The 45838-nt window shown below is 63.1% G+C and carries 42 protein-coding genes; 25 read left to right on the top strand and 17 right to left on the bottom strand.

Annotated features, from left to right (window positions below):
- Positions 1 to 1165, top strand: a 1165-nt coding sequence (locus WAO69_RS12790) for an ABC transporter permease (protein WP_422179705.1), incomplete at its 5' end; no start/stop codon positions are given.
- Here the strand turns inward: WAO69_RS12790 and WAO69_RS12785 are convergent.
- Entirely contained in the window at positions 1166 to 1612 is a 447-nt protein-coding gene (locus tag WAO69_RS12785) for an RrF2 family transcriptional regulator (protein WP_422179702.1), read from the bottom strand. It lies immediately after the preceding gene.
- Between the two features lie 94 nt (positions 1613 to 1706).
- Here WAO69_RS12785 and WAO69_RS12780 point away from each other — a divergent pair, with 94 nt between their 5' ends.
- Positions 1707 to 2279: a gamma-glutamylcyclotransferase family protein gene (locus WAO69_RS12780; RefSeq protein WP_422179700.1), complete on the top strand. Its 573-nt coding sequence runs from the start codon at positions 1707 to 1709 to the stop codon at positions 2277 to 2279.
- An 18-nt stretch (positions 2280 to 2297) separates the two neighbouring features.
- On the opposite strand, the gene WAO69_RS12775 is transcribed toward WAO69_RS12780, so the two are convergent.
- Both WAO69_RS12775 and gltX read right to left on the bottom strand, forming a co-directional pair.
- Positions 2298 to 3404 carry an NAD(P)H-dependent flavin oxidoreductase gene (locus WAO69_RS12775; RefSeq protein WP_422179698.1) on the bottom strand — a complete coding sequence of 369 codons (1107 nt, stop codon included), beginning with the start codon at positions 3402 to 3404 and terminating at the stop codon, positions 2298 to 2300.
- 59 nt (positions 3405 to 3463) lie between these two features.
- A complete protein-coding gene (gltX, locus tag WAO69_RS12770) occupies positions 3464 to 4789 on the bottom strand; it encodes a glutamate--tRNA ligase (protein ID WP_422179696.1) in 1326 nt (441 codons plus the stop codon).
- A gap of 217 nt (positions 4790 to 5006) precedes the next feature.
- Between gltX and WAO69_RS12765 the strand changes: the two genes are divergently transcribed.
- Both WAO69_RS12765 and WAO69_RS12760 read left to right on the top strand, forming a co-directional pair.
- Positions 5007 to 5930 (top strand): MBL fold metallo-hydrolase, encoded by a 924-nt coding sequence (locus WAO69_RS12765; protein WP_422179694.1) that lies wholly within the window; start codon positions 5007 to 5009, stop codon positions 5928 to 5930.
- Between the two features lie 80 nt (positions 5931 to 6010).
- The gene (locus WAO69_RS12760) at positions 6011 to 6406 is read left to right on the top strand and encodes a metallopeptidase family protein (protein WP_422179692.1); all 396 of its coding nucleotides are present in this window, start codon (positions 6011 to 6013) and stop codon (positions 6404 to 6406) included.
- Here the strand turns inward: WAO69_RS12760 and WAO69_RS12755 are convergent, their stop codons facing one another.
- Positions 6407 to 7738, bottom strand: a complete 1332-nt coding sequence (locus WAO69_RS12755; RefSeq protein ID WP_422179689.1) for an NAD(P)/FAD-dependent oxidoreductase — start codon at positions 7736 to 7738, stop codon at positions 6407 to 6409. It abuts the gene before it with no gap.
- Positions 7739 to 7823: 85 nt separating this feature from the next.
- Positions 7824 to 9482 carry an NAD+ synthase gene (locus WAO69_RS12750; RefSeq protein WP_422179709.1) on the bottom strand — a complete coding sequence of 553 codons (1659 nt, stop codon included), beginning with the start codon at positions 9480 to 9482 and terminating at the stop codon, positions 7824 to 7826.
- 174 nt (positions 9483 to 9656) lie between these two features.
- Between WAO69_RS12750 and WAO69_RS12745 the strand changes: the two genes are divergently transcribed.
- The 7 genes from WAO69_RS12745 (at position 9657) to WAO69_RS12715 (ending at position 17755) form a co-directional block, all read left to right on the top strand.
- Positions 9657 to 11027: an MORN repeat-containing protein gene (locus WAO69_RS12745; protein ID WP_422179707.1), complete on the top strand. Its 1371-nt coding sequence runs from the start codon at positions 9657 to 9659 to the stop codon at positions 11025 to 11027.
- A gap of 186 nt (positions 11028 to 11213) precedes the next feature.
- Positions 11214 to 12260, top strand: a complete 1047-nt coding sequence (locus WAO69_RS12740) for a rod shape-determining protein (protein WP_422179687.1) — start codon at positions 11214 to 11216, stop codon at positions 12258 to 12260.
- Positions 12261 to 12304: 44 nt separating this feature from the next.
- The gene (gene mreC / locus WAO69_RS12735) at positions 12305 to 13204 is read left to right on the top strand and encodes a rod shape-determining protein MreC (RefSeq protein WP_422179685.1); all 900 of its coding nucleotides are present in this window, start codon (positions 12305 to 12307) and stop codon (positions 13202 to 13204) included.
- The gene (locus tag WAO69_RS12730) at positions 13197 to 13736 is read left to right on the top strand and encodes a rod shape-determining protein MreD (RefSeq protein ID WP_422179683.1); all 540 of its coding nucleotides are present in this window, start codon (positions 13197 to 13199) and stop codon (positions 13734 to 13736) included. The genes mreC and WAO69_RS12730 overlap by 8 nt, the downstream gene beginning before the upstream one ends.
- Positions 13733 to 15676 (top strand): penicillin-binding protein 2, encoded by a 1944-nt coding sequence (gene mrdA, locus WAO69_RS12725; protein ID WP_422179681.1) that lies wholly within the window; start codon positions 13733 to 13735, stop codon positions 15674 to 15676. The genes WAO69_RS12730 and mrdA overlap by 4 nt, the downstream gene beginning before the upstream one ends.
- Positions 15673 to 16812 (top strand): rod shape-determining protein RodA, encoded by a 1140-nt coding sequence (gene rodA, locus WAO69_RS12720; RefSeq protein WP_422179679.1) that lies wholly within the window; start codon positions 15673 to 15675, stop codon positions 16810 to 16812. Before mrdA ends, rodA begins: the two co-directional genes overlap by 4 nt.
- 13 nt (positions 16813 to 16825) lie before the next feature.
- The gene (locus WAO69_RS12715) at positions 16826 to 17755 is read left to right on the top strand and encodes a 2-hydroxyacid dehydrogenase (protein WP_422179677.1); all 930 of its coding nucleotides are present in this window, start codon (positions 16826 to 16828) and stop codon (positions 17753 to 17755) included.
- A gap of 127 nt (positions 17756 to 17882) precedes the next feature.
- Here the strand turns inward: WAO69_RS12715 and WAO69_RS12710 are convergent, their stop codons facing one another.
- Positions 17883 to 19895, bottom strand: coding sequence for a M3 family metallopeptidase (locus WAO69_RS12710; protein ID WP_422179675.1), 2013 nt, complete (start codon positions 19893 to 19895; stop codon positions 17883 to 17885).
- A gap of 131 nt (positions 19896 to 20026) precedes the next feature.
- Here WAO69_RS12710 and WAO69_RS12705 point away from each other — a divergent pair, with 131 nt between their 5' ends.
- Positions 20027 to 21235: a trans-sulfuration enzyme family protein gene (locus WAO69_RS12705; RefSeq protein ID WP_422179673.1), complete on the top strand. Its 1209-nt coding sequence runs from the start codon at positions 20027 to 20029 to the stop codon at positions 21233 to 21235.
- 68 nt (positions 21236 to 21303) lie between these two features.
- On the opposite strand, the gene WAO69_RS12700 is transcribed toward WAO69_RS12705, so the two are convergent.
- The 5 genes from WAO69_RS12700 to WAO69_RS12680 all read right to left on the bottom strand — a co-directional run bounded on the left by WAO69_RS12700 (position 21304) and on the right by WAO69_RS12680 (position 25788).
- Complete coding sequence (locus tag WAO69_RS12700) at positions 21304 to 22365, bottom strand: HesA/MoeB/ThiF family protein (protein ID WP_422179671.1); 1062 nt, start codon at positions 22363 to 22365, stop codon at positions 21304 to 21306.
- A complete protein-coding gene (gene dut, locus WAO69_RS12695; RefSeq protein ID WP_422179668.1) occupies positions 22365 to 22826 on the bottom strand; it encodes a dUTP diphosphatase in 462 nt (153 codons plus the stop codon). Before dut ends, WAO69_RS12700 begins: the two co-directional genes overlap by 1 nt.
- Positions 22819 to 24015 (bottom strand): bifunctional phosphopantothenoylcysteine decarboxylase/phosphopantothenate--cysteine ligase CoaBC, encoded by a 1197-nt coding sequence (gene coaBC, locus WAO69_RS12690; protein WP_422179666.1) that lies wholly within the window; start codon positions 24013 to 24015, stop codon positions 22819 to 22821. The genes dut and coaBC overlap by 8 nt, the downstream gene beginning before the upstream one ends.
- Positions 24016 to 24097: 82 nt before the next feature.
- Positions 24098 to 24913 (bottom strand): ChaN family lipoprotein, encoded by an 816-nt coding sequence (locus WAO69_RS12685; protein ID WP_422179664.1) that lies wholly within the window; start codon positions 24911 to 24913, stop codon positions 24098 to 24100.
- Positions 24910 to 25788 (bottom strand): RNA polymerase factor sigma-32, encoded by an 879-nt coding sequence (locus tag WAO69_RS12680; protein ID WP_422179662.1) that lies wholly within the window; start codon positions 25786 to 25788, stop codon positions 24910 to 24912. The genes WAO69_RS12685 and WAO69_RS12680 overlap by 4 nt, the downstream gene beginning before the upstream one ends.
- Here WAO69_RS12680 and cobU point away from each other — a divergent pair.
- The 4 genes from cobU (at position 25782) to WAO69_RS12660 (ending at position 29328) form a co-directional block, all read left to right on the top strand.
- Positions 25782 to 26420 carry a bifunctional adenosylcobinamide kinase/adenosylcobinamide-phosphate guanylyltransferase gene (gene cobU, locus WAO69_RS12675; protein ID WP_422179660.1) on the top strand — a complete coding sequence of 213 codons (639 nt, stop codon included), beginning with the start codon at positions 25782 to 25784 and terminating at the stop codon, positions 26418 to 26420. The two genes, WAO69_RS12680 and cobU, sit on opposite strands and share 7 nt — an antisense overlap.
- Positions 26417 to 26995, top strand: a complete 579-nt coding sequence (locus WAO69_RS12670; protein ID WP_422179658.1) for a histidine phosphatase family protein — start codon at positions 26417 to 26419, stop codon at positions 26993 to 26995. Before cobU ends, WAO69_RS12670 begins: the two co-directional genes overlap by 4 nt.
- A 60-nt stretch (positions 26996 to 27055) precedes the next feature.
- Positions 27056 to 27736, top strand: coding sequence for a glutathione S-transferase (locus tag WAO69_RS12665; protein WP_422179656.1), 681 nt, complete (start codon positions 27056 to 27058; stop codon positions 27734 to 27736).
- A gap of 80 nt (positions 27737 to 27816) precedes the next feature.
- Positions 27817 to 29328, top strand: a complete 1512-nt coding sequence (locus WAO69_RS12660; protein ID WP_422179654.1) for a YifB family Mg chelatase-like AAA ATPase — start codon at positions 27817 to 27819, stop codon at positions 29326 to 29328.
- Here WAO69_RS12660 and WAO69_RS12655 read toward each other — a convergent pair.
- The 4 genes from WAO69_RS12655 to rsmI all read right to left on the bottom strand — a co-directional run bounded on the left by WAO69_RS12655 (position 29298) and on the right by rsmI (position 32466).
- Positions 29298 to 30194 (bottom strand): alpha/beta hydrolase, encoded by an 897-nt coding sequence (locus tag WAO69_RS12655; protein ID WP_422179652.1) that lies wholly within the window; start codon positions 30192 to 30194, stop codon positions 29298 to 29300. The two genes, WAO69_RS12660 and WAO69_RS12655, sit on opposite strands and share 31 nt — an antisense overlap.
- Before the next feature lie 2 nt (positions 30195 to 30196).
- A complete protein-coding gene (gshB, locus tag WAO69_RS12650; RefSeq protein WP_422179650.1) occupies positions 30197 to 31132 on the bottom strand; it encodes a glutathione synthase in 936 nt (311 codons plus the stop codon).
- A 63-nt stretch (positions 31133 to 31195) separates the two neighbouring features.
- Positions 31196 to 31606, bottom strand: a complete 411-nt coding sequence (locus WAO69_RS12645; RefSeq protein ID WP_422179648.1) for a YraN family protein — start codon at positions 31604 to 31606, stop codon at positions 31196 to 31198.
- Positions 31603 to 32466 carry a 16S rRNA (cytidine(1402)-2'-O)-methyltransferase gene (gene rsmI, locus WAO69_RS12640; protein ID WP_422179646.1) on the bottom strand — a complete coding sequence of 288 codons (864 nt, stop codon included), beginning with the start codon at positions 32464 to 32466 and terminating at the stop codon, positions 31603 to 31605. The genes WAO69_RS12645 and rsmI overlap by 4 nt, the downstream gene beginning before the upstream one ends.
- A gap of 88 nt (positions 32467 to 32554) precedes the next feature.
- Between rsmI and WAO69_RS12635 the strand changes: the two genes are divergently transcribed.
- The 5 genes from WAO69_RS12635 (at position 32555) to WAO69_RS12615 (ending at position 39575) form a co-directional block, all read left to right on the top strand.
- Complete coding sequence (locus WAO69_RS12635) at positions 32555 to 33733, top strand: penicillin-binding protein activator (RefSeq protein ID WP_422179644.1); 1179 nt, start codon at positions 32555 to 32557, stop codon at positions 33731 to 33733.
- Between the two features lie 16 nt (positions 33734 to 33749).
- On the top strand, positions 33750 to 36506 hold the full coding sequence (locus WAO69_RS12630; protein WP_422179642.1) for a [protein-PII] uridylyltransferase: 2757 nt from the start codon (positions 33750 to 33752) through the stop codon (positions 36504 to 36506).
- A gap of 30 nt (positions 36507 to 36536) precedes the next feature.
- Positions 36537 to 37619 (top strand): ribosome small subunit-dependent GTPase A, encoded by a 1083-nt coding sequence (gene rsgA, locus WAO69_RS12625; protein ID WP_422179640.1) that lies wholly within the window; start codon positions 36537 to 36539, stop codon positions 37617 to 37619.
- 101 nt (positions 37620 to 37720) lie between these two features.
- Entirely contained in the window at positions 37721 to 39304 is a 1584-nt protein-coding gene (murJ, locus tag WAO69_RS12620) for a murein biosynthesis integral membrane protein MurJ (protein WP_422179638.1), read from the top strand.
- Between the two features lie 79 nt (positions 39305 to 39383).
- Positions 39384 to 39575, top strand: a complete 192-nt coding sequence (locus WAO69_RS12615) for a YgaP family membrane protein (RefSeq protein ID WP_422179636.1) — start codon at positions 39384 to 39386, stop codon at positions 39573 to 39575.
- Here WAO69_RS12615 and WAO69_RS12610 read toward each other — a convergent pair whose 3' ends face one another.
- On the bottom strand, positions 39576 to 40262 hold the full coding sequence (locus WAO69_RS12610; protein WP_422179634.1) for a rhomboid family intramembrane serine protease: 687 nt from the start codon (positions 40260 to 40262) through the stop codon (positions 39576 to 39578).
- A 92-nt stretch (positions 40263 to 40354) separates the two neighbouring features.
- On the opposite strand from WAO69_RS12610, the gene trpS reads away from it, so the two are divergent.
- Entirely contained in the window at positions 40355 to 41383 is a 1029-nt protein-coding gene (trpS, locus tag WAO69_RS12605; RefSeq protein WP_422179632.1) for a tryptophan--tRNA ligase, read from the top strand.
- A gap of 109 nt (positions 41384 to 41492) precedes the next feature.
- On the opposite strand, the gene WAO69_RS12600 is transcribed toward trpS, so the two are convergent.
- Positions 41493 to 41987, bottom strand: a complete 495-nt coding sequence (locus tag WAO69_RS12600) for a hypothetical protein (RefSeq protein ID WP_422179630.1) — start codon at positions 41985 to 41987, stop codon at positions 41493 to 41495.
- Positions 41988 to 42425: 438 nt separating this feature from the next.
- Between WAO69_RS12600 and WAO69_RS12595 the strand changes: the two genes are divergently transcribed.
- The 3 genes from WAO69_RS12595 to WAO69_RS12585 all read left to right on the top strand — a co-directional run.
- Positions 42426 to 43139, top strand: coding sequence for a DUF5765 domain-containing protein (locus tag WAO69_RS12595; RefSeq protein ID WP_422179628.1), 714 nt, complete (start codon positions 42426 to 42428; stop codon positions 43137 to 43139).
- 440 nt (positions 43140 to 43579) lie between these two features.
- A complete protein-coding gene (locus WAO69_RS12590) occupies positions 43580 to 44191 on the top strand; it encodes an inner membrane-spanning protein YciB (protein ID WP_422179626.1) in 612 nt (203 codons plus the stop codon).
- 215 nt (positions 44192 to 44406) lie between these two features.
- A partial coding sequence (locus tag WAO69_RS12585) for a hypothetical protein (RefSeq protein WP_422179624.1) occupies positions 44407 to 45838 on the top strand: 1432 nt, incomplete at its 3' end.

Genomic DNA, 45838 nt, shown 5'->3' with positions numbered 1-45838 from the left:
CCGCTCGGGGCGCGCTGCACGCGGCCGCCCCGCGCTGAGATGGGCCTTGGGGGCCATCAGCGGCCCGCGCGAGGGCGCGGCCTCGGTGGTGATCTCGCTGGGTCTGGGCCTGTCGGTGCTTGCAGCGGTGGGCCAGATCGACGGGAATCTGCGCAACGCCATCACCGGCGATCTGCCCGAAGTCGCCCCGTCCTATTTCTTTGTCGACATTCAGCGCGACCAGATGCCGGGCTTTACCGAGCGGCTGGAAAACGATCCTGCCGTGAGCCGGGTGGACAGCGCACCGATGCTGCGCGGGATCATCACGCGGATCAATGATCGCCCCGCCCGCGAGGTGGCGGGCGGGCACTGGGTTCTCGAAGGCGACCGGGGTGTCACCTATTCCACCGATCTGCCCGACAACACCACCCTGACAGCAGGCACATGGTGGGCCCCCGATTACGACGGCCCGCCCCAGATCAGCTTTGCCGCCGAGGAAGCGGTGGAAATGGGCCTCACGCTGGGCGACAAGCTGACCATCAACATCCTCGGCCGCGATATCACCGCCGAGATCACCTCCCTGCGCGAAGTCGACTTTTCCACCGCCGGGATCGGCTTCATCATGTCGATGAACCCCGCAGCCCTTGCCGGGGCACCGCACAGCTTCATCTCGACCGTCTATGCCGAGGAAGAGGCCGAAGCGCAGATCCTGCGCGATCTGGCCGGGCAGTTCCCCAATATCACCGCCATCCGCGTGCGTGACGCGATCGATCAGGTGACCGACCTTCTGGCAGGTCTGGCGGCCGCCACCTCCTATGGTGCCGCCGCCACGCTTCTGACCGGCTTCCTGGTCCTGATCGGTGCCGCCGCCGCCGGCGAAGGCGCGCGCACCTACGAGGCTGCCGTCCTCAAGACGCTCGGGGCGGGACGCGGCCGCATCCTGAAATCCTTTGCCCTGCGCGCCGCCATTCTGGGTGCCGGTGCCGGGATCGTGGCCCTCGCGGCGGGGATCGGCGGCGGCTGGGCGGTCAGCTATTTCGTGATGGATACCGATTTCAACGTGATCTGGCCCTCGGCCTTCGGGATCGTGGGCGGCGGGGTGCTGGCCACGCTTCTGGCCGGGCTCGCCTTTGCCTGGCGACCCCTTGCGGCCCGTCCCGCGCAGGTGCTGCGTGCACGCGAATGATCAGCGCCCGCAGGCGACCGGGTTCAGGATCTTCAGCAGATCGACATTGTCGCAGATCAGCGAATTCAGCGTGATGTCATCCAGATAGGCGTAAAATGCCTGCGCCGCATCCGCCAAGGCCAGCCTGAGTCGGCAGGCCGAAACCAGCGGACAGGTGTTGTCGGCATCGGCAAAACACTCTGCAATCGGCAGGTCGCCCTCCACATCGCGAAAGACATCCCCGATACAGATTGAACCGGCGTCCCGCGCCAGTGTCATGCCACCGTTTCGCCCTCGTTGCGTGTGCAGATAACCCAGTTGACTCAATTGGTTAATCACCTGGGCCAGGTGGTTTTCCGAGACATTGCAGCGCTGGGCAATCTCAGCCTTGGTGACCAGCCGATCCGCATTGGCACCGCAGAACATCAACAGTCTGACGGCGATATTGGTTCGTTTCGTAATGCGCACGAACACAGTCCTTTCTTCGACCAGATGCTGACCATCTTGCACATCCGCGGAAATGACGGTTTGACATACATCAATTCAGCTCAAGGAAAGATGCATGTCCCCTGCCCCTTACTTTTTTGGCTATGGCAGCCTTGTGAACACGGCCACCCATGACTTTCCCGATCCCCAGACAGCCCGCCTGAGCGGATGGCGGCGCGCCTGGCGTCATACAGATCTGCGCCCGGTAGCCTTTCTGACGGCTGTCGCGGACCCCACCTGCGAGATCGACGGCATGATCGCCCATGTGCCCGGCAATGACTGGGCCGCGCTGGATGCGCGCGAATGGGCCTATGAACGCGTGCCGGTCAGCCAAAGCGTCATCCATACCCGCAGCGAGGCGACCGAGATTGCCGTATATGCCGTGCCCGAGGGCCGGCACAGACACCCCAGCAACGACTATCCCATCCTTCTGAGCTATCTCGACGTGGTCATTCAGGGCTATCTGCGCCACTTCGGGCGGGAGGGCGTCACCCGGTTCTTCGACACGACCGATGGCTGGGGTGCACCGATTCTCGATGACCGGGACGAGCCGCGCTATCCCCGGCATCAAAGGCTTTCGCCGGAAGAACACGCGCTCGTCTTCGAGGAACTGGCGCGCGTGGGGGCGCGGGTGCTGCGCCCCGACTAGGACCAGCGCCCCGCAGGGTCAGGTCGCGTGACCCAGCCAACCAAGCCGCTCCCGCGTTTCCCGGGCCAGCCGCGCGACAAGATCGGCGGCAGGCTCTTCGCCGCCGAGGGCCGCGGCCTGCCCAAACAGATCGAAGCTGGCATAGGCGTCCATCTCTCCTGCGCCGGCCTCCAGAAGCGGCTGCAACAGCGCGTACATTGCCGGGAACGGGGCAAGCGTTCCGGCCAGCGGTGCCATATCGGCGGCGTAGGCGCTGCGCGCGCCCCGTGCCGACCGACCCGAGACGGCGTCGGTGACGGTGGTGCCGGAGTCATCGGCACCCGCGAGGCGCGCACGGCGGCGGGGATCGGTGGCCGCCTCGGGACAGCGCAGGAACGCGGTGCCCATCTGCACGCCGGATGCCCCCAGCGCCAGTGCCGCGGCAATGCCGCGCGCGTCTGCGATGCCGCCAGCGGCGATCACCGGGACCGAGACCGCGTCCGCGATCTGCGGCACCAGCGCCATCGTGGCCACGCCGTCGGCTGGAAGGCCCGGAGTGAATGAACCGCGATGCCCGCCGGCTTCCCAGCCCTGCGCGATCACCGCGTCCACCCCGGCGCGTTCGAGCCTGAGCGCCTCGGCCACGCAGGTTGCCGACGCGAAGATGCGGATACCCGCCGCGCGCAGCCGGTCCATCGCGACGGCGTCCGGCAGGCCGAAATGAAAGGACACGACAGGTGGTGCCGTCTCGACCAGCGCGTCGATCACCTCAGGGTCAGGTGCGGCCGGGATCGGAGGCAGATCCCCGTCCGCCAGCTCAAGCCCCGCGCGCGCATAGGCGGCTTCGAGAACCGCGCGCGCCTGCGGTCCCGGCTGCGCGGGGGCCGCGTTTGCCGGCAGCACGAAGAGATTGAGGTTGTAGGCACCGTTGGTCAGCGCCCGCACCGCGCGGGCACGCGCGCGCACCTCGTCGGCAGGCAATGTTCCGCAGGCATGGGCCCCAAGCCCGCCCGCGCCGGTGACGGCGGCGGCCAGTTCAGGGGTGCAACTGCCCAGCATGGGGGCTTGCAGGATCGGATGCTCGATCCCCAGCAGATCGGTCAGACGGCGGTCCGGCCACATGGCGCGCGCTCCCTTCGGTTCCACGCAATTGCGGGGCAGTCTGCCGCGCACGGAGCCGAAAAGCGAGGCTGAACCGTCAACCGTCAGTCGCGCGCGCGCACCCGTTGGAGCAGCGGCATCACCGCGCTCATGTCCGGGCCGTGGCTTTGCCCCGTCAACGCCTTGCGCAGCGGCATGAACAGCCCCCGGCCCTTGCGTCCGGTCGCGTCTTTCACGGCGGCTGTCCAGGTGCTCCAGGTGTCGGCGTCAAACGGGCCTTCGGGCAGAAGCGTCAGGGCCTCGGCCACGAAGGCGCGGTCTTCCTCGTCGATGACCGGCTCGGCACCATCGCGCAACAGCGTCCACCAGCCCTCAAGATCATGCAGCGTCGTGATGTTGTCGCGCGTCACGGTCCAGAACTGCCCGGCCAGATCCGCCGGCACGCCGATGGCCGCAATCTCAGCCGCGACGGCCTCCAAAGGCAGCGTATGCAGATAGCGCGCGGTCAGGGGAAACAGATCCTCGACATCGAATTTGGTCGGAGCCGAGCCAAAGCGCGCAATGTCGAAACCCTCGATCAGCTCGGCCATATCGGTGCGCAGCTCGACCGGATCAGCCGATCCAAGCCGCGCCATCAGGCTGAGCAGAGCCATGGGCTGAACCCCCTGTTCGCGCAGATCGCGCAGGGCCAGCGTGCCCAGACGTTTGGACAGCGCTTCGCCCTGCGGGCCGGTCAGCAGGGAGTGATGGGCGAAACTTGGCACCGTACCGCCCAGCGCCTGAATGATCTGGATCTGGGTGGCGGTGTTGGTGACGTGATCCGAGCCGCGCACCACATTGGTCACGCCCATATCCGTATCATCCACGACCGAGGCCAGCGTATACAGCACCTGACCATCCTGACGGATCAGAACCGGATCGCTGACGCTGGCGGCATCAATCGAGATATCGCCCAGAATGCCATCGTTCCATTCGATCCGTTCCTGATCGAGCTTGAAGCGCCAGACACCCTCACCGCGCTCGGCGCGCAGCGCGTCGCGTTCCGCATCAGTCAGTGCAAGTGCGGCGCGGTCATAAACCGGCGGTTTGCCCATGTTCAGCTGCTTCTTGCGCTTGAGATCCAATTCGGTCGGCGTCTCGAACGCCTCATAGAACCGGCCCATGGCGCGCAGTTGATCGGCGGCTTCGGCATACCGGTCCAGACGCAGCGACTGTCTCTCGATCCGGTCCCAGGTCAGGCCAAGCCACTCCAGATCTTCCTTGATCGCATCGACATATTCTTCTTTCGATCGCTCGGGATCGGTGTCGTCAATGCGCAGGATGAAGGTGCCGCCGGACTTGCGGGCGATGAGATAATTCATCAGCGCGGTGCGCAGGTTTCCAACGTGAATATATCCGGTGGGGGACGGCGCAAAACGAGTGGTGGTCATCGGGTGTCTCCTGTTGGCGCGCTCTTCTCACAAGGGCTGTGGATTGTCCAGCAATGGCCGGACTCTCGCGGGCAATCGGGACGGCTGCACCGGTCATCAAGGCATTGTTACCGAAAACCGGGTCCTGTCAGGCGCGGAATGCGCGACACACTCTGGCCACGCTGATTTCTCGCACTATCCTTGGATACTGTTCATCACTCAAGAGAGGCCATTGCCTATGTCCGACGCTCCCCAGTTCACACGCCGCGCCGCATTGGCCGGTGCCGCTGCCCTTCCTCTGGCCGCAGCCGCAACCCAGGTCAGTGCCAGTGCACCCATGATGGGTATGGGCATGTCGCCCTTCAACCGCTTCAAGATGGGCGATTTCGAAGTGACAACGATTCTGGCCGGTACACGCACCGTGCCCGATCCACAGACGATCTTCGGCATGAATGTCACGCCCGAGGAATTCGCCGCAGTTTCCGCAGCGGCCAAGCTGCCCACGGATGCCGCACAGTTCTTCTTTACCCCCACGGTTGTGAACACCGGGGCGGAACTGATCCTGTTTGACACCGGCCTGAACGGACCCGCCACCACCGCGGCGCTGGCCTCTGCCGGTTACACGCCCGATCAGGTGGATGTGGTCGTCCTTACCCACATGCATGGCGATCACATCGGCGGTCTGATGACAGATGGCGCGCCTACCTTCCCCAATGCACGTTATGTCACCGGTCGGGTCGAATTTGACTCCTGGAAGGGCAAAGGCAACGAAGGCTATGACAACATGGTTGCTCCGCTTGCCGATCAGATGACCTTCCTGGAAGGCGGCAATGACGTGGCCAGCGGCATCAGCGCCGTCGAAGCCTTCGGCCATACCCCCGGCCACATGACCTATATGATCGATGCAGGCGGCAAACTGCTGATGCTGGGTGCGGATTTCGCCAATCACTATGTCTGGTCTCTGGCAAATCCCGATTGGGAAGTCCGCTTTGACATGGACAAGGAAGCCGCAGCCGCCACCCGCCGCAGCCTGTTGACCATGATGGCCAATGAAGGTGCCGCCCTGATCGGCTATCACATGCCCTGGCCGGGTGTCGGCTTTGTCGAAATGGACGGCGACTCGTTCAAATACGTGCCGCACAGCTATCAGCTGATGCTCTGAGAAATCACCGACCCTGCCCCGATGCGGGCAGGGTCACTCATGTCTTTCCTGATCGCGGCCCGCGCCTTATGATAGGGGCCATGACCGCGTCCGATCCCCACCTGATCCAGATCGAAACCATCGCCCGGGCGACGGTCGAGGCCTTACCGGCTGCCTTTCGCAGGGCGGCCTTCGAGGTTGTGCTCCAGGTCACAGATTGGCCGCCTGCAGAAATCCTGCAGGAGATGGAGATAGACGATCCGCTAGATCTGACGGAGCTTTATGACGGCATCCCGATGACCGAGAAATCCGTGATGGACAGCCCGGCCGGCCCGGATATCGTATGGCTGTTTGCCCAGCCCATCCTGGCCGAGTTGAACGAGCGGGCAGATGTCTCGCTTGAGGACCTGGTGACCCATGTCACCATCCATGAATTCGCCCATCACTTCGGCTGGTCCGATGCCCAGATCGCCGCCATCGACCCCTGGTGGGAATGATCAGAACTCGTCCATGGGGCGGATCTTGCTGCCATCGCTGAACCGGCTGAGGCGGAAATCATGGGGATCGACCACGGGCGCGCGCCCGGTGACAAGATCCGCCAGCAATACGCCGGCACCGGGCCCGATGCCAAAGCCATGGCCGGAAAAACCGGTGCCGATGAACAGCCCCGGCAGCGTCTCGACCGGGGAAATCACCGGGATCGCATCGGGTGTGACATCAATCATGCCTGCCCAGGATTGCGCGATCTGAGCCTGGTTGAGCACCGGAAAGGCCCGCCGCGCCGCCGCCCAGCTGCTCCGCATGATTCGCTCCACAGGTTGCGGATCCAGCACGCGGGTCTGCTCGAACGGTGTGATCTGCGAGGGCAGCCAGCTGCGCGCCTCGCCCGCTTCCTGACGCCAGCGATCCGACAGGCGAAAGCGCAAGGATGCCCATTCCGCGCGCAACGCCGGCAGAAACTGGCGCATCAGGCGAAAGTTGTCCGGCACCAGATCAACCACGCTGTAGGTGCCACAGGCGATGGTAAAGCCGCCATCCGCCCGTTTGCGGATCGCGAAATCCGCCGCCCAGGCCGAGGCCTCCGGCCCACCCTCGACAGCGGTCGTGCGCATGACGGTATTGATCACCCTGAGCTGCGGCAGCTCGATCCCGGCATTGCCGGCAAACAGGCGCGACCACGCGCCCCCCGCCAGCACCACCGCGTCACAGCGGATACGTCCCTTTTCGGTGATCACCCCGCTGACCCGCCCCGCCTGGATATCAAGCGAGCGCACCGCACAGCCCGTGTGGATCGTGGCACCGGCCGCGCGCGCGCCCTTGGCGATGCCCGGCGCGGCCCATTGCGGCTCGGCCCGACCATCCTTGGGCGTGTAAAGCGCGCCCTTCAGGCGCAGGCTGTGCCCGGGCAGGAGCGCGTCAAGCTCGTGCCCTTCGATCATCCGGGATTCGATCTGATACGGGCCAAGATGTTCGGCCCAGCGCTGATATTTTGCATAGTCCCGCGCCGAGGGGGCGGTGAACAGGATTCCGGTCTGGGCATATCCCATGCGCTGACCCGTGCGCGTCTCCATCCCTTCCCACTGCCGGATCGCTGCCGCCATCAGCGGAATTTCGCGCGGATCACGGCAGGACATGCGCACCCATCCCCAGTTGCGCGAGGATTGCTCGGCTCCGATCTGGCCCTTTTCGCACAGCGCCACGCTGAGGCCGCGTTCGGCCAGTTCCAGAGCGGTTGACGTACCGATGATCCCGCCGCCGATCACGACGCAATCCACCCTCTCGGGCAGCGTCATGTCAGTGGGAACGGGATCGAGCATGGGGCCGGGCATGGGGCAAAGTCTGCTCTATTCCTTGCCCGCGTCCAGCCATATTCGACCGCCGCACCGGGGTATTTTTACCAGAAAGAAGCAGGGGTCAGCCCGGATCGCGCCACCGGTTCACGATCGGGTAGCGACGATCCAGCCAGAAGGCATGTTTGGTCAGCCGCGCGCCGGGGGCGGACTGAAAGCGTTTGTACTCGCTGATGTAGATCAGATGCTCGATCTTGCGGGCGGTTTCGGCGGCAAAGCCGGCGGCAACGCAATCGGCAATCGAGCCGTCGCCGTCGATCAGGATCTCGAGGATCGCGTCCAGTTCCGGGTAGTCGGGCAGCGAGTCGCTGTCTTTCTGGTCCGGGCGCAGTTCCGCGCTGGGGGGTTTGGTGATCACGCGCTCCGGCATCACCGCGCCCGCCGGGCCCATCATCCAGTCGCGATGGGTTTCGTTGCGCCAGCGGCAGGTCTCGAAGACGCGGGTCTTGTAGAGATCCTTGATCGGATTGTAGCCCCCCGCCATGTCGCCATAGATCGTGGCATATCCCACGGCCACCTCGGATTTGTTGCCCGTGGTCAACAGCATCTCGCCGAACTTGTTGCTGAGCGCCATGAGCAACAGACCCCGCAGGCGGGACTGGATGTTTTCTTCGGTCAGATCCGGTTCGGTGCCCGCAAACAGCGGGGCGAGCGTCTCGCTTACTGCATCGCGCGCCGTGCTGATCGGGACGGTGTCATAGCGGCACCCAAGGCGGGTTGCGACGGCGGTCGCATCCTCGAGGCTTTCAGCCGAGGTATATTCGGATGGCAGCATCACGCACCGCACGTTTTCAGCCCCCAGCGCATCAACCGCGATCGCCGCCACAAGCGCCGAATCGATGCCCCCCGACAGGCCCAGCAGAACCTTTTTGAACCCGGTCTTGGCCATGTAATCCTTCAGGGCCGTGACCATGGTGCGGTAATCCTGCTCCCATTCGTCGGGGTGGTGCGCCTTGTCGGCTTCGACGATGTCCCAGCCCTGCGCACCACGGATCAGGTCGAGCTGGGCAATCGTGGCGTCAAAGACCGGCAAAAGCTGTGCCAGCTTGCCGCCCCGGTTCAGCGCGAAAGAGCCCCCGTCAAAGACCTGATCATCCTGCCCGCCCACCATGTTGAGATAAATCAGCGGCAGATCGGTCTCGATCACCCGGGCCACCATATGGTTGAGCCGGGTTTCGAACTTGCCCCGGTAATAGGGCGAACCATTGGGCACCAGCAGGAACTCGGCTCCGGTTTCGACCAGGGTTTCGGCCACATCCTCGTGCCAGGCATCTTCACAGATCGGGCTGCCGATGCGGGTGTCGCCTATGGTGTAGGGACCGCCCAGGGGGCCGGACTCAAAGATCCGCACCTCGTCAAAGACGGTTTCATTGGGCAAATGATGTTTCAGCTGGGTCGAGGCGATGCGCCCCTCGCGCAGAATGAAATAGGCGTTGAACAGCCGGGTCCCTTCGACATAGGGCCCGCCGATGGCCAGTGCCGGGCCATCCGCGCACTCTCTGGCCAGGTGCTGAACAGCCTCGAACGCGGCCATGTAGAAGGCCGGTTTCATCACCAGATCCTGTGCATTGTAGCCGGTGATGAACATCTCGGGCAGCGCCACCAGGTCGGCCCCTGCCTCACGCCCGGCCTGCCAGGCGGCGCGGGCCTGCGCTGCATTGCCGGCAATGTCGCCGACAACCGGGTTCAGCTGCGCCAATGTGATGCGGAAACGGTCAGCCATCATGCCCTCGTTCTCAAGCTTGCTGTGCCCATGTAGCAGATCACCGCCCGAGGAAAAGGCAAAGCGCACCAAAAGTCGTTGAAGCGCGCGGCCCCTGCGCATACCTTTCAGGACGCCCCCAGGAACAGGTCGGAGACACAAACCATGTCGGGATTGAGCAGGATCGCAGCGCTGATGCTGGCCATGTCACTGGCCATTTCATCGGCCGGGCCACTGGCCGCGCAGATGCAAACCAAGCAATATGAAGACGGCGGCATCTATGAGGGCGAGTTCAAGGGCGGGCTCCAGCACGGCACCGGAACCTATACGCTGCCCAATGGCTATTCCTATACCGGCGACTGGGTGGATGGCGAAATCCTCGGGCAGGGCGTGGCGCAGTTTCCCAACGGCTCGGTCTATGAAGGTGCCTTCGCCAAGGGCAAGCCCAACGGGATCGGCAAGATCACCTTTTCGGATGGTTCGACCTATGAAGGCGGCTGGCTGGACGGCGTCATAAATGGGCAGGGCGTGGCGGTCTATGCAAATGGCGTGCGCTATGAGGGCAGTTTCCGCAATGCCCAGCACGATGGCAAAGGCGTGATGACCAGCCCGGGCGGCTATGAGTATCGCGGCGACTGGGTGAATGGTGTCAAACAGGGGATGGGCAAGATCACCTATCCCGATGGCGCGGTCTATGAAGGCCAGATCGTGGATGGCAAACGCGAGGGCGAAGGCACGCTGACGCTGCCGGATGGTCTGACCTATGTCGGGCTTTGGGCCAATGGGCAGATCAACGGCACCGGGACGCTGACGCAGGCCAATGGGGATGTCTACCAGGGCACGCTGGCTGACGGGCAGCGACAGGGCCAGGGGACGGTCACCTATGGCAATGGAGATGTCTATGAGGGCGCATTCCTGGATGACCGCCGCCACGGGCAGGGCACTTTCCGGGGCGTGGACGGGTTTCTCTATACCGGCAACTGGGTTGCCGGGCGCATCGAGGGCGAAGGCCGCGTGACCTATCCGGACGGGTCGGTCTATGTCGGCACCTTTCGCGATGATCTGGCGGATGGCACCGGCAAGATCACCTATCCCGATGGCTCGACCTATGAGGGCGACTGGAGCGCGGGCGTCATCGACGGCATGGGGCGTGCGGTCTATGCCAATGGTGTTGTCTACGAGGGCCAGTTCAAGGATGCGCGCAATCACGGTCAGGGTGTCATGACCTATGCCGATGGCTATCGCTATGAGGGCGAATGGCTGAACGGGCAGCGCCATGGTCAGGGCACCGCAAGCTATCCGGATGGCTCGGTCTATACGGGTGAGTTCTTCAATGGCCAGCGCGCCGGGCAGGGCCGGATCGAGATGGCCTCGGGCTTTGTCTATGAAGGCCAATGGCAAAGCGGCGAGATCAATGGGCAAGGGGTGGCGACCTATGCCAATGGTGATGTCTATGAAGGCACGTTCCTGAACGGCAAACGCCAGGGGGCGGGAACCATGCGCTATGCCACCGGTCAGGAAGAGTCCGGCACATGGGAAAACGGCGCGTTGCAAAATGACGGCTGAGCCAGCGCGCGCCGGGCAGGCAGACAGCGCGAGGCACCGGGGTTGAAACCGGGCCCAATGCGGCGGAAACGCGCCGGGTGCAGCGGATTCTCCCCTTTTGCTTGCAGCCTCCTCGCCCTATAACCCTGCTGGTCTGTGAGCCGACTCGCGGGCCAACATAAACCCCAGGCAGGAACACCCTTTTACATGTCCATTTTAGGCAAACTGAGCGGTCTGTTTTCCGCAGACATGGCAATCGACCTCGGGACGGCGAACACCCTGGTCTATGTCAAAGGCCGAGGGATCATTCTGTCCGAACCATCGGTGGTGGCCTATCACGTCAAGGATGGCGTGAAGAAGGTGCTTGCCGTGGGTGAAGATGCCAAGCTGATGCTTGGCCGCACACCCGGCAGCATCGAGGCCATCCGCCCGATGCGCGAAGGTGTGATCGCGGATTTCGACACTGCCGAGGAAATGATCAAGCATTTCATCCGCAAGGTGCACAAACGCTCGACCTTTTCCAAACCCAAGGTCATCGTCTGCGTGCCCCACGGTGCCACGCCGGTTGAAAAACGCGCCATTCGTCAGTCGGTTCTGTCTGCCGGCGCGCGCAAGGCCGGGCTGATTGCCGAACCGATCGCAGCCGCCATTGGCGCGGGCATGCCCATCACCGATCCGACCGGGAACATGGTTGTCGATATCGGCGGCGGGACGACCGAAGTTGCGGTTCTGTCGCTGGGTGACATCGTCTATGCCCGCTCGATCCGGGTGGGCGGGGACCGCATGGACGAAGCGATCATCAACTATCTGCGCCGCCAGCAGAACCTGCTTGTCGGCGAAAGCACCGCCGAGCGCATCAAGACCTCGATCGGCACCGCCCGCATGCCGGATGACGGGCGCGGTCAGTCGATGCAGATTCGCGGCCGTGACCTGCTGAACGGTGTCCCCAAGGAGATCGAGATCAGCCAGGCGCAGGTCGCCGAAGCTCTGGCAGAACCCGTGCAGCAGATCTGCGAAGCGGTGATGACCGCGCTGGAAACCACGCCACCCGATCTGGGTGCGGATATCGTGGACCGCGGCGTGATGCTGACGGGGGGCGGAGCGCTCCTAGGCGATCTGGATCTGGCCCTGCGTGAGCAGACGGGTCTGGCCGTTTCCATCGCCGACGAAAGCCTGAACTGCGTGGCTCTGGGCACCGGCAAGGCGCTGGAATTCGAAAAACAGCTGCGCCACGCGATTGACTACGACAGCTGACGCGCGCAGGCTTTTGCGCAAGACACCCCTGACACGGAGTGCCCTTGGCCAAGAACCGGTCACAGCAGGACGAATACACAGGCCCCCTCAGACGCTTGCTTCTGGGGGTTCTCCTGCTTTGCCTTTTGGGAATTTTCCTTGTCTGGCGCATAGATAGCCCCCGCGTCGAGAGGTTTCGCGCCCAGGTAACCGATCAGATCATGCCCAGTATGGATTGGCTGATGGCCCCTGTGACAGGGGCCGTATCGCTGGTGCGCAATGTGCAATCCTATCAGCGCCTGGTGGATCAGAACCGCGAATTGCGCAGCGAATTGCGCCAGATGCAGGCCTGGAAAGAGGCGGCCCTGCAGCTTGAACAGGAAAACGCCCGGCTACTGGATCTGAACAATGTACGTCTTGATCCGCGTCTGACCTATATCACCGGCGTGGTGATCGCTGACAGCGGATCGCCCTTTCGTCAGTCTGTCCTGCTGAATGTGGGCGCACGCGACGGGATCTTGGATGGCTGGGCGGCGATGGACGGGATCGGGCTTGTGGGCCGTGTCTCGGGGGTGGGTGACAACACCTCGCGGGTGATCCTGCTGACCGACGCGACCAGCGGCGTGCCCGCCACGATCCAGCCCTCGGGCCAGACGGCGATTGTCGCGGGTGACAACTCGGCCGCGCCCCTGCTGGATTTCATCGAAAACGCCGAACTGGTTCGCCCCGGGGACCGGGTGGTGACCTCGGGCGATGGTGGGCTGTTCCCGGCCGGTTTGCTGATCGGTCAGGTGGCCGCAGATCGCGGCGGACGGCTGCGCGTGCGCCTGTCGGCGGATTTCCAGCGCCTGGAATTCTTGCGCTTGCTGCGCCATCACGGCACCGAACGGGTCGATGACCCCGGCCGCCTGATCCTGCCCCAGGACAACCTCAGCCAGACCGAACCCGCAGCCACCGATGGGTAGCGCCTTTTCCTCTCAGCTTTTGGGCATGCGCGCGGTCTTCGTGCTGCTGGCCCTCGGGATCTTGTTCTGGCAACTGCTGCCGCTCAGCACCCTGCCGCCCTCATGGGCCGGGCCGGACCTGCTGATTGCCCTGACCTTTGCCTGGGCTCTGCGACGGCCCGACTATGTGCCGGCCCTGCTGATCGCCATGGTCATCCTTCTGGCGGATTTGCTGCTGCAACGCCCGCCGGGCCTCATGGCCTTTCTGGTGGTGCTGGGGACCGAACAGCTCAAGACCCGCGCCATCGGCCTGCGCGATGCCAGCTTTGCGGGCGAATGGGCTGCCGCTGGCCTTGTTGTGATCGCGGTTTTCGTTCTCAACCGTGTAATTCTCTCGCTTCTTATGGTAGATCAGGCCCCGCTGGGGCTGACGCTCATCCAGATGCTGATGACGATTCTGATCTACCCGCTTGTCGTGTTCGTCTCGCATCTGTTTCTGGGTGTGCGCAAACTGGCTCCCGGCGATGATGATGCAATCGGATCGCGACCATGAGACACAACCCGCGGGACCTCGAGAAAAGCCATACCATCCTCACCCGGCGCGCCATGCTGTTGGGCGGCGTTCAACTGGCCTTCGTCGGGGCGCTGGGGCTGCGCATGCGGTATCTGCAACTGGAACAAGCCGACCAGTTCCGCCTTCTGGCCGAGGAAAACCGCATCAACATCCGCCTCATCCCGCCCGCACGCGGTGAGATTTTCGACCGCGAAGGCCGGGTGATCGCCCAGAACACACCCAGCTATCGCATCGTGATCGTTCCCGAGGATGCCGGAGATGTCGAACAGGTCATCACCCGCCTGGGCCAGTTGATCGAACTGGACGGAGAGCAGCTGAACCGCGCCATGGCCGAGATCAAACGCTCGCCGCCCTTCCTGCCGGTCACCGTGGCCGAGCAGGTCAGCTGGGAAGACGTCTCGACCGTCGCCGTCAATGCCCCTGCCCTGCCCGGCGTCGCGCCCGAAGTCGGCCTGACCCGCAAATACCCGCGGGGCTCGGATTTCGCCCATGTGGTCGGCTATGTCGGCCCGGTCTCGGATTTCGACCTCTCCAAGCTGGAGAACCCGGACCAGCTGCTGCGCATTCCGCGGTTCCAGATCGGCAAGGTCGGCCTTGAGGCCAAACAGGAAGACCAGCTGCGCGGCAAGGCCGGCACCAAACGTGTCGAGGTCAACGCCGCAGGCCGCGTCATGCGCGAGCTGGACCGCCGCGAAGGCGAAGCCGGCGCGGATATCCAGCTGACCGTCGATGCCGAATTGCAGGGCTATGTCCAGGCCCGTCTGGGCGAAGAAAGCGCAAGCGCGGTAATCATGGACACCGACACCGGCGATCTGCTCGCCATCGCCTCGGCACCGACATTTGATCCCAACACCTTTGTGCGCGGGATTTCCTCAAGCGATTACAAGGCGTTGCTGGACAACACCTACCGCCCGCTCGCCTCGAAATCCGTGCAAGGCGTCTATCCTCCCGGCTCGACCTTCAAGATGATCACGGCCATGGCCGCATTGGAGGAAGGGCTGATCGGCCCGGATGACACGGTCTATTGCCCGGGGCATGTCGACGTCTCCGGGCGCCGGTTTCACTGCTGGAAACGCGCCGGTCACGGCTGGGTCGATCTGCAAAGCTCGCTCAAGGAAAGCTGTGATGTCTATTACTATGACCTCGCGCTGAAAGTCGGTCAGGACAAGATCGCCGCCATGTGCGAACGCTTTGGGCTTGGCGTGCGCCACGATGTGCCCATGTCCGCCGTGGCGCGGGGACTGGCCCCCGATCGCGCCTGGAAACGGCGCGTGCATGGCCAGGAATGGCTGGTGGGCGATACGGTCAACGCTTCGATAGGCCAGGGCTTCATGCTCGCCTCTCCGCTGCAACTAGCGGTGATGACCGCCCGCCTTGCCACCGGACGCAGTGTCTCGCCGCGCCTGGTGAAATCGATCAACGGCGTCGAACAGCCCAGCGGTGCGGGCCAGGACATGGGCCTGAACGAAAACAACCTGCGCAAGATGCGCCGCGCGATGTACGCCGTCACCAACGACCGGCGCGGCACCGGCTATGGCAGCCGCTCCATCGAAGAGGGCTATCGCATCGCAGGCAAGACCGGCACCAGCCAGGTGCGCAACATCACGGCCGCGGAACGTGCCTCGGGTGTGATCCGCAACGAGGATCTGCCCTGGGAGCGGCGCGACCACGCGCTGTTCGTGAACTTTGCCCCCGCTGACAATCCCAGAATCGCCGTCTCGGTGATCGTCGAACATGGCGGAGGCGGTTCAACGGCCGCCGCCCCCATCGCGCGCGATATCACGCTGCAGGCGCTTTACGGCGGCCCGCCGCCGCTCACCGCTTATCCGCCCAAGGATCGCAACCGGATCGAAGCGCAGCAGGAGCGCCTGCGCAATGTCATGCCCCTGGCCGATACCGAAGGGAGCGGGCGCGCGTGAGCTATCTTGAGTATACGGTCAAATCGGTCCCCACCGGTCCGCGCAAGCTGCTCTATCTGAACTGGCCGCTGGTGCTGTTGGTGATCGCGGTGGCCTGCATCGGGTTCCTGATGCTCTATTCCGTTGCCGGCGGCTCCTTCACCCCCTGGGCGGAACCGCAAATGAAGCGCTTTGCCATGGGCCTGGTGGTGATGCTGGTGGTGGCCATGGTGCCGATCTGGTTCTGGCGCAACATGGCGGTGGTGGCCTATTGCGTCTCGATCGCGCTGTTGATTGCGGTTGAATTCTTTGGTCTGGTCGGCATGGGCGCGCAGCGCTGGATCGACCTGGGGTTCATGCGCCTGCAACCCTCGGAATTGACGAAAATCACCCTCGTGATGCTGCTGGCGGCCTATTACGACTGGCTTCCGGCCAAACGCGTCTCGCATCCTTTCTGGGTGCTGATCCCGGTGCTGATCATCCTGTTCCCGACCTATCTGGTGCTGCGCCAGCCCGATCTGGGAACCTCGATCCTGCTGCTGACAGCCGGGGGCGGGCTGATGTTCCTGGCCGGAGTGCACTGGGCCTATTTCGTCGCCGTGATCTCGGCGGGCGTCGCGCTGGTCACAGCCGTGTTCCAGAGCCGCGGCACTGACTGGCAGCTCTTGCAGAATTACCAGTTCCGCCGCATCGACACCTTCCTTGATCCGGCCAGTGACCCGCTGGGGGCAGGCTATCACATCACGCAATCCAAGATCGCGCTTGGTTCGGGCGGCTGGACCGGACGGGGCTTCATGCAGGGCACGCAATCGCGGCTGAACTTCCTGCCGGAAAAACATACCGATTTCATCTTTACCACGCTGGCTGAAGAGTTCGGCTTTGTCGGTGCGTTTTCCCTTCTGGGGCTTTACACACTGATCATCGTGTTCTGCGTGGTGACCGCGCTGGCCGCGCGCGACCGGTTTTCATCGCTGCTGACACTGGGCATCGCGCTGAACTTCTTCCTGTTCTTTGCGGTGAACATGTCGATGGTCATGGGCCTTGCGCCCGTGGTCGGAGTGCCCCTTCCCATGGTCAGCTTTGGCGGCTCGGCGATGCTGGTCTTGATGGTGGCCTTCGGACTGGTACAAAGCGCCCATATCCACAGACCCCGATAAGGCGCGCCCTCGCATGACCAACATCCTCTTCGCCGCCCGCCACGAGAGGTGGCCCGACTATGAACAGCCCCTGCGCGACAGCCTGGCCGAACTTGGCCTCAAGGCGGATCTGCGCACCGATTTCCCACCAGAGGAGGTCGATTACATCATCTATGCCCCCAACAGCGCGGTGACGGACTTCACCCCCTTCACCCGGCTCAAGGCGGTGATGAACCTCTGGGCAGGCGTCGAAGCGGTGGTCAACAACCCCACCCTCACCGTGCCGCTGACCCGCATGGTCGACCCCGCGCTGACACAGGGCATGGTCGAATGGGTCACCGGACATACACTGCGCCACCATCTGGGGATGGATACCCACATCCACGCCAAACCCGGCGAGTGGATATCCCAGGCCCCTCCCGTCGCCTGGGAGCGCAAGGTCACGGTTCTGGGCCTGGGCGAACTGGGACGCGCCTGCGCAGAAAGCCTCGCGCGGATCGGATTTCAGGTCACCGGCTGGTCACAAGGCCCCAAGGCGATCGACGGCCTGCGCTGCCTGCATGGAGCCGAGGGCCTGACCGAAGCCCTCAGCGGGGCACAGATCGTGGTTCTGCTGCTGCCTGACACGCCGCAAACGGAAAACACCCTGAACGGCAAGACGCTGGCGCTGCTGGCAAAGCACGCGGTGATCCTCAACCCCGGACGCGGCCCGCTCATCGACGATGACGTATTGCTTGCGGCTCTGGACAGCGACCAGATCGGCCATGCCACGCTGGACACATTCCGCGTGGAACCCCTGCCCGCCGAGCATCCCTACTGGCACCACCCAAAGGTGACGGTCACGCCGCACATCGCCTCGGAAACCCGCGCCGCCTGGTCCTCGAAAACCATTGCGGAAAACATCCGGCGCGGTCAGGCTGGTGAGCCATTCCTCTATCTTGTCGACCGCACCCGCGGGTACTGAGCACAGGCTTGAGGGGCCAGCCCCTCAAACTCCCCGCCGTATTTTTCACAAGAAGAAGCAAGAAAGTGCCTCCTGCTTCTTCTTGCAGTCAAATACCGGCTGCCGGAGGCACGGCGCGCAGCGCCGTTCAGGCCGCCAGTCCCCGCCCTTTGAGAAGCGCCTCGACACCCGGCAACCGGCCGCGGAAAGCGACATAGAGCTGATCGGCCTCGCGTGAGCCACCTGTCGAGAGAATGTTCTCCTCCAGCGCTCGGGCGCGTTCGGGATCAAAGGCATCCCCCGCCTCTTCAAAGGCGGCAAAGGCATCCGCGTCCATCACCTCGGACCACATATAGCTGTAATAGCCCGCGCTATAGCCATCGCCCGAAAACACATGGGCAAAATGCGGTGTCGCGTGGCGCATTCCGATAGCCTGCGGCATGTCCAGCCGCTCAAGCGTGGCCGCCTGCGCCGCCATCGGATCGGTCGGCGGTGCGCCGTCATGGAAATCCAGATCCACAAGCGCCGAGGCCACGTATTCGACTGTCTGGAACCCCATGTCGAAAGTCGCCGCATTCAGAACTTTCGCCAGCATGTCCTGTGGCATCGGCGCGCCGGTTTCGGCATGGGTGGCAAATTCCGACAGAACTTCGGGCACCTCCAGCCAATGCTCGTAAAGTTGGCTGGGCAGTTCCACGAAATCGCGCGCCACAGAGGTGCCCGAGATGCTTTCATAGGTCACATTGGACAGCATCTGATGCAGCGCATGGCCAAACTCGTGAAACAGCGTGCGCGCGTCATCATAGCTCAGAAGTGCCGGATCGCCCTTGGCGAAGTTGCATACATTGATCACAACCGGGGACTGCACATCGGGAAACCGGGCCTGCGCGCGCATCGCCGAACACCACGCGCCCGAGCGTTTGGAGCCGCGCGCAAAGTAATCGCCAATGAACACGGCCACATGTGCGCCCTTGCGCGTCACTTCCCAGGCGCGGCAATCCGGATGATAGAGCGGGATATCCAGCGCGCGAAACTCAAGCCCGAACAACCGGTTGGCGCAGGCAAAAGCCGCCTCGATCATGCGGTCAAGCTGCAGATAGGGCTTCAGCGTCGCCTCATCCAGGTCATGCTCGGCCTTGCGCCGTTTTTCCGCATAATACCGCCAGTCCCACGCCTCCAGAGGGCCATTCACACCGTCTTGCTGCATCATTGCTTCCAGCACCTGACCATCGGCCTGCGCCCGGGCGCGGGCCGGTTCCCAGACCGCCATCAGAAGATCGCGCACCGCATCCGGCGTTCTGGCCATCTCTGTTTCCAGCTTGTAGTCGGCGAAACTCTCGTATCCCAGAAGCTGCGCGCGCTCATGGCGCAGCGCCAGGATCTCGGCCGCAATCGCGCGGTTGTCGCTTTCACCGCCGTTGGCCCCGCGCGCGCACCAGGCCTTATAGGCCTGGGCGCGCAGATCGCGGCGCGTCGAGAACTGCAAGAACGGCACGATAAGCGAGCGTGACAGCGTCACCACCGGGCCATCCCGGCCTTTTTCGGCCCCCGCCGCCCGCGCCGTATCCACCACGAAGGAGGGCAGCCCTTCAAGATCCTCCTCGCCCAGTTCCATGAACCACGAGCGCTCATCCGCCAGCAGGTTCTGGGTAAAGGCCGTTCCAAGGCTGGCCAGTCGCGATTTGATCTCTTTCATCCGCGCATCCGCAGCCCCGTCCAGTGCCGCACCCGCCCGCACAAAGCCGCGCCGCGTCAGCATCAGCACGCGCGCCTGCTCTTCGCTCAGTTCCAATTCATCGCGCGCTTCCCAGACCGCATCGACCAGCGCGAACAGCGCCTTGTTCGATGTGATCTCGGAAAAATGTGCCGCCAGCTTGGGCGAAAACGCCCGCTGCAGATCCTCGCGCGCGGGGTTGCTGTCTGCCCCTGCCACGGTAAAGAACACCGACAGGACCTTGTCCAGATCCCCGCCCGCCGCTTCCAGCGCCTCGATGGTATTGGCGAAATCCGGTGCCTCCTGCGAGCCCGCGATCGCCTCGATCTCGGCGCGATGGCTGGCCAGTGCCGCCTCCAGCGCAGGCGCAAAATCTGCGTCGGCGATCCGGTCGAACGGGGCGATCTGAAAATCGGTCTGCCAGTTGGTCAAAAGCGGGTTGGTCATGATACGCGTCTCCTTTGATCACCAAGCTAGGTGCGCGCCCGCCAAGGGTCCAGAGCGCGCGGTGATATTCCGGTTGAAGGCCATGACAATCTACGCCAGCCTGCCCCGACATCAGCATGAAGGAGCCGAAAATGCCCACATCCAACCGCAAGCCCGGCCCGATGACGACAGCCATTCACGCGGGCGAAACCCCCGACGCCACCACCGGAGCCTCGGGCCCTGCGATCCACATGTCCTCTACGTTTGTCTCGCAAGATGTCTCGGGCTTTTCCGCCCATGACCTGACGCCTGACTCGCCGTTCGCCTATGCCCGCTGGGCCAACCCCACCGTTGCCATGCTCGAGGCCAAGATCGCCGCGATGCAGGGTGCCGAGGAATGCCTGTGCACCGCATCCGGAATGGCGGCGGCCTCGGCGATCTTCTTCACCTTCCTCAGCCAGGGCGATCACGTCATCGTTTCGGATGTGTCCTATGCCGGTGTTGCCGAGCTTGCCCGCGATACGATGCCCCGCATGGGCGTCGAGGTCAGCGCCGTGAACATGTCCGACCCCCAGACGGTGGCCAGGGCCATCCGCCCCAATACAAAACTCATCCATTCCGAAAGCCCCGCCAACCCGATCTGCCGCCTGACCGATCTGGCAGCCATCTCGAAACTGGCAAAAGCCGCGGGCGCGCTGCATTCGACCGATTCCACCTTTGCCTCACCCATCGGGCAGGATGCCATGGCACTGGGCGTGGATCTGGTCATGCATTCCACCACCAAATACATCGGCGGTCATGGCGATGCGGTGGGCGGAGCGGTGGCCGGTCGCGCAGACCTGGTGCGCCAGATGCGGCTGGAAGCCTCCATTCACCACGGTGGAATCCTGTCGCCCTTCAACGCCTGGCTCATTGCCCGCGGGGCCGCCACACTGCCACTGCGCCTCAAGGCCCATCAGGCGGGCGCGCAGGCTGTCGCCGAATGGCTCGAAAGCCATCCCTCCGTGACCCGGGTGATCTATCCCGGCCTGCCCTCGCATCCGCAATATGAACTGGCGCAATCCCAGATGGCCAATCCTTCGGGCATGCTGTCCTTCCAGGTCGGCAGTGCCGCCGATGGCGAACGCATCGCCCAGGCGATGATCGAAAAGCTGAAGATCGTGCACTATGCCGTTTCGCTCGGCCATCACCGCAGCCTGATCTTCTGGATGGAAACCGCCGGGCTGATGAAGTCCTCCTTCCGTCTGGAAGGCGCACAGGCCCAAAGCTATCGCGACTTTGCTGGGGACGGCATCTTCCGCCTCTCGGTCGGCCTCGAGGATGCCGAGGACATCATCGCCGATCTTGATCAGGTGCTCTGAGGCCGCCTCTTCATCTTGCCGAAACTATCCCGGGGGGTTCGGGGGGCTGGCCCCCCGATACCATCGGCTCAGACCGCGCGCGCGAGATCCGGTGCGCAGATCGGACAATCCGCGCGTCGCTCCAGCCCGATCTTGCGGGTCTCGCCCCAAAGCGCGTCATAGATCAGCATCTCACCGCGCATCGCATGGCCCGCGCCGGTGATCACCTTGATCGCCTCGACTGCCATCATCGACCCGATCACCCCGGGCAAGGGGCCGATCACGCCGGCCTCGGCGCAGGACGGGGCCAGCCCCTCTGCCGGAGCCTCGGGGAAAATACATTGATAACAGGGCGCGCCGGATGCAGGATCAAACACGCTCAGCTGTCCCTCCCATTGCGACAAGGCCCCTGAAATCAACGGCTTGCCTGCCGCCACAGCAGTCCTGTTCGCAAGATAGCGCGTTTCGAAGTTATCCGTCCCGTCCAGGATCAGATCATAGGCGTCAAACAGCTCGCGCGCGCTGGTCTCGTCCAGCCGCCGCTTGTAGGGGCGCACCTCGATGAACGGGTTCTGCGCCATCATCGCGGCCTGAGCGGAAAACACCTTGGGCAGACCGATATCGGCGTCGCGGTGGATCACCTGGCGTTGCAGATTGGCATTGTCCACCACGTCGTCATCGATCACCCCGATGATCCCCACACCCGCAGCCGCCAGATATTGCAGCGCCGGTGCCCCCAGGCCCCCGGCACCGATCACCAGAACGCGCGCCTGTTTGAGCTTTTTCTGCCCCGCCCCACCGATCTCGCGCAGCACGATATGGCGCGCATAGCGGTTCAGTTCGACCTCGGAGAACGTCCCCGCCGCCTTGGGCGGAGCGGCAGCGGCCTCGCGCGCCTCGGCCCGGCGGCGCAGCGCGCCCAGACCCCGGCGATAGATCAGTGTCAGCACCACGAACCCGCCGATCAACAGCCAGAGCGCCGGAGATTCCCCCGTCGCCATGCGCAACGCATGGCCCTCGGGCAACAGCAGCTGCAGGATCAGAACGCCGACATACAGCATCCCGATCATCATCAGCCGTGCCCGGGTGGGTGCCCCCATCGCCGCACCGATGCCCCAGAGCATCGCCGCCATTGCCAAGACCAGAAGCATCAGTTCGTCCCCGTTGATCCAAAGCCGCCCGCCCCGCGCGCGGTCTCGCTCAACCCGCTATCTAGCGCGAATTCTGCCTGTACCACCGGCGCGACGACGATCTGGGCAATGCGCGCGCCATGTTCCACGACAAAGGGCGCGTCACCGGCATTCATCACGATCACACCCAGAGGGCCGCGATAGTCGCTGTCGATGGTCCCCGGCGCATTGGGCAAAGTGATCCCATGCTTCAGCGCCAGCCCCGAGCGGGGCCGGATCTGCACCTCGAAGCCCTCGGGGATCTCGATCCGCAGCCCGGTGGAAATCAGCGCCCGCGCGCCCGGCTCCAGCAGCACATCTCCATCCGGCAGATTGGCGCGGATATCGGCCCCCGCCGCCCCGGCGGTTTCATAGGCGGGCAAGGGCACCGCGGCATCAAAGCCCGCATCCCGCGTGACCCGGATCACCACCGCATCAGCCATTCAACGCCGCCGCGATCCGCTCGGCCAGTTGGCGCGCGACCGCATCCTTGGACATACGCGGCCAGACCTCCGATCCCGCATCGCTGATCAGGGTCACGGCATTCTCGCTGCCCCCCATGATGCCCGTGGCCGGGCTGACATCATTGGCCACGATCCAGTCACAGCCCTTGCGCAGGCGCTTGGCCGTGGCGTGGGCCTCGACATCATGGGTTTCGGCGGCAAAGCCCACCACAAGCCGGGGCCGCCCTGCACCCATCTGCGCCACCGTGGCCAGAATATCGGGGTTCTCGGCAAATTCCAGAACCGGCAGACCATCCTTCGATTTCTTCAGCTTGCGATCCGAAGCCTGCGCCACGCGCCAGTCCGCCACGGCGGCCGCAAAGACACCGGCATCCACCGGCAGGGCCGCCTGCACGGCTTGCGCCATCTCGGCTGCGCTTTGCACCGCGATCACCTCGACGCCCGCAGGCGGCGGCACGCTGGCCGGTCCGGTCACGAAGACCACATGCGCGCCCAGATCCGCCAGGGCCCGCGCCACCGCCGTGCCCTGCGCCCCGGATGAGCGGTTGGCGATATAGCGCACCGGGTCAATCGGCTCATGAGTCGGCCCCGAGGTGACCAGCACCCGCTTGCCGCTCAGCGGTCCATGGGCAAACTGCGCCTCGATCGCGGCGACGATCTCCATCGGTTCCGACATGCGCCCGGGCCCGAATTCACCACAGGCCATATCGCCTTCATTGGGTCCGACAAAGGCCACGCCATCACCGGCAAGCGTGGCGCGGTTGCGCCGGGTGGCCGGGTGATCCCACATCCGCACATTCATCGCAGGGGCCAGCAGAACCGGCGTATCTGTCGCCAAGAGCAGCGTCGAGGCCAGATCGCCCGCCAGTCCCTGCGCCATCTTGGCCATCAGATCCGCCGTGGCCGGAGCCACAACGATCAGATCCGCCGAGCGTGACAGCTGGATATGGCCCATCTCGGCTTCGTCGGTCAGGTCGAACAGGTCGCGATGTACCTTGACGCCCGCCAGTGCCGAGACCGACAGCGGCGTGACGAATTCTTCCGCGGCGCGCGTCAGCACCGGCGCGACCGAGGCCCCGCGCTCGGCCAGCCTGCGGATCAACTCCAAAGACTTGTAGGCGGCGATCCCGCCGCCGATGATCAGCAAAATGCGTTTACCAGTCAGCATGGCGCCTCAGGGTTCTGTTGCAACGCCCCGACCATAGGCAAGCCGCGCCCAATCGACCAGTGGCAATCCACTCGGCCGATTGTCAGTTGCGAAAGGCATCGCACGGGTCCGGGCGCGCGACCGAGGGCGCATCCAGCACCGCATCAAAGGCACCGGGCAACACCGCCCCGTCCTCGGTCTGGCCAAGGCTGAAGATCCGAACCCCGCCGCGCACCTGGCGCAGAAAGCGCGGCACGCCCCAATCGGCGCGCGCATGGCCATTGCCGGTGATCACCACCACCGGCCCGCCGGTGCGCTCAAGGGCGATCAGCGCCTCCTGCGCAAGACGCGCATCGCGCAGGCGCTGGATATCCACCATCGTCGGCAACAGATCGCGCGGCAAGGCCTCGCAATGGGCGTCAAACTGCAGGGCTTCGCGCTGCGCCTGCTCGGTCTCGCTCAGGGGATCAGCCAGCCCGAACACCGCCGCCTCGGGCCCGAAGGCCGCCGCGATACCGCTTTGCATCGAGGCGCGTGCCGCAGCACGCGGCACCGCCGCGCCGAAGACGACCGAGTCAGGGGCCGCTAGGAAAATCGGGTGATACATGGCAAAATCCGGCCAGCCGCTCTGGGACCAGTCCAACGCCATGGCCAGGGCATCGGCGTCGCCCAGCAGCTGGGGCGTGACCAGCCCTGCCTGCTCGGGGCTGAGCATCTCATAGACCACCGCACGCGGGGCAATGCGCGCCACAAGGTCCGCCTGTGCTGCGTGATGGGAGGGATTGTCATGCACCTCTCCCAGCAGGATGATCTCGGCATCATCCATGCGCGACAGCGAGGCCTCGGAAAGAGAAACCGCCCCGACAGGGGCGGCAAGAGCCACGGCAAGCGCGGCGATCAGGGGAAAGACGCCCCTCATAGAAGGAAGTGCTGCACCTCGCGCGATTGCGCTTCAAGGCTCTTGCGCATCTTGCCGAAAGCCGCCGCTTCAAGCTGGCGCACGCGCTCCTTGGACAGGCCAAGTTCGTCGCCCAGGCTTTCCAGGGTGCGCGGATCATCGCGCAGCTTGCGCTCGCGTACGATGAAGCGTTCGCGCTCATTCAGCGCAGCCATCGCCGCCAGCAACCATTCGCGCAGCTGTTCGGTGTCATGGCTGTCTTCGACCAGTTCGGCCGCCTGCGCGCTGTCATCTTCCAGCGCGTCGATCCACTCCCGGCCCTCATCATCGACCGATTGCGTCGCGTTCAACGAGTAATCCGAGCCTGAAAGACGTCCTTCCATCATCACCACGTCATGCAGCGGCACGCCGATCTCGGTCGAGATCATCTGGTGCAGCTGATGCTTGTCCAGCGTCTCGCCCGCGGCTTGCGCCTCGCGTTCAAGGCGTGCCTGAACGCGGCGCATGTTGAAGAACAGCGATTTCTGCGACGAGGTCGAGCCGGTCCGCACCATGGACCAGTTGCGCATGACGTAATCCTGGATCGACGCCTTGATCCACCAGACCGCATAGGTCGAGAACCGCACACCGCGATCCGGATCGAATTTGTCCGCCGCTTTCATCAGACCCAAGCCAGCTTCCTGGATCAGATCGTTCATCGGCGCGCCGTAGCGTTTGAATTTCGAAGCCATTGAGATCGCCAGGCGCATGTAAGCGGTAATCAGGCGATGCAGTGCCTGTTCATCGCGATGGTCACGCCATGCATAGGCAAGCTTCAGTTCCGTTTCCGCGTCCAAAAGCTCGGCTTTCATAGCCCGCCGCGACAGCGACATGTCAGTAGAAGAGTCCAGTGCCATATCATCCCCCTGTAGATGACGGTCAGTGCACTTTTCGGTGCACCTTGTTTTGCGCTCCTGAACTAAGTACGCAGATCGGACCGAATTGGATCACCAAGAAGGCCAGAAATTTGTTGCCAGAACTCACCTTGATTATCGGCGGGGCTGCTTCTGGCAAGTCGCGTCTTGCCGAGACGCTAGCGGAAAATCATGGAAACACAAAGCTTTATGTCGCGACCGCACAAATCTTTGATGAAGAGATGGCCCAAAAGGTGGCACAGCACCAGGATCGGCGCCTTTCTGGCTGGCACACGATCGAGGCTCCGCTGAACGCGGCCGATGCCCTGCGACAGGCTGCCGCAGACATAGTTCTGTTTGATTGCGCGACCTTATGGCTTTCCAACCACATGCTGAGCGAGGGCACGGACCTTGGTGCCGCGCAGGCGGATTTGCTGGATGCGCTTAAAAATTGTGCATGTCCCGTAATCGTCGTCACAAACGAGGTCGGCGAAGGCATTGTGCCCGAAAACGCCCTCGCGCGCCGCTTCCGCGAGGCCCAGGGCCGCCTGAATATCGCCCTTGCCGAGCAATCGATTCTCGCCATCAAGGTCACCGCGGGCCTGCCGCAGGTCCTCAAGGGGCAGATGCCATGATCACCTGGCACTGGATCCGCCATGGCCCGACCCACGAGAAAAACTTCGTCGGCTGGCGCGATGTGCCTGCCGATCTGTCCGACACCGCGCAAATCGCCCGGCTGAACGCCCATCTGCCCGATCAGGCGCTTGTCATCGCCTCGGATCTGATCCGCGCCTCGGCCACTGCCGACACCGTGTCCAAGGGGCGCACCCGCCTGCCCGATCAACCCGACCTGCGCGAATTCCACTTTGGCGACTGGGACGGCAGGCATTTCAGCGAGATCGCCGAAACCCATCCCGAACTCAGCCGCGCCTATTGGGAGAAACCCGGCGACATCGCGCCTCCGGGCGGGGAAACCTGGAACCAGAGCGCGGCCCGCGTCGCCCGTGTCGTTGATGATCTCAACACCCGTCACAGCAGCGGCCATATCATCGCCGTGGCCCATTTCGGCGTGATCCTGACCCAGGTGCAACGCGCTCTGGGCGTGCAGGCCGCCGAGGTGCTGAGGCACAAGATCGACCCTTTGTCCGTCACCGATATGCAGTTTGACGGGCAGCGCTGGCATCTGGGCCGGATCAATCACCTCCCGTGATGTCAGGGGACACAATTTAACATTTCCCCTCTGGCGCAGGGCCGATCTAATCTATGCGCCATGACATATGATCTTTACATCGGTGACAGAACCTTCTCGAGCTGGTCCCTGCGCGGCTGGCTGATATTCGAGAAATTCAACCTGCCCATGCGCACCCATCTGGTGAGGCTTTATTCCGGCACCATGGCGCAGGATCTGGCCGATCTTGCACCGGCGCGGCTGGTCCCGGCGATGCGCACCCCCGATGGCTGCGTGGTCGGCGAAACCCTCGCCATGGCCGAAACCCTTGCCGAGCGTCACCCCGATGCCGGTCTCTGGCCGCAGGACCCCGCCCAGCGCGCCACCGCCCGCTGGCTCTGTGCCGAAATGTGTGCCGGTTTTTCGGCCCTGCGCAGCGCTTGCCCGATGCAGCTGTTGCGCGCCTATCGCGGGTTTCAGCCCGCGCCCGAGGTTCTGGGCGACCTTCAGCGCATCGAAACCCTGTGGTCCCATGCCCGCACGGTATCGGGGGCGGCGCAGGGCTGGCTCTTTGGCAGCTATACTCTGGCGGATGTGTTCTATACCCCGGTTGCCGCGCGCATCATCGGCTATGGCCTGCCCGTCAGTGACACCGCCCGCGCCTATGCCATGGCCCTGATCAGCGATCCGGCGGTGCAAAGATGGCGCGCAGAGGGGCTGCGCAAGACCTATGTGCCCGAACCCTATCGCCTTGAGCTGCCCGCCGACGACTGGCCGGTCTGAACCGGCGGATCCGAGGATGCGTTAACCATTCCTCAATGCTTCCGTCCTACCCGTTAACCATGGTCCACGGGGGTAAGCGGATGGTCTCACGCGCCTACACGGTCGCCTTCGAAGGGGTGGAGGCGCGATCCGTCGAAGTTCAATGCGCCGTTTCACCGGGCCTGCCTGCGTTTTCCATCGTCGGGCTGCCCGACAAGGCCGTGAGCGAGGCGCGCGACCGCATCCGTGCGGCCCTGACATCCATGGCTATCGCGCTGCCGTCCAAACGGATCACCGTCAACCTGTCGCCCGCCGATCTGCCCAAGGAAGGCAGCCATTTCGACCTGCCCATCGCCATCGCTCTGCTGTGTGCGCTGGATATCCTGCCTGCGGATGTGATCGAGACAACCGTCGCGCTGGGAGAACTGTCACTGGACGGCTCGCTTGTGCCGGTGCTGGGCGCGCTGCCCGCCGCGATGCGCGCGGCAGAAGATGGGCGCGCCCTGTTGTGCCCCGCCGGATCGGGGCCAGAGGCGGCCTGGGTCGATGCCACATGCGTCACGGCCGCCGCCAGCCTGACCGAGGTCGTGCAGCATTATGCAGGCCTTGCACCGCTGGAGCCGGCCCAGCCGGGCGAGGTGCAATCGGACACGGGCCTGCGCGATCTGCGCGATGTCAAAGGCCAGGAACGCGCCAAACGCGCGCTGGAAATCGCCGCCGCCGGGCGCCACCATCTGCTGATGGTGGGCACACCGGGCGCGGGGAAATCCATGATCGCCGCACGCATGCCCGGCATCCTGCCCCCACTCACCCCGTTCGAAGCCCTTGAAACCTCGATGATCCACTCGCTGGCCGGGCTGCTGAAAGAGGGCGGCATCAGCCGCAGCCGTCCGTTTCGCGAGCCCCACCACACCGCCTCGATGGCGGCCATCGTGGGCGGCGGGCGCGGGGCCAAACCCGGTGAGATCAGCCTTGCCCATAACGGCGTGCTGTTCATGGATGAATTCCCCGAATTCGCCCGCACCGTGCTGGAAACCCTGCGCCAGCCCATTGAAACCGGCGAAGTCATGGTGGCGCGCGCCAATGCCCATATCCGCTATCCCTGCCGCTTCATGCTGCTGGCCGCCGCCAACCCGTGCAAATGCGGATATCTGTCTGATCCCGAGCGCGCCTGTTCGCGCGCACCTGTCTGCGGTGAGGATTACCTCGGGCGCATCTCGGGCCCGCTGATGGACCGCTTTGATCTGCGCATCGAAGTGCCCCCCGTATCCCTGTCCGATCTCGATCTGCCCGCCGATGGCGAAAGCTCGGCCACGATTGCCGCGCGCGTCGCCGCGGCGCGCGCCCTGCAGGAGACCCGGTTTCAGGGGCACCCCATGCATCACAATGCCGACGCCGAGGGTGAAATGCTGCACGAGATCGCAACCCCCGACTCCGAGGGTCAGGCCCTGCTGAGCAAAACCGCCGATCGCTTCGGGCTGACCGCGCGCGGCTATCACCGGGTCTTGCGCGTGGCGCGCACGATTGCCGACCTGGAACGCTCGGAAACCGTGCGCCACCCCCATGTGGCCGAGGCGCTCAGCTATCGGATGATGGGGGCCAAAACGCTCTGAACGAACTCCGCCGTCTGGCGCAGGCTGGCGCGCGCCTCGGGCACCCAGCCGTCAAAGATCTGCCAGACATGGGGGGCGTTCTCTTCCACCTGTACGGTGACGTCACCGCCGAACTGGCGCAGCCGCTCGGCCATGCGCAAGCCGTCATCGCGCAGGATTTCCGTTTCGCTCAGCTGGATCAGCACCGGCGGGCAGCCCGGAAACGAACCATACAACGGCGAGCATCGCGGATCGCGCGGATCGGCCCCCTGCAGGTAGGTATCAACCAGTTCACCAATGCGCTCCGGGGGTAACAAAGGATCGCTCTCGGCATTGCTCTTCAGGCTCTCGCCGGTCAGCGCCAGATCGGTCCAGGGCGAAAACGCGAAAGCTCCGGCCGGAGGCGTGCCCTGCTGGCAGCACCACGCCAGCAGCGCCAGACACAGCCCAGCCCCGGCTGAATCCCCGCCGATGACGATATCTCCGGGATCATAATTCAGATCACCCAAGGCGCGAAACGCCGCGAGCGCGGCGTCGAACGCCGCCGGAAAGGTCTCCTCCTGCGCCAGAGGGTAATCAGGCGCACAGACCTCGATTCCGGCCAGCTTGGACAGCCGCCCCAGCATCCCCTGATGAGTCAGCGGGCTGCCGGCCACATAGCCACCGCCATGAAAGTAAAGGATCACCCGCCCCGGCGCACAATCCCCCACGCTGATCCAGTGCAATCCGCCGGGACGCGATGTGGTGCGCAGAAACGGCGGCTGTCGCAGCCCCAGCGCGCCCAGTTCCAGCGCACGCTCCGCCGCTGCGGGATTGGCAGTCTGGTGAATGCCGCGCTTGGCGATCAGACGCAGCCCGGTGTTGAGCGTATCCAGCTGCCAGCTCATGCTCAGCCCAGCCTGGCTTCGATCGCCTGCCAGATTTTTTCAGCGATGTTCACCCCGTCAAAACGCTCAAGCTCCTGAATGCCGGTGGGTGAGGTCACGTTGATCTCGGTCAGGTAATCGCCGATCACGTCGATCCCGACAAAGATCTGCCCCTTTTCCTTCAGCAGCGGGCCAATCGCGGCGCAAATCTCAAGATCGCGCTCGGTCAGGGAAATCTTTTCGGGCCGCCCGCCCACATGCATGTTCGAGCGAGTCTCGCCCTGTGCCGGAACGCGGTTGATCGCGCCCACCGCCTCGCCATCCACCAGAATGACGCGTTTGTCGCCATTGCTGACATCGGGCAGGAATTTCTGCACGATCAGCGGCTCACGCGAAAACCCCGAGAACAGCTCATGCAGCGAGGTCAGGTTGCGGTCCTGCGTATCCAGGCGAAACACCCCCGCGCCGCCGTTTCCGTAAAGCGGTTTGAGGATGATGTCCTGATGCTTGGCCTTGAACGCCTTGATCGTATCCAGATCCCGCGCGATCGTCGTGGGCGGTGTCAGTTCGGGGAAATCCAGCACCAGAAGCTTTTCAGGGAAATTGCGCACCCAGAACGGATCATTGACCACAAGGGTCTGCCCCTTGAGGCGATCCAGCAGATGGGTCGAGGTGATGTAATGCATGTCAAAGGGCGGATCCTGACGCAGCCAGACCACATCGAAATCCGCCAGATCCACCTCGCGCATTGGCCCCAGGATCGCCGGATCACCAGGCACGCGCTGCACTGTCATGTCATGACCGCGCGCCGTGATCCGCCCTTCCTGAAAGGCCAGCATATCGGGACTGTAGTAAAACAGCGTATGCCCGCGCGCCTGCGCTTCCTCGGCAAGGCGAAAAGAACTGTCGGCGTTGATATTCACGCCGCCGATAGGATCCATCTGAAATGCAATTTTCATTCTGCGCGCCTTTCGCTGACTGAGCCGTTAAATGACCCAGCAACGCGCGCAATTCAATGCATCCTAATGCAACAGCAACGCATTTTCGATGATTTCGCAGGCACCGGTGCCATCCACCAACCCCACATCAAAGCAGCATTCCGTCATGCCACCCGCCGGCTGGGACGCCAGAAACTCCTCGGCAGCGCAGAAAATCCGCCGGGCCTGCGCCGGTTTCAGGCTTTCGGCAGCACGGGCAAAATCGCGCCCCTGTTTCACTTCAACGAAGGAGATCACATCGTCTTTTCGAAAGACCAGGTCAATCTCACCGCCCTTGCCGCGCCAGCGCCGAGCCAGCAGCGCATGGCCCCTGTCGCAATAAAGCCGTTCAATACGTGCCTCGGCCGCCAGACCCGCATGATAGTTTGATCTTCCAAGGTGCTGCCTGCCCGATATGCCCTGCCCGCCCGATAAATCCTGCCTGCCTTCTCTCATGTCTTGTCCTGTCCAAGTTTCAGCGCCATCTGGTAGACCTTGCGCCGGGGCAGGCCATGGGCCTGGGACACGGCATCCGCCGCATCCTTCAGCGACATCGTCCCCAGCGCCGCCTTCAGGTCCGTTTCTAAATCAGATTCGCTAATTTTTTCCGAACCCGCCCGCGCGATCAGAACGACAACCTCGCCTTTCAGCGCGCCGGACCCGATCTCATCGGCCAGTGATGCAAGCGTGCCCCGACGCACCTCTTCGAATTTCTTGGTGATTTCGCGGCAGACACGCGCCTCGCGCCCAGCGCCCAGCACATCGGCCGCATCCGCCAGCATTGCGCCCACACGGCGGGGCGATTCGAAAAAGATCAGCGTTCCGGGGATCTCCCGCAGGCTTTCCAGCTTGCTGCGACGCGCGCCTTTGGCCGATGGCAGAAAACCGGCAAAGAAAAACGCATCACTTGCCAGCCCCGAAATCGCAAGCGCCGCCAGCGGTGCGGACGCCCCCGGAGCCACCGTCACCAGATGCCCCGCCTCGGCCATCGCGCGGCCCAGCTCGAACCCCGGATCGGCGACAAGCGGCATGCCGGCCTCGGAGGCATAGGCAAGCGATTGCCCATCCGCCACGGCCGCAATCAGCTTGGCACGCAGGCCCTCACCGCTGTGATCGTGATAGGCCAGAATGTGGCGCCCCTTCAGAGCGATGCCGTGAATCTCCATGAGTTTGCGCAGACTTCTGGTGTCTTCCGCGGCAATCACATCCGCCGAAGCCAGGATATCCAGCGCCCGCAAGGTGATGTCGCGCGCGCTGCCGATCGGGGTCGCCACAAAATAAAGACCGGCAGGAAGGGTGGACATCTGAGGATTCAACGCTGGACCCGCCTCGGTTGGTGTTTATTATTGCGGCCAAAGACCAATACGGCGCGCACAAGCCGCCGATCAGGGAGTGCCAGTGTCCATGTTCAACCTTTTCCGATCCGCCCGCAAGTATACGCTCCGCAGCGTCGCCGTGATATCTATGCTGGCGCTGGCCTCCTGCGATGTCGCGATCAACGGTGCCAACAGTGGACCGACCATCAACACCAACGCCCCTGTCCCCGTCGCACTTCTGGTGCCCAGCGGATCGGGCCAGGCCGGTGACGACGTTTTGGCCCGAAGCCTCGAGAACGCCGCGCGGCTGGCGATGTCGGAACTGCAGGGCGTGCAAATCGACCTGCGCGTCTATTCCACTGCAGGCAATGCCCAGCAGGCTGCCAGCCAGACGACACAGGCCATCAACGATGGCGCGCGCATCATCCTGGGTCCGGTCTATGCCGAAGCGGCCAATGCCGCCGGTGTCGCCGCCTCGGCGCGGAACATCAACGTCCTGTCCTTTTCCAACAACACCACCATCGCCGGAGGCAATGTCTTTGTCCTCGGGCCGACCTTTCAGAACACCGCCAACCGGTTGATGCGTTTTGCCGGCAGCCAGGGAAAAACCAGCGTGGTCGTCGTCCATTCCAATGATGTCGCCGGGCAGATCGGGCGCAATGCGATCCAGGCCGCCGGGCAGATCTCCAGCGCCAGCGTCACCGGCGTCGTGCCCTATGAATTGTCCCAGCAGGACGTGGTCGCGGCGATCCCGACCGTCACCTCGACAGTGCGCAGCGTGAATGCGGATACCGTGTTTCTCACCGCCACCACCTCGGGGGCGCTGCCGCTGTTTGCGCAGCTTCTGCCCGAAGCCGGTGTGCGCCCCGGTGAGGTGCAATATATCGGCCTGACACGCTGGGACATCCCGACGCAGACACTGGATCTGCCCGGCGTGCAGGGCGGCTGGTTTGCCCTGCCTGACCCGACATTGTCGCAACGCTTTGCCAGCCGCTATCAGGCCGCTTATGGCACCTCTCCCCACCCGATCGGCGGGCTGGCCTTTGACGGTATCGCCGCCATCGGCGCGCTTGTGGCAAACGGGCAGTCCAATGCCCTGACCGGAGGCGCGCTGACACAAAGCGCCGGGTTCCAGGGCGTCAGCGGAGTCTTCCGTTTGCTGCCGGATGGGACTAATGAACGCGGGTTGGCCGTGGCCACGATCCAAAACAGACAGGTGGTTGTGATTGACCCTGCCCCAAGAAGCTTCTCCGGCGCCGGTTTCTGAAGAAACCACAGCCGTCATGGCCGAAGCTCTGATCTGCCCGCCCGCCGAGATTTTCGACGCGCCGGCCATCCAGAGCGCGCTTGACGCCGCCGCCCTGTCTGCCGACAGCGGCACCGACCTGCGCGCGGCTGGCGTCGAGATCCTGCGCGCGGCAAAAAACGCCGGCCGCGCGGCCATCGCCGAGGCCTTTGCCGCCCAGCCCTTCGCCGCGCGCCCGATGACGCGGGCACATAGCTACCTCACCGACGGGCTGGTCAAATCCGCGCTCTACCTGGCGCGCAAACACCTGCACACCGCGGCCAATCCCACCGAAGGCGAACGCATCGCGCTGATCGCCGTGGGTGGCTATGGGCGCGGAGAAATGGCGCCCTTCTCGGATGTCGATCTGCTGTTTCTGACGCCCTACAAGATCACCCCATGGGCCGAGAGCGTGATCGAAAGCATGCTGTATGTCCTGTGGGATCTGAAGCTGAAGGTCGGGCATTCCTCGCGCACGATCAAGGATTGCATCCGGCTGGGCCACGAAGACTTTACCATCCGCACCTCTCTGCTTGAACACCGGTTCCTGGATGGAGACCGCAAGCTGGCCGACGAGCTGGACAGCCGGCTGAAGACCGACCTGTTTTCAGGCACGGGGCGGGATTTCATCGAAGCCAAGCTGGAAGAGCGCGAGAAACGCCACCGGCGCTATCACCAGCGCTATGTGGTCGAGCCCAATGTCAAGGAAGGCAAGGGCGGGCTGCGCGATCTGCAGTCGCTGTTCTGGATCGCAAAATACATCCGCGGTGTGAACGACACTGCCGAACTGGTTGATCTTGGCGTCTTCCGCCCCGAAGAATTCGCCCGGTTCGTCAAGGCCGAGGATTTCCTCTGGGCGGTGCGCGCCCATCTGCATCTGCTGGCCGGACGCCCGATCGAACAGCTGACCTTCGACATGCAGGTCGAGGTCGCCGACCGCATGGGATACAAGGACAAGGCCGGGCGGCGCGGTGTCGAGCTGTTCATGCAGGATTACTTTCGTCACGCCACGGCGGTGGGCGATCTGACACGTATCCTGCTGACCGATCTGGAAGCGACCCATGCCAAATCCGAGCCCCTGCTCGAGCGCATCTTTCGCCGCAAGCCGCGCGTCAAGCCGGGCTATACGGTGGTTCACAACCGGATCAACCTTGAAGACCCCAAGCGCTTTCTTCAGGACAAGCTGAACATCCTGCGCCTGTTCGAGGAGGCGCTGCGCACGGGTATGCTGATCCACCCTGATGCCATGCGCCTTGTGCGCGCCAATCTCTCGCTGATTGACGACGAGATGCGCAATGACCGCGAAGCGCAGCAGATTTTCCTCGACCTGCTGCTCAAGCACGGCAATCCGGAACGCGCCTTGCGGCGCATGAACGAACTGGGCGTGCTGTCGGCTTTCATCCCGGAATTCGAACCCATCGTGGCGATGATGCAGTTCAACATGTATCACAGCTATACGGTGGATGAGCATATCATCCAGTGCATCGCGCAGCTGGCGATGATCGAAAAGGGCGAGCTGATCGAAAGCCTGCCGGTGGCCTCAAGCATCCTCAAGGAGGGGGTGAACCGCAAGGTTCTCTATGTGGCGCTGTTGCTGCATGACATCGGCAAGGGCCGCCCCGAGGATCACTCGCAGCTTGGCGCACAGATCGCGCGCACGGTTGCGCCGCGTCTGGGCCTGAACAAGCAGGAAACCGAGACGGTGGAATGGCTGGTGCGCTATCACCTGCTGATGTCCGATCTGGCGCAGAAACGCGACATCGCCGATCCGCGCACGGTGCGCGATTTCTGCAAGGCGGTGCAGACGGTCAAGCGGCTGGATCTGCTCTGTGTGCTGACGGTCTGTGATATCCGCGGTGTCGGCCCGGGCACCTGGAACAACTGGAAAGCCGTCCTGATCCGCGCGCTGTATCGTCAGGCGCGGCGCGCGCTTGAAACCGGGATGGAGGATCTCAACCGCGAGAACCGCGGTGCCGAGGCCAAGAAAGACCTGCGCGAGGCGCTGCCCGATTGGTCGAAAGCCGATCTCAGGCGCGAAACCGCGCGCCATTATGATCCCTACTGGCAGGGGCTGCATGTGACAGCCCATTTGGACTTCGCCCGCATGCTGCGCCAGCTCGACGAGATCGAGGATGACAACCGCATCCTGATCAACCTGTTTCCCGACGAAGACCGCGATGCCACCCGCGCCTGTTTCGTGATGCCCGATCATCCCGGAATATTCGCCCGGATCGCGGGCGCGCTGGCTCTGGTCGGGGCGAATGTCGTGGATGCGCGCAGCTATACCTCCAAGGATGGCTATGTGACCGATGCCTTCTGGATTCAGGATGCCGAGGGCAGACCCTATGAGGCCTCGCGTCTGGCCCGCCTGACCCGCATGATCGAAAAGACCCTGCGCGGCGAGGTGGTGGCGCGCGACGAACTGAAATCGCGCGACAAGATCAAGAAGCGCGAAAAAGCCTTTAACGTGCCCACCCATATCACCTTTGATAACGACGGCTCGGAAATCTATACGATCATCGAAGTCGACACCCGCGACCGTCCCGGCCTGCTTTATGATCTGGCGCGCACCTTTGCGGCGATGAATGTCTATGTCGCCAATGCGGTTATCGCCACCTATGGCGAACAGGTCGTCGATACCTTCTATGTCAAGGATATGTTCGGGCTGAAGTACCACTCGAAAGCCAAACAGAAATCGCTGGAGGACAGGCTGCGTCAGGCCATCGCAGAGGGTGCCCAGCGCGCCGACAGCTGATCAGGGCCAGCACATGAAAGCCGAGCGTCGATGACACGGGATTATTCGGAATTTCTGGGAGCGGACAGGGCGGCTGACGGATCAAAGCCGCAGCCCACGGCCCTGCAACGGCTGGGCTGGCAGCCCTGGTTCGCCCAACAGATCAGCGCCGATGATATCACCGCCCGCCCCCCGGTGCGCGTGGTCGAAGTGCATCGCAGCGGCCTGCATGTCATCGGCAACGACATAGACACCACATTGCCGCCGCGCGCGGATGTGACCGTTGGCGACTGGCTGCTGCTGGACCGCACCAACATGGATGCCAGCCTGCTTCTGGAGCGCAAAAGCCTGTTGAAACGCCGCGCTCCGGGGCCGGATCGTCAGGTGCAGCTGATCGCGGCCAATATCGACACGGCCTTCATCGTCACCTCCTGCAATCAGGATTTCAACGTCGCCCGGCTGGAACGCTATCTTGCGCTGGCCCTTGAGGCCGATATCACGCCGGTCATCATCCTGACCAAATCCGATCTGGTCGAGGACGCGGCGCATTATGTGCAAAGCGCCGCCGCGATCTCGGATCTTGTGCCGGTGGTCACCCTTGATGCGCGCGGCGACGACCCGCGCGAGAAACTGGCCGAATGGTGCAGGCCCGGCCATACGGTGGCCTTTCTGGGGTCATCCGGCGTGGGCAAATCAACGCTCACCAATGCTCTGGCCGGCACGCAGGAGATCGAAACACAAGCCATCCGCGAGGCTGACGCCAGAGGACGCCATACCACGACGCGCCGCCAGCTGCATATCGTGCCCGGTGGCTGCATCGTTCTGGACACGCCGGGCATGCGCGAGGTGCAGATGACCGATGTCGCCTCGGGCATTGATGACCTGTTCGCCGATCTCCATGCGCTCTCCACGGAATGCAAGTTCAACGACTGCCGCCACGAGACCGAACCGGGATGCGCGATCCGCGCGGCCCTCGCCGCGGGCGAGATCGACGAGGCGCGTCTGGCGCGCTGGCGCAAGCTCAAGGCCGAAGAGGCCTTCAACTCGGCCAGCCTGGCGGAACGGCGCTATATCGAAAAGAGCTTTGGCAAACTCGTCAGGAACGTCCAGAAGATCCACAAGAAGCGCGATTGAAACAGACCCGGGCGCAAGCGCGGCGCGGTCCTTGCACCGCCGCCCTTCCCGTGGGGCGCAAAGCGCGGTATCACGGATAAAACGGGCAACGAGCAGGTGCCATGAAACCGATCCGCTTGGTCACGGGCTTTCTCACGGTGGGCGTCTGGACGCTTCTCAGCCGGGTGTTCGGCTTTGCGCGCGATGTGATGATTGCCGCCTTCTTGGGGGCCGGGCCGGTGGCCGAAGCCTTTCTGATCGCGTTTTCGCTGCCCAACATGTTCCGACGGTTTTTCGCAGAAGGCGCGTTCAACACCGCATTCGTGCCGCTGTTTTCCAAGAAGGTCGAAGGCCAGGAGGATGCCGGGGCCTTTGCCCAGGATGCGTTCTCGGCGCTGGGTGGGCTCCTCATTGCCTTTACGCTGCTTGCACAACTGGCCATGCCCTGGCTGGTGCTGGCCATGGCCAGCGGCTTTGCGGGCGATGTGCGCTTTGATCTGGCGGTCAGCTTCGGGCGTATCGCCTTTGTCTATATTCTGTTCATCTCGCTTGCCGCGCTGTTGTCGGGCGTGCTGAACGCCACCGGGCGCTTTGCGGCGGCAGCGGCCGCGCCGGTTCTGCTGAACATGACGCTGATCGGCGTGATCTGGGCGGCCGCCGCCAGCTCTGGCAGCATCGAGGGCGACTTCGCGCCCGGTGTGAGCGCCCTGTCGGTGCATATCGGCACGTGGATGACATGGGCGATCCCGATCGCGGGTGTGGTACAGATGGCGCTGGTCTGGGTCGCGGCGGCCCGGGCGGGCTTTGTGCTGCGCCTGCGCATGCCGCGCCTGACGCCGGATCTGAAGCAACTGGCGATCATCGCGCTGCCGGCGATGCTGGCGGGCGGCGTCATGCAGATCAACCTGCTGGTGGGCCGACAGGTCGCCTCGTTCTTTGACGGCGCGATTGCCTGGCTCAGCTATGCCGACCGGCTGTATCAATTGCCCCTGGGCGTGGTCGGCATCGCCATCGGCGTGGTGCTTCTGCCGGATCTGTCGCGCCGGTTGCGCGCGCAGGATGACGCGGGCGGGCGCGATGCGCTGAGCCGGGCAGGAGAAATGTCGATGGCGCTGACCGTGCCTTCGGCGGTGGCGCTGATCGTTGTACCCGGAGCGCTGGTCTCGGTGCTGTTCGGGCGCGGGGCCTTCGGGCCGCAGGACATCGACGCCACCGCCATGGCGGTGGCGGTCTATGGCGCGGGACTGCCTGCCTTCGTTCTGCAAAAAGTGCTGCAGCCGCTTTATTTCGCGCGCGAGGATACGCGCACGCCGTTTCGCTATGCGCTGATCGCGATGGTGATCAACGCGGTTGTCGCCGTGGGCATGGCCTATGCCATCGGTTTCCTCGGGGCCGCGATCGGAACGACCGTCGCGGCCTGGGCGATGGTCTGGCTGCTGTATCGCGGCACGCGTGACATGGGCGATGTGGCGCGCTTTGACGCGCGCTTTCGCGGACGGGTGCCCCGCATTGTTGCGGCCTCCCTGGTGATGGGCGTGGCGCTTCTCGCCATGGCCTATCTGCTGGCTCCGCTTCTGGTTCTAGGCGGTCTGCGCTGGCTGGCGTTGCTGGTTCTGATCCTTGCGGGGATGGTCGTCTATTTCACAGTCGGCCATCTGATCGGCGCGTTTCGCCTGGGCGAGTTCAGACGCGCGGTCAGGCGCTGAACTGATCCACATCAACGACGCCCCGACCGTGCTGCGCTAGGTTTGACACAAGACATAGCCAGGGAATGGGAACCGCATCATGACACGCAATCAGGGAAATCTCGACCGCGCTTTGCGCATCATCGTCGGCCTGGGTCTGCTCTCGCTGATCTATATCGGGCCGCAAACCATGTGGGGTCTGCTGGGCATCGTGCCTCTGGTCACCGGTGTGTTGGGCTATTGCCCGGCCTATGGGCTGTTGGGGATGAACACCTGTGCGATGAAATCCTGATCAGTCGTGGCGGATCTGGTCGCGCATGCGTGACCAGCCGCCCGGGCTGAGCACGAAGGACAAGGCAAACCCCACCACAAAGCCCGCCACATCGGCGATCCAGTCATTCTGCCCGCCAAACAGCAGGCCGAAGATCAGTTGAAACGCCATCAGGAACCCGATGAGCGTGAAGGCGCGGTACTGGTTCTGGCCCATCTGTTCCAGATTGCGCCAGAGCAGATAGGTAAAGCCGCCAATCAGGCCATAGACGCTGGGAAACGCGCCGATCAGCGGCACCGGATCATCCAGAAGCACCGCATAGATCAACGCGGCCCCCGCCCCGGACAGAACGAAAATCAACAACATGCGCCACTGCCCGAAAGCTTCGGCCACCATCTTGCCCATGGCCAGAAGGATCACCCCCGCAAAGGCCGCATGCACCAGCGAGGCATGCACGAAACCATAGGTGACAAAACGCATGAGATGTTCGGGCGGCCATTGGCCCGTCTGCCACATCCAGTCGAAGATCTCGCCGCTGAACGCATAGGTCTGCATCGCCCAGAGCCGCCAGCCGACCGCGCTGGCTCCGCCGATCATGCCCTGTTCTCCCAGCGAAAACGCGGCCTCGATCAGGACGATGGCCAGAAACAGCACAACCACCAGCGGCGGCAGCGGGTTCACGGGGCTTGCATTCGGGTCACTGCTCATGCGGGCCTGGCTCCTTGGGGTTGGGCTTCTTGACGGCACATGGCCTCATGGGTAAGCGAGACCATCAGATTTTACCAGATGAGAGTGCACAGATGTCCGAGACCCAGTTCACCCCGCGCGTGTTTTCCGGCATCCAGCCGTCCGGCGGGCTGACGCTGGGCAATTACCTCGGAGCGATCAAACGCTTTGTGGACATGCAGGGCCCCGAGTTCGAGACGATCTACTGCATGGTTGATCTGCATGCGATCACCGTCTGGCAAGATCCGGCTGATCTGGTCAAAAACACGCGTGAGCTGTGCGCCGGCTTTATCGCGGCGGGGATCGATCCTGAGCAATCCGTGCTGATCAACCAGTCACAGGTGCCCGAACACGCGCAGCTTGGCTGGATCTTCAACTGCGTGGCGCGCATGGGCTGGATGAAGCGGATGACCCAGTTCAAGGACAAGGCGGGCAAGAATGCCGAAAACGCGTCCCTGGGCCTGTTCGGATACCCGGCGCTGATGGCGGCCGACATCCTGATCTATCACGCCACCCATGTGCCGGTGGGCGAGGATCAGAAACAGCATCTGGAACTGACCCGCGATATCGCGGCCAAGTTCAACCATGATTACGGCGTGGATTTCTTTCCCATGACCGAGCCGGTGATCGAAGGCGCGGCCACGCGGGTGATGTCCCTGCGCGATGGGTCGAAGAAAATGTCCAAAAGCGATCCCTCGGATATGGCGCGCATCAACATGACCGATGATGCCGACGCGATTGCCAGGAAGATCCGCAAGGCCAAGACCGACCCCGATGCCCTGCCCTCCGAGGCCAAGGGGCTGGAGAACCGCCCCGAGGCGCGCAATCTGGTCAACATCTATGCGGCCCTGTCGGATCAGACGGTCGATCAGGTGCTGGCGGATGTGGGCGGCAAGCAGTTCGGCGATTTCAAACCGATGCTGGCCGATCTGGCGGTGGCCAAGCTTTCTCCCATCTCGACCGAGATGGCGCGGCTGGTGGCCGAACCCGACGAGATCGACCGCATCCTGTCACGCGGTGCCCAGCGCGCCCGCGAAATCACCCGTCCCATTCTGCGTCAGACCTATGACATCGTGGGAATGATCCCGCCGGTCGAGGTCTAGGGGCGCGGCCTTCAGACCTCGGACCGTTCAGCGACACGGGTCCCTCATGCGGCGCAGGATGGCCGGGGGACGGTTCTGCGGACATCAGACATTGGCTGAAGCCAGGAACTCAGCAGTTCATGGCCGTGATGGCGACCTTGCTTTCAGTGCGGTATTCGAAGCGGATCGGAGCGATCTCAAGCGGTTTGCCGTAGATGACTGCCGCGTTGCGGCCAAACACAACCGTAATGTTCTTGTAGGCTCCGGGTTCGAAATTGAAGTAAGCCTCCCGTGCTGTACGCCCGATGGGGGCCAACCTGCGATTGCCAGCCAGAATGCGCAACGCGTTTGGGTTTACCTCAAGTCGGTCCGCGCCCTCACCGCGGAATGTGAACTGCACGATGGTCCCCTTGCCGTCGTTCAGATTGGTTTGTCCCAAATAGTTGCTGTTCCGGACCACCTTCACGCCCATGATCAGGCCGTTGTAATCGCGCGATGCAACCGTATGAACGCCGAACTCGCAATTGCCCCTGACGCGCATGGCATCTTCGGTGTTGGGCATATAGGCGGTGCGGGTCGTGCGCGCAGGCACGCAGGCCTGCAAACCCACCAGGCAGATGATCATCAGAAAACAGGCGCGCATCACAATTGTCCAATCGCTGAAGGCTGATGGATGTGGCAAACCTGTGCCTGATGCGGCCAACCTGAGCCGTTCAGACCACCAGACAGGATCCGATCCGGGAGAGATCCTTGCGGCACGCAGCTGCGTCCAACCAGGTGTGACAATGCTTAGGCAGGGACGCATGTGTCAATGAAGCATTCCTCATTCAACGCTTGGCCCCATCGACCTCAAACCTGAAACAGACCGGCCGGCGCGCCGTTTCAGCAACAGGTGGCACGTCGCCGACCCGTCGCGCGGGTGCCAACACGCAGAGGCCGGCACAGGCCTTGAAATCCCGTGCGACGCCCTCGCCCGGGCCGTGTTGCAGGCAATTGCGGCCGAAATGCCCTTGATAACGCGTTTGGTTTTACCCCAATGTCGGGGCATCAGGAGGCATTCATCATGTGTTGGAGCGCATCGGCGTCGGTCGCAATGGTGGCGCTCGGCGGCGCAGCCACCGCGGTTACGGCCATGCGGGGCGAGCCGAAAGCCATCTGGGTCACGCTTGGCTTTTTCACCCTGATGGAGGGATTGCAGGCGACCGGATACGCGGTGGTGGATGAATGCTCCAACCCTGCAAACATATCAATCACCACGCTGTCCTATCTGCATATTGCGTTCCAGCCCTTGTTCATCAACGCATTTGCCATGGCGATCGCACCAGCTCCGGTTCCCGGCTGGCAAAGGCGCTGCGTTTATGGCCTTGCTGCAATCGCGACGGCGCTCATGCTGCTCAAACTGGTGCCGTTGGAGGCATTTGGATCCTGCTCGCCCGGCTCGCCCATGTGTGGGCTGCAAACCTGCCTGATCTCCGGCGACTGGCACATTGGCTGGATTTTGCCGCTGAACGGCTTGATGGAATGGGGCGGCTCATACCTGAGCTTTGGTCTCTTTTTCCCGGCTTACTTCATTGCCGTCTTTATCCTGCCCCTTTGGTATGGCTCCTGGCGCTTTGCGCTGTTCCACCTTCTGATGGGGCCGGTTCTGGCCTACATGCTCACGACAAATCTGAATGAACAACCCGCGATCTGGTGCCTGTTCTCAATCGGTATCATCCTGATTTCGCTAAGCCCGTTCATCCGGGTTCGGGTGATGGGTGCGCATCAACCCGCGTGACCGATGTCCGAGGCCCGCTGCCCATCGATCAATGCGCAAGCCGCTGTGAGGTCAGCGCGCATGATGCGGGCAGCGAATACACCGGCTTGTGCGCGTGACCTTTGACGCTGTGTGATGTTTGCCCCTCGGGGAGATTGGCCAAGCAGGCGACCTGACGCGGCACATCCTTTCGGATTTCTGCCGTATCCCGGGTTCACAGGGTCCTGAAAACGCCAGTCTGGAATGTCAGAGCGGACGGTTGATCCTGGTGTCCGCAGCGATCGCAACGCCGGCCTTGTTCGGCTCGGAGTCCAGCCGCCCGGGTTCTGCCTGTTGGATGAGTTTGTGGATTTTTGCCGCTCGAAAAACCAGCCCAGAGGCGATAAGCCTGCGGCAAATGTCCCTTCGTGCGCTATCTTGGGACCTGAGTGCCGGGACACGCATTTGAAGGCCTGAAAAACATGACGACCAAGCCACTGCCTTTCGGAGTACAAGCGACGTTGGAGTTCGGTCCGACCATCGGGTTTGTCGTGGCCTATCTGATCTTGAGGAACGAAACCTTTCTGATCGCGGGCACCGAATACACCGGCTTCGTGGCGGTCACCGCGGCATTCATCCCGGTTTTTCTGATCGCCATCTGCGCGCTGTGGCTGTTGTCAGGTCGGGTCGCACGGATCCAGGTGGCGACAGCCGTGATGGTTCTTGTGTTCGGAGGGCTCAGCGTCTGGCTGAATGATCCCAGGCTGTTCAAGATGAAACCGACGGCGGTTTACCTGGCTTTGGCCCTGATCCTGGGCGTCGGTCTTCTGAGGGGTCAATCCTGGCTGAAATACATCATGGAAGACATGATCCCGTTGAAGCCAAAGGGCTGGATGATCCTCACGAAACGCATGATGGGGCTGTTCTTGCTGTCCGCCGGTGCCAATGAGTTGGTCTGGCGTACGCAATCCGAAGAATTCTGGTTGTTTTTCGAAACCCTGGTGATGCCAATCGTGGTTTTCGCCTTTTTCATCATGCAAATCGGGCTGTTCATTGACCATGCAACGCTCAAGCCATCGAAAAAGAAACCCTGATTGAAACAGCTGCCTGCGGGTTCATCCGCTCGGCAACCCTTCGATCATCCCGCGCCGAACGGCTGGTTTGAGGCCGGAGCAGTCGGCGGTCGGAGACGGCCCGGCAAGGCGCTTGTCGTCTGTCTCCTAAGTGTAGCAGGCCCGAAAAGAATGCGAAGTTGCAGAAATTACTTTAGACTGCGTGTGTCGGAAGATTTTGGAGACATCAACCGTTCATGTCACGTCGCTTTGCATTCATTCAAGCAGCAGATATTGCTGATTATTCCTTGATGATGGCACAGGACGAAAACGCTGCGATCTCACTTGTGCATGATCTTAGGGACAGACTGCTTGAACCCATCGCACGAAGACACGGTGGAGAAATCTTGAAGCGCATGGGCGATGGCTGGATCATCGCTTACCCTTCGGTTGTTTCAAGCGTTGCTGCAACCGTTGAGATACAAAGGGGGCTTGCAGACCATCCAAAGATTCGTCTGCGCATTGGCTTGCATATGGGGGACATCTTTTCCGACGAAGCGGACCTCTACGGGGCGGGACTGAACATTGCTTGCCGCCTTCAAACCGAAGCACCGCCGGGCGGTATGATGTTGTCAGCGGACGTCTATCATCAGCTTTCATCCAAGCAGGCAGAGGGGTTTCTGGACGCGGGAACCTTCAAGCTGAAAAACATTCCACGCCCGATCCAGTGCTTTCAGTGGAGGCCTGAAAGACTCGTTGCTGGCCGCCGATCCGAAGAGGTGCCCATCATCGGCGTTGAGAAACTTGTTCCTGCCCCGGGTGATGAGGAAACGACATCGGCTGCGGAGGATTTGCACGAACAGATCGTCTATGCACTGTCTCGGCGCACTGGGATCAAGGTGCGCGATATGTCTGTGGGCTCGACAAAGAAGACGACATACAACCTGCGTGGCAGGTTTCGCCGGTCCGGTGGGCGTGCGCGGGTCAATCTGTCTTTGGTTTTGCTAGATGATGCCTCGACAGTTTGGGCCGAGGTGTTCGAGGGAGATGCCTCAGACCTGTTTGGCTTTTGCGACAGTGTCGCCGCGCAGGTCGACGCCAAGCTCCGCCTCTTCGTCAATTCCCTCGACAACAATCGCATCGGCGAAATTCCCGACGAAAACTTGAGCGTATCAGAACTGCGGACTCGTGCCGCCGGGCTGTTTTATGAATGCACCATCGCTGACCTGGAGCGCTGTATTTCCGTCATGGACCGAGCCAGACGGTTGAATCCCAATGACGGGATGAGCCTGAGCATGTGGGCGACGGGCGTCGTCATGAGGAACGGAATCCGGTTTGAAGAATTTGACGAAGATAGACTTGCCGAAATCACAGCCGCCTTTGACCGAACCGTCGAGTTGATGCCGCAAAGCGATTTCATCTTTTTCGCCCGTTGCTTGTTCCGAGCGACGGTTATCCGAGACCCTGAAAAAGTCATGTCGGATGCAGAACGATGCTATGAACTTAGCCCCAATTACCCGCAAGCCCATATTTGCCTGGGGTATGGATACTTGCTGAACGGTGATCACCAGCGTTCGGTCGCAGAATTCAGAGAAGGCACTGCGCTCAAGAATGACCCCTATTGGACCTATCGAAGATTTCACATGGCCACCGCTCAATTCTGCGGAGGCGATTATGAGGGAACGATTG

The organism is Aestuariivita sp. (assembly GCF_049276915.1).
GTDB lineage: Bacteria > Pseudomonadota > Alphaproteobacteria > Rhodobacterales > Rhodobacteraceae > Aestuariivita.
The sequence above is the reverse complement of the archived record's forward strand: the minus strand, read 5'-3'. Positions and strand labels throughout refer to the sequence as shown.

Bases quoted from the DNA above. Each gene is read 5' to 3' on its own strand.
- WAO69_RS12780 (WP_422179700.1), top strand. From the start codon at position 1,707: ATGTCCCCTGCCCCTTACTTTTTTGGCTATGGCAGCCTTGTGAACACG.
- gltX (WP_422179696.1), bottom strand. From the start codon at position 4,789: ATGACCACCACTCGTTTTGCGCCGTCCCCCACCGGATATATTCACGTT.
- WAO69_RS12765 (WP_422179694.1), top strand. From the start codon at position 5,007: ATGTCCGACGCTCCCCAGTTCACACGCCGCGCCGCATTGGCCGGTGCC.
- WAO69_RS12760 (WP_422179692.1), top strand. From the start codon at position 6,011: ATGACCGCGTCCGATCCCCACCTGATCCAGATCGAAACCATCGCCCGG.
- WAO69_RS12755 (WP_422179689.1), bottom strand. From the start codon at position 7,738: ATGCCCGGCCCCATGCTCGATCCCGTTCCCACTGACATGACGCTGCCC.
- WAO69_RS12750 (WP_422179709.1), bottom strand. From the start codon at position 9,482: ATGGCTGACCGTTTCCGCATCACATTGGCGCAGCTGAACCCGGTTGTC.
- WAO69_RS12745 (WP_422179707.1), top strand. From the start codon at position 9,657: ATGCTGGCCATGTCACTGGCCATTTCATCGGCCGGGCCACTGGCCGCG.
- WAO69_RS12740 (WP_422179687.1), top strand. From the start codon at position 11,214: ATGTCCATTTTAGGCAAACTGAGCGGTCTGTTTTCCGCAGACATGGCA.
- WAO69_RS12730 (WP_422179683.1), top strand. From the start codon at position 13,197: ATGGGTAGCGCCTTTTCCTCTCAGCTTTTGGGCATGCGCGCGGTCTTC.
- mrdA (WP_422179681.1), top strand. From the start codon at position 13,733: ATGAGACACAACCCGCGGGACCTCGAGAAAAGCCATACCATCCTCACC.
- WAO69_RS12715 (WP_422179677.1), top strand. From the start codon at position 16,826: ATGACCAACATCCTCTTCGCCGCCCGCCACGAGAGGTGGCCCGACTAT.
- WAO69_RS12710 (WP_422179675.1), bottom strand. From the start codon at position 19,895: ATGACCAACCCGCTTTTGACCAACTGGCAGACCGATTTTCAGATCGCC.
- WAO69_RS12705 (WP_422179673.1), top strand. From the start codon at position 20,027: ATGCCCACATCCAACCGCAAGCCCGGCCCGATGACGACAGCCATTCAC.
- WAO69_RS12700 (WP_422179671.1), bottom strand. From the start codon at position 22,365: ATGCTTCTGGTCTTGGCAATGGCGGCGATGCTCTGGGGCATCGGTGCG.
- dut (WP_422179668.1), bottom strand. From the start codon at position 22,826: ATGGCTGATGCGGTGGTGATCCGGGTCACGCGGGATGCGGGCTTTGAT.
- coaBC (WP_422179666.1), bottom strand. From the start codon at position 24,015: ATGCTGACTGGTAAACGCATTTTGCTGATCATCGGCGGCGGGATCGCC.
- WAO69_RS12685 (WP_422179664.1), bottom strand. From the start codon at position 24,913: ATGAGGGGCGTCTTTCCCCTGATCGCCGCGCTTGCCGTGGCTCTTGCC.
- WAO69_RS12680 (WP_422179662.1), bottom strand. From the start codon at position 25,788: ATGGCACTGGACTCTTCTACTGACATGTCGCTGTCGCGGCGGGCTATG.
- WAO69_RS12670 (WP_422179658.1), top strand. From the start codon at position 26,417: ATGATCACCTGGCACTGGATCCGCCATGGCCCGACCCACGAGAAAAAC.
- WAO69_RS12665 (WP_422179656.1), top strand. From the start codon at position 27,056: ATGACATATGATCTTTACATCGGTGACAGAACCTTCTCGAGCTGGTCC.
- WAO69_RS12660 (WP_422179654.1), top strand. From the start codon at position 27,817: ATGGTCTCACGCGCCTACACGGTCGCCTTCGAAGGGGTGGAGGCGCGA.
- WAO69_RS12655 (WP_422179652.1), bottom strand. From the start codon at position 30,194: ATGAGCTGGCAGCTGGATACGCTCAACACCGGGCTGCGTCTGATCGCC.
- gshB (WP_422179650.1), bottom strand. From the start codon at position 31,132: ATGAAAATTGCATTTCAGATGGATCCTATCGGCGGCGTGAATATCAAC.
- WAO69_RS12645 (WP_422179648.1), bottom strand. From the start codon at position 31,606: ATGAGAGAAGGCAGGCAGGATTTATCGGGCGGGCAGGGCATATCGGGC.
- WAO69_RS12635 (WP_422179644.1), top strand. From the start codon at position 32,555: ATGTTCAACCTTTTCCGATCCGCCCGCAAGTATACGCTCCGCAGCGTC.
- WAO69_RS12630 (WP_422179642.1), top strand. From the start codon at position 33,750: ATGGCCGAAGCTCTGATCTGCCCGCCCGCCGAGATTTTCGACGCGCCG.
- rsgA (WP_422179640.1), top strand. From the start codon at position 36,537: ATGACACGGGATTATTCGGAATTTCTGGGAGCGGACAGGGCGGCTGAC.
- murJ (WP_422179638.1), top strand. From the start codon at position 37,721: ATGAAACCGATCCGCTTGGTCACGGGCTTTCTCACGGTGGGCGTCTGG.
- WAO69_RS12615 (WP_422179636.1), top strand. From the start codon at position 39,384: ATGACACGCAATCAGGGAAATCTCGACCGCGCTTTGCGCATCATCGTC.
- WAO69_RS12610 (WP_422179634.1), bottom strand. From the start codon at position 40,262: ATGAGCAGTGACCCGAATGCAAGCCCCGTGAACCCGCTGCCGCCGCTG.
- trpS (WP_422179632.1), top strand. From the start codon at position 40,355: ATGTCCGAGACCCAGTTCACCCCGCGCGTGTTTTCCGGCATCCAGCCG.
- WAO69_RS12600 (WP_422179630.1), bottom strand. From the start codon at position 41,987: ATGATCATCTGCCTGGTGGGTTTGCAGGCCTGCGTGCCTGCGCGCACG.
- WAO69_RS12595 (WP_422179628.1), top strand. From the start codon at position 42,426: ATGTGTTGGAGCGCATCGGCGTCGGTCGCAATGGTGGCGCTCGGCGGC.
- WAO69_RS12590 (WP_422179626.1), top strand. From the start codon at position 43,580: ATGACGACCAAGCCACTGCCTTTCGGAGTACAAGCGACGTTGGAGTTC.